This window comes from Agromyces luteolus, assembly GCF_009729855.1.
GTDB lineage: Bacteria > Actinomycetota > Actinomycetes > Actinomycetales > Microbacteriaceae > Agromyces > Agromyces luteolus.
The window spans coordinates 1-56,388 of sequence record NZ_WODA01000006.1; the positions used below are offsets into that span (position 1 = coordinate 1).

The window sequence follows — 56,388 nt, forward strand, 5'->3', positions numbered from 1 at the left end:
GCACCTAACAGGCAAGGTGTTGCAACGACCGGCAGAAAGCGCCTGGCATCCGCCCCTCGTCGTGTCGGCGCCGCGGCGCCGCGCTCCGTCGCCGGCTCGCTCGCCGCCTAGTCGAGCAGGTCGTGCAGCTGGACGATCTCGTCGCGGCCGGGGCCGACGCCGATCGCCGAGAAGCGGGCGCCCGACATCGCCTCGAGCTCGCGCACGTAGCTCTGCGCGTTCGGGGGGAGGTCGTCGAACGACCGCGCGCCCGAGATGTCCTCGGTCCACCCGGGGAACTCCTCGTAGACGGGCTTGGCGTGGTGGAAGTCGGACTGCGAGACCGGGACCTCCTCCATGATCACGCCGTCGACGTCGTACGCGACCGCGACCGGGATGCGGTCGATGCCCGTCAGCACGTCGAGCTTGGTGAGCACGAAGTCGGTCACGCCGTTGACCCGCGCGGTGTAGCGGGCGATGGGCGCGTCGTACCATCCGGTTCGGCGGCGACGACCCGTGGTGGTGCCGAACTCGTGCCCCTTGTCGGCGAGGAACTCGCCCCACTCGTCGAAGAGCTCGGTCGGGAACGGGCCCGAGCCGACGCGGGTCGTGTACGCCTTCACGATGCCGATGACGCGGTCGATGCGGTTCGGCGCGATGCCGGAGCCGGTCACGGCGCCGCCGCTCGTCGCGTTCGACGACGTGACGAACGGGTAGGTGCCGTGGTCGACGTCGAGCATGGTGGCCTGGCCGCCCTCGAAGAGCACCGTCTCGCCGGCCTCGAGCGCGCGGTGCAGCAGCAGCGACGTGTCGGTGACCATGGGTCGGAGCCGGTCGACGTAGCCGAGCAGGTCGTCGACGATCTCGTCGACGCCGATCGCGCGGCGGTTGTAGACCTTCACGAGCAGGTGGTTCTTCTGGTCGAGGGCGCCCTCGACCTTCTGCCGCAGGATGTTCTCGTCGAAGAGGTCCTGCATGCGGATGCCGACCCGGTTGATCTTGTCGGCGTAGCTCGGGCCGATGCCACGGCCGGTCGTGCCGATCTGGCGCTTGCCGAGAAAGCGCTCGGTGACCTTGTCGAGCGTGCGGTGGTACTGCGTGATCACGTGCGCGTTCGCCGAGATCTTCAGCTGCGAGGTGTCGACGCCGCGCGACTCGAGGCCCTCGATCTCCTCGAAGAGCACCTCGATGTCGACGACGACGCCGTTCGCGATCACCGGCGTGACGCCGGGCGTGAGGATGCCGGAGGGCAGCAGGTGCAGGGCGTACTTCTCGTCGCCGACGACGACGGTGTGCCCCGCGTTGTTGCCGCCGTTGAACTTGACCACGTAGTCGAGGCGCGAGGAGAGCAGGTCGGTCGCCTTGCCCTTGCCCTCGTCGCCCCACTGTGCTCCGATCAGCACGACCGCGGGCATGTCAGTCCTCTCGTGCCGCACCCGGCGCGGCGGATTCGTCGGACGGGTCGCCGTCCGTCGCCTCGGGCGACGGCAGGGGCGGCAGGGGATCCGTGATGACGCTGATGACCTGCGTGGGCGTGAACTCGGAGGCGATGCGGGCGGGCGCCTCGGCGTCGGCGTCCTCGAGGTCGGATGCCGCGCGCGCGGCGCGCGCGTCGAGCCCGAGCCGCGCTGCCGCCCTGCGCTCGGCGTCGAGCGCGCGGAGGTAGGAGCGGTTCGACTCCTCCGACCAGGGCACCGGCTCGCCGGCGCGCCATCCGGATGCCTCGAGCGAACCGCGCGCGAGGTCGACGGCGACGACGGCGTAGGCGAACGCGTCGAGCGCGCGTCCCTCGGAGTCGGCGAGGTCGGCGAGCTCGGCCCAGGCGAGGGGCGAGGACGGGTGGTCGGCGACGACTCCGGCGACCGACGCCCGGTCGGCCTCGCTGAGCGCCTGCCTGACCTCTGGTTCGTCGGCGAGCACCGCCTCTGCCTCCGGTGGGGTCTGATCCTGAGTCACACTCAACCGTAACGCATGGGGTTCCGGCGGCCCGGGAGGGCGCCATCGGCGGTCGGTGGTCGCCGGTCCGCGGCCTTCAGGGCAGGTCGTGCCGTCGTCCGCCCGTCACGACCGGCTGCACCCCGGCGAGCGCCGGACCGAGTCCGAGGTCGACGAGCACCACGCGGCCGACGAGCTCGACCGCGGGGCCGGACAGCAGCCCGGCCTTCACGGCACCCATCGTCACGGTCACGTCGGCGGGCAGCACCGTCGGGTCGGGCACGCTGCCGTCGTCGGGCGAGATCCCGCTCGGCAGGTCGACCGCGACGACGAGCGGATGCCGCGTGCCGCGCCCCGCACGCGCGACCCACTCCGGTCCGAGCCCCGCGCGCACGCGCACCACGACCTCGCGCGCCAGGCCCCGCAGCGCGGGGGTCGCCGCCGCGCCGATCCCGAGGATGCCGTCGACCAGCACGTCGGCCGTGCGGACCGCCTCGTCGAACTCGCTCGGGTCACCGGCGGGCCCGGGGTCGAGGTCGCGGGCGCCCGCGGCGTGCGCGGCCTCCGCGCCGGCCTCGTGCAGGCGCGAGCCGACCGCGACGATCCGGACGTCGGCGCCGCGCGCCGCCAGGTGCGCACCCGCGAAGAGCGCGTCGCCGCCGTTGTCGCCCGATCCGGCGATGACGATCACGAGCGGCGGCCGCGCGCCATCCGTCGTCTCGTCACCCGCTCGAGTGCTGTCGCTTCCGCCGAATGATGCCGGTCTCGCGGTATCACTCGGCGCGAGCGGCATCACCCGGCGCCGTGGGAGGCGCTCGGCGAGCACCCGCGACACCTCGTCGGCGAGCGCCGCGGCGGCCCGCTGCATGAGCGGTTCGCCCGCCGCGAGGAGCGGGCGCTCGGCCGCGCGGACCTGCTCGGCCGAGTACCCGTCGCGCGGCGACGGCGCGGCGGATCCGGCAGCGGCGTGCATGCGCCCGAGCCTACGCCGCGGCATCCGCGCCGGCACCGGCACACGGCACCGGGTTCGCAACGGTCGGCGGGACACGCGAGAGGGGCCGGGCCCGAAGGCCCGACCCCTCTCGGTCGATCGCTCAGCGCGTCACTGGACGACGTTGAAGGCGTTGACGTTGCCGGCCCCGTAGAAGCCGTTGCGCTCGCCGCCCGTGCAGGTCGCCGGGTAGCCCGGACGCGGCTCGTAGACGCCCTCCGGGCACTCCAGCGCGGTCGCCGTGCGCTCGAGGAACGAGGCGAGCTGCCCCACCTTCATGTCGGGGTGCGCCGAGATCGCGAGCGCCGCGACGCCGGCCGCGTGCGGGCCGGCCATCGAGGTGCCCTGCGACCAGCCCCAGCCGCCCGGGACGGTCGAGAGCACCGCGTCGGTGATCGTCGACGACGCCCCGCCGGTGCGGATACGCGTGTCGCCGCCCGGAGCCGTGACGTCGACGACGCCCTGGCCGTAGGAGGAGTAGTAGCTCTTCTGCTCGGTCGGGCCGACGGCCGAGACCGTCACGACTCCGGGCGCCTCGGCGGGCAGGTCGCGGCACGCGCCGTTGACCTCGCGGGTCTCGACCTCGCCGCTGCCGTCGTTCGGGCTGCCGTCGTCGATGAACTTGTGCTGCAGGTCGACGTTGCTGTTGCCGGCCGACGCGACGGTCAGCGTGCCCTTCGACTGCGAGTAGCTCAGCGCGCGCTGCACGGCCTGCCAGACCGGGCGCTGGCGCGGGTCGTTCACGCAGTTGAACTCCCACGGGTCGATGTAATAGCTGTTGTTCGTGATCGGCATGCCGTGGTCGGCGGCCCAGAGGTAGGCGCAGATCGCGGCCTCGGGGTAGATGAAGCCCTCGTCGCTCACGACCTTGACCGAGGCGACCTTCACGCCGGGCGCGACGCCCGCGATGCCCACGCCGTTGATCGCCGCGGCGATCGTGCCGGCGACGTGCGTGCCGTGCGACGAGGTCGTGTTCTTCCACGCGGCCGGGTCGGTGTCGACGACGCCGCCGAGGCACGAGGCGCTCTGGTCGAACGCGACCTGCGAGGCGAGGTCGGGGTGCGTGTAGTCGATGCCGGAGTCCAGGACGCCGACGACGACCGACGGGTCGCCGGTCGTGATCGCGTGCGCCTCGGGGACGTCGATCTGCTCCATGTCCCACTGGTTGGCCCAGAGGGGCTCCGCCGTGGGGTCGCCGGACGCCTCGACCGACGCCGAGTCGACCGTCTCGAGGATCTCGTCCTCGATGAGCGTCGTGCCGAGCCCGTCGGTCGACGCGACGGACTGCACGCCGGCGCCCACGACCGACGTCTCGAACGCGGTGTTCGTCGACGACACGACGAGCACGCCGATCTGGCCGTAGTTCGCGACGACGGTGCCGCCCGCGGCCGCGACGCGCTTCTCCGCGGCCTTCGTGTTCGCGCCCTGCGGCGCGAGCACGAGGTAGGTGCTCTCCGGGCCGACCGCGGCGGCGGGCACGGCGGCCGCCGTCCCGACCAGGCCCACGGCCAGGGCGACGGCGGATGCCGCGCCGATCACCTTGTGGTTCCTCATCCTGTCTCCGTTCGATGTGCGTGGAGTGGTGCACCGACGGCAGCATGGGCCGTCGGACCGGCGTGTCCAGTGGATGCGACGAACGGCGGCGTCGGTGTAGGGCCGCGCGGCCGGTCCGGCGAGCCTACCGGTGTCCCCCGTCCGGGGGATAGCCCTTGCCCGGCGGCCGCGTCGTCTCGCGCGCACGCGCGCAAGTAGGCTTGTCGGCATGTCGAAAGTCCTCTCGAGCCTTCCCGTCGGCGAGCGCGTCGGCATCGCCTTCTCCGGGGGTCTCGACACCTCCGTGGCGGTCGCCTGGATGCGCGAGAAGGGTGCCGTGCCCTGCACGTACACCGCCGACCTCGGCCAGCCCGACGAGCCCGACGTCGAGGCCGTCCCCGGCCGCGCCGTCGAGTACGGCGCCGAGATCAGCCGGCTCGTCGACGTGAAGACCGCGCTCGTCGAGGAGGGCCTCGTCGCCCTGCAGTGCGGCGCGTTCCACATCCGCTCGGGCGGGAAGACCTACTTCAACACCACGCCGCTCGGCCGCGCGGTCACGGGCACCATGCTCGTGCGCGCGATGATGGAGGACGGCGTCGACATCTGGGGCGACGGCTCGACCTACAAGGGCAACGACATCGAGCGGTTCTACCGCTACGGCCTGATGGCCAACCCGCGCCTCCGCATCTACAAGCCGTGGCTCGACAGCGCCTTCGTCACCGAACTCGGCGGCCGCACGGAGATGAGCGAGTGGATGCAGGCTCGCGACCTGCCCTACCGCGCCTCCGTCGAGAAGGCGTACTCGACCGACGCGAACATCTGGGGCGCGACGCACGAGGCCAAGAAGCTGGAGGACCTCGACGCGGGCGTCACGATCGTCGAGCCGATCATGGGCGTCCGCTTCTGGGACGAGTCGGTCGCGATCCCCGCCGAGGATGTCTCGGTCCGCTTCGACCAGGGCCGCCCCGTCGCCCTGAACGGCGTCGAGTTCGACGACCCGGTCGAGCTCGTGCTCGAGGCGAACCGGATCGGCGGCCGCCACGGCCTCGGCATGAGCGACCAGATCGAGAACCGCATCATCGAGGCGAAGTCGCGCGGCATCTACGAGGCGCCCGGCATGGCCCTGCTGCACGTCACGTACGAGCGGCTGCTCAACGCCGTGCACAACGAGGACACGGTCGCGAACTACCACAACGAGGGTCGCCGCCTCGGCCGCCTCATGTACGAGGGCCGCTGGCTCGACCCGCAGTCCCTCATGCTGCGCGAGTCCATCCAGCGCTGGGTCGGCTCGGCCGTGACCGGCGAGGTCACGCTCCGCCTGCGTCGCGGCGACGACTACACGATCCTGAACACCGAGGGCCCGGCCCTCAGCTACCATCCCGACAAGCTCTCGATGGAGCGCGTCGGCGACCAGGCCTTCGGGCCGGAGGACCGCATCGGCCAGCTCACCATGCGCAACCTCGACATCGCCGACTCGCGGGCGCGCCTCGAGCAGTACGCCGCACTCGGCATCGTCGGCGGTGCGACCGCCCAGCTCGTCGGCGAGATCGCCGCGGGGCGGGCGGCCGAGATCCTCGAGGGCGAGGCCGAGACCGCGCTCGATGCGGCGACGGATGCCGCGAACGAGGCCGCCGCGTTCGACCTCGGCACCGACTGAGGCGCGCGCTCCCACGACGCGACCCCTGCATCCGGATCGGTGCGGGGGTCGCGTCGTCTACGGGCAGATCGGCTCAGCCCGCGATCGCCGCCTCGGGGACATCCACCCACTGGACCAGCTGGATGACGATGCCGTTCGGGTCGAGCACCTGGAAGTAGCGCTCGCCCCACGGCTCGGTCTCGATCGGCGTGGCGATGGGGATGAGGTGGCGCAGACGGGCCCATTCGGCGTCGATGTCGTCGACCACGAACACGACGAGCAGGCCCGGCCCCGCCGGCTCGCGATGCGTGGCGGGCTTGAAGCTCGGCAGCCCCGCCCGCAGGAAGATGACGTTCACCCCCGAGTCGGGCCTCGTGAGCGAGGCGAAGCCGTCGGCCGACATGGCGACCTCGAATCCGAAGTGCTCCTGGAGGAAGCCGCTCGATGCGTCGACGTCGGGGACGTTGAGCGAGAGCGCGGTCGCGGTGATGTGCATGATTCTCCCTTCACGTACAACGTACGTTAATTCGGTACAATGCGCACATGTCCCGCGATATTCCCGAGCTCATCCGCCTCCTCTGGCGCCATGAGATTCCGGTGGCTCCCGCCCGGGGCCGCCCGGCCCGGATCTCCGTCGACGACCTCGTCGCCGCGGGCATCGCGATCGCCGACGCCGACGGCCTCGCCGCCGTGACGATGCGGGCGGTCGCGGCACGTCTCGGGACCGGGCCCATGTCGCTCTACGCCCACGTGCCCGACAAGACGGCCCTGCTCGCGCTGATGTCCGATCGAGTGCTGGCCGCGATGCGGCATGCCGACTACGACCGGATCGACGACTGGCGCGAGCGGCTCGAGCGGCTGGCGGACGACAATCGCGCCGTCCTCCTCGAGCACGCCTGGCTGGCGGCGGGCGGGCCCGACCCCATGCCCGTCGGACCGGGTGCGATCACCAAGTACGAGCGCGAGCTCCGCGCGCTCGATCGACTCGGCCTTCCTCCGGTCGACACGGACGCCTGCCTGACCCTGATCGTCGACTTCGCGCGGTCCTCCGCCGTGTCGGCCGTCGCGGCGAGCGCGCCCGACGCGGACTGGTGGCAGGAGGCGGGCCCGGCGCTCGCGGAGCACGTCGTCCCCGAGCGTTTCCCATTGGCCACGTCGATCGGCGCCGCCGCCGGCGAGGAGCACGGCTCGGCGCGCGACGACGAGCACGCGTGGCGCTTCGGGCTCGCTCGGATCCTCGACGGGATCGCGTCGCTCGCCGAGGGCCCACCGATCGCTCCCGACATGGACTGACGCGGGACCCCCTCGCACCAATACGATCACCATCAGGACTCGTGGATGGGGGCGATCGTATGGGTGCTGTCGAGGTGACTCCGTGAGCGGGGGCGAGTGGGCGGCGGTCGTCGGGGGTCTCGTGATCCTCGTCGACCTGGCGATCCGCATCACGGCGCTCATCATCATCCCCCGCGAACGGAAGCCGACCGCCGCGATGGCGTGGCTGCTCGCCATCTTCCTCATCCCGTTCGTCGGCATCCTGCTGTACCTGCTGATCGGCAACATCCGGCTGCCGAAGCAGCGGATGGCACGCCAGGACGAGGCCGACCGGATGATCGCCGAGCGCGCTGCCGAGGTCGACCTCGTGGCCGACCACGCGTCGTGGCCCGCGTGGTTCGACCGGGCCGTCGAGCAGAACACCCGGCTCACGGGCCTGCCGGCGACCTCGGGCAACCGCGCGACCCTGATCGACGACTACCAGGGCTCGATCGACGCGATGGCGGCGGACATCGCGACCGCGACGCGGTTCGTGCACGTCGAGTTCTTCATCGTCGCGCTCGACGACACCACCCGGGGCTTCTTCGCGGCGATGGAGGACGCCGTCCGCCGCGGCGTTCACGTGCGGCTGCTGATGGACCACATCGCCTCGTCGAAGGTCCCGCTGCACAAGGCGACGATCGAGGAGCTCGACCGGATCGGCGTCGAGTGGCACTACCTCCTGCCCGTCCGCCCGTTCAAGGGCGAGTGGCAGCGGCCCGACCTCCGCAACCACCGCAAGATCGTCGTCGTCGACGGCGTCGTCGGGCACATGGGCTCGCAGAACCTCATCGACCGCAGCTACGACTCGCCGAAGAACCTGAAGCGGGGCCTGAAGTGGCAGGAGCTCGTGGCCCGGGTCACGGGTCCGGCCGTCGCGGAGCTCAACGCGGTCTTCCGGTCCGACTGGTACGCCGAGACCGGCGAGGTGCTGGGCGAGGACGCCAACGTGCGCGCGATCGACCTGCCGGTCGACACCTCGCCCGACGCGCTCGACTGCCAGGTGGTGCCGAGCGGCCCGGCCTTCGAGAGCGAGAACAACCTGCGGCAGTTCCTCACCCTGGTGAACTCGGCGCAGGAGCGGGTCATCATCACGAGCCCGTACTTCGTGCCCGACGAGGCCATGGTCTACGCGATCACGTCCGCGAAGCTGCGGGGGCTCGACGTGCAGCTGTTCGTCTCGGAGATCGGCGACCAGGGCGGGGTCTGGCACGCCCAGCGCTCCTACTACCGCGCGCTCCTCACGGCCGGCGTGCGGATCTGGCTGTACCCGGGTCCGTTCATCCTGCACGCGAAGCACCTCTCGATCGACGACGACGTCGCCGTGATCGGTTCGAGCAACATGGACATCCGCTCGTTCGCGCTGAACTTCGAGGTCACGCTGCTGGTGCGGGGCGCCTCCTTCGTCTCCGACATGCGCGCCGTCGAGGCCCGGTACCGAGAGCTCGGGCGCGAGCTCACACTCGAGGAGTGGAACCGCGAGCCCGCATCGGCGACGTTCCTCGACGGCATCGCACGGCTCACCTCCGCGCTCCAGTAGCCGTCGGCGACGGCGGTGCGGATGCCGCTACGCCGGCGTCTGCTGGTGCGCGGCGACGTGCCACGCGCCATCGGCGTAGAGGTAGGTCGTCGACATCCGGAGGTCGGCGACGTCGTCGCCGCGGCGCGCGACCGCGCGGTACGCGAGGATCCCCGCCCGGTCGCCGAGCCGGACGATCGCCGGCTCGTGGATCTCGTACGCGTCCCACGGCGGCGACTCGCGGAACGCCGCGATCACGTCGTCGCGGCCGAGCACGGCCCCCTCGACGATCATGACGGCGTCGCGGGTCATGGCGCGGGCGTAGTGCTCGCCCCCGTGGCCGTCGAGGATGGCGCGCCATCCGGCGTGCTCCTCGTGCAGGAGGCGGGCGGGAAGATCGTCGGTGATCTCGGTCATGCGGACACGCTACGCCTACATCCAGTTGCGGCGCTTGAAGACCACGTAGAGCACCGCGGCGAACACGGCCATGCCGACCAGGGAGAGGGGGTAGCCGAGCGGGGTCTCGAGTTCGGGCATGTACCGGAAGTTCATCCCGTAGATCGAGGCGATGAGCGTCGGCGCGAAGATGATCGCCGCCCAGCTGGAGATCTTCTTCACCTCCTCGCTCTGCCGGAGGCTCGTCTCGGTGAGCCGCTGCATCTCCTCGTTCTGGCGTTGCGTGACGAGCGTCGAGTGCACAGCGAGCGCGTTCTGCAGGAGCTGGCGGAACGACTCGCCGCGGTCGACGATCCTGAGCACGTGGTCGTCGGCGTCGCGCAGGTACCGCTGCAGTTCGAGGTCGACACCGTACTTCTCGAATCCGCGCTCGAGCGCCTCGAGGATGCCGACGATGGGCTTCGTCGCCCGCTGGAAGTCCATGACCTCGGCGGCGAGGTCGTAGATCCGTCGGGTGACCGCGGGGTCGCCGTCGAAGAGCTGCTGCTCGATCTCGTCGATGTCGTTCTCGAGGCCCGACACGACGGGGCCGTACTCGTCGACGACCTCGTCGATCACGGCGTACAGCACGGCCTCCGGACCGCGGGCGAGCAGTTCGGGCGCGCCCTCCAGGCGGCGGCGAACGCGCGCGAGGTCGGGTGACTCGGCGTGGCGGATGGTGATGGCGAAGCCCGGCCCGACGAAGACGTGCAGTTCGCCGAACTCCACCTGCTCGACGTCGTCGAGGTAGCGGGCCGGCTTCAGCACGGCGAAGAGCGTCTGGCCGTAGCGCTCGAGCTTCGGGCGCTGGTGCCCCTTCCGGGCGTCCTCGACCGCGAGGTGGTGCAGCCCGAACTCGGCGGCCACGGCGTCGAGCTCCGCGTCGGTCGGTCGGTACAGGCCGATCCACGCGAACCCGCCGCCGTGACGCTCCCGGGTCTCGAAGGTCTCCTCGAGCGATGCCGGCGTCGCGACACGGCGCCCGTCGCGGTACACGGCGTTGTCGATGATCGGCACGGGACCAGTGTCATCCCGTTGCCGCGCCGCGCCGCGGCGACACGCACGACGGCCGCGCGGCCTTCGTCCTCGTCAGTGTGTGACGGCCCAGCGGCTGCGGTCGGGCGTCGCCCGCGCGCGCACGAGGACGCCGGGTTCGAGCCCGAGCCGCCCCTCGGCGATGCGGAAGGCGATGCGATCGGCCTCCGCCTCGTCGATGAGGCCGAGCGCGTGGTGCTGCACGGCGACGCCGTCGATCAGGGCGGTGAGCGTGCGCGCATCGGCCTCGGGGTCGGCGCTCGTGCCGTCGCCGGCGGCGACGATGCGACGGATGATGCCCGCGAGGCGGGCGTCGGACTCGCGGTGGTGGCGCGTGAGCGATGCGTGCAGCTCCGGGTTGCGGGGCGCCTCGCTCCACGCGTCGATCCAGACGAAGTAGTGGTCGCGCGGGGTGGTCGAGAGCCAGTCGGCGAGCGCGGGGATCGGCTCGAGCCGGGTCGCGAGCTCCTCGTCCTCCGCGGCCTCGGCGAGCACCGCGGCGTCGAACGCGGCGGCGACGAGCTGCTCGCGGGTGGCGAAGTAGTGGCGGATCAGCCCGTGGACGACGCCCACCTCCGCGGCGACGTCGCGGAGCGTGACGCGCGCGAAGCCGTCGCGGGCGACGAGTCGCAGGGTCGCCGCGATGATCTGCTCGCGGCGCTCGGCGGGGTCCAGTCGGGTGGCCATCCTCCGATGCTAGGCCGCTCTTGTCCGCGCGGCCAACCGATCCGCGTCAGTGCCGGGCGTGCCGCCGCGCCCACTCGTGCATGACGATCGCAGCCGCGGCGCTCGCGTTGATCGATCGCGTCGACCCGTACTGCGTGATCTCGACCACGCGATCGGCGGCGGCGAGCGCCTCGTCGCTCAGCCCCGGCCCCTCCTGCCCGAAGAGCAGCACGCACCGCTCGGGCAGCTCGACGAGGTCGACCGGCTCGGAGCCCTCGACGTTGTCGACGGCGACGACCGGGAGGCCCGCGGCATCCGCCCACGCCGTGAAGCCGGCGACGTCGGGGTGGTGCATGAGGTGCTGGTAGCGGTCGGTGACCATGGCGCCGCGACGGTTCCACCGGCGACGACCGATGATGTGGACGGTCTCGGCCGCGAACGCGTTCGCCGTGCGCACGATCGAGCCGATGTTGAGGTCGTGCTGCCAGTTCTCGATCGCGACGTGGAACGGATGCCGCCGGGTGTCGAGGTCGGCCACGATCGCCTCGAGCGTCCAGTAGCGGTAGCGGTCCACGACGTTCCGGCGGTCGCCGCGCTCGAGCAGTTCCGGGTCCAAGCGCGGGTCGTCGGGCCAGGCGATGCGACCGCCGGGCCAGGGGCCGACCCCGTGCAGCGGGAGCAAGGGCTCGGCGTGCTCGTCGGAGGCGTCCGGCGACGTCGCGCCGGCGTGCGGCTCGGCCGACGCGGCATCCGGCCGCGGCTCGGTCCCCGCGTCATCCGCTCGCTCGACGTCCACGCGACCACGCTAGCCGCCCCGTCCCGGGGACATGCCACGACCGGCTTTCGGTGCGCCGAAAAACCGCTACGATTTCGGTATGCCGAAACGTGCCGTCGTCGCCACGACCCTGATCGCCGCCGCCCTCGCCCTGAGCGGGTGCTCGGGGGTGCCCGCGAACGGGCAGGGAGACGGCCGCCCGGTCGTGCTCACGACCTTCACGGTGCTCGCCGACATCGCGGAGGAGGTCGCGGGCGAGCACCTGCGCGTCGAGTCGATCACCAAGGTCGGTGCCGAGATCCACGGCTACGAGCCGACCCCGGGCGACCTGCGTCGCGCGTCGCAGGCCGACCTCATCCTCGACAACGGCCTCAACCTCGAGGCGTGGTTCGAACGGTTCGTCGCCGACCTCGACGTGCCGCACGTGGTCGTGAGCGACGGCGTCGAGGTGATGTCGATCGCCGACGGTGAGGCGGAGGGACTTCCCAACCCCCACGCGTGGATGTCGGCGCTGAACACGCAGGTCTACGTCGACAACATGGTCGACGCCTTCTCCGAGCTCGACCCGGCGCACGCCGACGACTACGCCGCGAACGGCGAGGCCTACCGGGCCGAGCTCCAGGCCGTGCACGACGAGCTGGTCGCCGAGCTCTCGGCCCTGCCGGCGAACGAGCGGGCGCTCGTGACCTGCGAGGGCGCCTTCTCGTACCTCGCGCGCGACGCGGACCTCACCGAGCAGTACCTCTGGGCCGTGAACGCCGAGCAGCAGGCGACGCCGCAGCAGGTCGCCGAGACCATCGAGTTCATCGACGAGCAGCGCGTGCCCGCGGTGTTCTGCGAGTCGACCGTCTCCGACGAGGCCATGCAGCAGGTGGTCGAGGCGACGGATGCCGCGTTCGGCGGCGTCCTCTACGTCGACTCGCTCTCCGAGCCCGACGGCCCGGTGCCCACCTACCTCGACCTGCTCCGCCATGACACGGAGGTCATCACCGAGGCGCTCACCGGAGGCGCGCGATGAGCGGCCCCGCGACATCCGCTCGCCGCCCCTCGACGGACGGGCCGGCGCTCGAGGTGCGCGGGATCACCGTGCACTACGGCGACGTGCTCGCGCTCGACGACGTGAGCCTGACGCTCGGGCGCGGAACGATCTGCGGACTCGTCGGCATGAACGGGTCGGGCAAGTCGACGCTCTTCAAGGCGATCATGGGCAACGTCCGCCCCGACCGGGGCGGCGTCTCGATCGGCGGCCGGTCGCCCCGGCAGGCGCGACGGGCGGGCGTCGTCGGCTACGTGCCGCAGAGCGAGGAGGTCGACTGGTCGTTCCCGCTGAGCGTGCACGACGTGGTGATGATGGGCCGGTACGGGTTCCAGGGCTTCACGCGGCGGCCGCGGCGGGCCGACCGAGAGGCCGTCGCCGAGGCGCTCGATCGCGTCGAGCTCGCCGACCTCGCCGACCGTCGCATCGGCGCGCTCTCCGGCGGCCAGCGCAAGCGCGCCTTCGTCGCGCGCGGGCTCGCGCAGGGCGCCGACCTGCTCCTGCTCGACGAGCCGTTCGCGGGCGTCGACAAGCGCAGCGAGGCGACGATCACCGACCTCCTGCGCGAGCTCGCCGACGGCGGCGCGACCGTGCTCGTGTCGTCCCACGACCTCGAGGCGCTGCCTCGGCTCGCCGACGAGGCGATCCTGCTCCTGCGTCGCGTGCTGCTGCACGGCACGCCCGACGAGGCGCTCCGGCCCGAGCAGCTCGCTCGGGCGTTCGGGCTCGACCTCGCGACCGGGCGGCCGACCGACGGAGGCGACTGAGATGCTCCTCGACCTGCTGCTCGAACCGCTCGGCTACGACTTCATGCAGCGCGCGTTCCTCGTCACGATCACCGCGGCGATCGTGTGCGGGGTGCTCAGCTGCTGGCTCGTGCTGATCGGCTGGTCGCTCATGGGCGACGCGGTCTCGCACGCGGTGCTGCCGGGCGTCGTCATCGCGTACCTGATGGGCACGCCGTTCGCGGTCGGAGCGCTCGTGTTCGGGCTCGGCGCGGTCGCGCTGATCTTCCTCGTCCGGTCGACGAGCCGCGTGAAGGAGGACGCCGCCATCGGCGTGGTCTTCACCACCCTCTTCGCGCTCGGCCTGGTGCTCATCTCGGTCGTGCCGAGCCAGACCGACCTCGGGCACATCCTGTTCGGCAACCTGCTCGGCGTGAGCGCGGCCGACCTCGTGCAGGTGCTCGTGCTCGGGGCGTTCACGCTCGTGGTCCTGGTGCTCAAGCGCCGCGACCTGACGCTCTACGCGTTCGACCCCACGCATGCCCACGCGATCGGGCTGAACCCGAAGGTCCTCGGCGCGCTGCTGCTCGCACTCCTCGCGCTCACGGTCGTCGTGGCGCTGCAGGCCGTCGGCGTCGTGCTCGTCGTCGCCATGGTCATCATCCCGGGAGCGACGGCGTACCTGCTGACCGACCGGTTCGCGCGGATGCTCGTGATCTCGCCGGCCATCGCCGCGGGCTGCGCGATCGTCGGCATCTACGCCAGCTACTACCTCGACGCGGCGTCAGGCGGCATGGTCGTGCTGACGATGGGCGTCGTGTTCGCGCTCGTGTACCTCTTCGCGCCGCGGCACGGCGTCATCGGTCGGAGCCTGGTCGCCGCCCGTCGGCGTCGGGCCGCGGCCGCGAGGTCCGCCGCGGCGGAACGCCAGCCCGCCTGACGCGGAACCGCCCCGGGAGCGCGGCACGGATCGCGCCCCCGGGGCGGGGTCGTCGGGCGGCGACGGATGCCGCGGCGCGCAGCACGCGGCATCCGTCACGCATCACGGGCTCAGTCGTCGAACACGACCGTCCACTCGGCGTCGGCGCCGTCGGCGATCGACACCCAGGCCTTGGGCACGGCCACGACCGTGACCTCGCCGTCGGCGTCGAACTTGCCCTTCTCCACGAGCTCGCCGTCGATGGAGTACGCGAACGCCGGGTCGTGCGGGATCTGCACCTCGTCGTGGTCGGTGCCGGGGCGGTCCTTGAACTTCGGGCCGACCGGCGTCGACGGGGCCGTCAGCACGGGCACGTTCGCGAAGTCCATGTCGCTCGCCAGGTAGTACGAGGTGTACGACGGCTGGTTGTACGTCGTGTTCTGGCGGGCGACCTCGGCACGGTACTGCGGGTCGTGCATCAGGGTCGTGAGCTTGTGCCCGGTGACCTCGGTGCTCGTGAAGATGCGCAGCGCGTTCGAGTCGACGGTGCGGACGAGGAGCTCCTCGCGCCAGTCGCCGAGGACGTCGGCGACGAGCGACGGGGTGCCCTTCGTGCCGTTGTTGGTGCGCGTGCCCTCCGCGGTGAGCAGCGTCCCGCGGGTCCAGTCGTCGATCGTCGGCGTCGCGTTGCCGCTGCCGTTCACGATCTGCGTCGTGAGGTCGGCCGCCCAGCGGATCGACATGTTGGTGCCGGGCGTCGCCGCCGACAGGATGTCGCCCTCGGTCGAGAGCAGGCCGCTCGCGTCGGTGCCGCCGGGCATGCTCGCCCACACCTCGGTGCCCGCGACATCCGCCCGCACGTCGCCGATCATGCCGCGACCCGTGTCGCGACCCGAGTAGGCGCCGAACAGGATCTCGCCGGTGGCGGCGTCGCGCATGACCGAGCCGTACGGCGCCCAGGTGCCGCCCTCGTGCACGGTCCAGATCTCCTGGCCCGGGCGGTTCGGGTCGATGTCGGTCACGTGCATGGCGTCGCCGTGGCCGAGGCGTGCGAGCTCGCCGGGTGCGGCGCTGCCCTCGGGCAGGACGTCGTACGAGCTGTAGAGCACGCTGCCGTCGTCGTCGATCGTGGCGGCGCCGTAGACGATCTCGTGCTTCCCGTCGCCGTCGACGTCGGCCGCGCTCAACGAGTGGAAGCCCTGCGTCGTGATGCCGCCGTACTCGGGGTCGGTGCCGTCGACGCCGTGCGGCGCGTCGTTGAACGGGTTCGACATCGGCGCGTGGCCGGAGTCGACGAAGAAGCGCTCCTGCAGCGCCTCGCCGTCCCAGTCGTACGCGACCATCGTGGTGCGCGTGTAGTAGCCGCGCGCGAAGACCGCCGACGGGTGCTCGCCGTCGAGGTAGGCGACGCCCGCGAGGAACCGGTCGACCCGGTTGCCGGGCTCGATGCGGCTCATGGCGTAGTCGCCCCACATGAGGCCGTCGTCGCCGCGGCCCGGCTTGTAGGGGATCGTCTGCAGCTCCTCGCCGGTCGCGCCGTCGAAGACCGTGAGGTACTCGGGGCCGTCGACGATGAAGCCCTCGAAGGTCGTGAGGTCGTTCCGGCTGCTGCGGCTCGGCGCGTAGACGTCGATGAAGTGGTCGACGAGCTCCTCTGCGGCCTGCTCGCTCAGCGGGTACTCGTGCGCGACGGGGATGCCGAGCGCCTCCTCGATCGTCGCGGGCCAGTTCCCTGCGACCACCTCGGGGTGCTCGCTCCAGCCCTGGAACATCTCGACCAGGTGGTCGCGGTAGTCGTCGGCGCTCATGCGGTAGTCGTCGTCGTGGGCGTATCCGGCCGCGACATCCGCCTCGGGCATCGTGACGAACGCCTCGGCGGCGACCGAGCCGTCGGCGTCGTAGGTGATCGACTTCGTGCCGGGCGCGGTCTTCAGCATCGTCTCGGCACGGCCGTCGCCGTCGAAGTCGTAGGTCATGAACTGCGTGTAGTGGGCTCCGGCGCGGATGTTCACGCCGAGGTCGATGCGGTTCAGCAGCGTGCCGTCGAGCTCGTACGTGTCGAGGTAGACGGTGCCCGTGTAGCCCTTCTGCGACACGTCCTTCGAGTTCGACGGGTCCCACTTGACCTGGAACTCGTACGCGCCGTCGCCGTCGACGTCGGCGACGGTGGCGTCGTTCGCCGAGTAGGTGAAGGCCTCGCCGACCGGCGTCACGCCGTCGGCGGGCTTCTGCAGCGGCAGGTCGTAGTAGCCGTCGGCCCAGGCGGATGCCGCGGCGCTCGCCTCGAGCTCGACGCCGTTCACGATCGGCGCGACCGCGTACTCGGCCGTGGCCGAGCCCTCCTCGTCGAGGAGGTTCGTGCTGTCGGAGACGGTCGCGATCCGCTCGCCGTCGCGGTAGACGGCGAAGTCGGGCCCGGCCATGCCGGTGGCGGTGGACCCCGTGGCCACGGAGCCGAGCAGGCGCCACGAGAGGAACACGCCCTCGTCGGTCGAGACGGCCACGAGGCCGCGGTCGAGCGCCTCGAGCTGCGGGGTGCCGGCGGGCGGGCCCGCGTCGGGCGGTGCGGCGTTCGCGGCCTGCGCGACGCCGGCGATCAGGCACCCGGCGGCGGCGACCGCCAGGGCTGCGCGGAACGGATGGTGTCCGAGATTCATCGTCGAATCCTTTGCTGGGCGTAGGGCCCGTCGTGGGATTGAGCCACCCCGTTTGGGATAGCGCTTTCCGTGCCCGAGCGACGCTACCCCCGAACGGGGGCTCGGTCAACCCCGAGCCATCCGATCGCGTCGACACCGCGCCGACCGGACGCGGGTATGGTGGGGCCGATGCCCGCGACCAGCAGCCCCGCCGTCGAGGACTACCTCAAGACGATCTACGGCCACACCGAGTGGCAGCCCGAGGCGATCACGCCGTCCGGGCTCGCCGCCGCGCTCGGCGTCGCCCCCTCGTCGGTCACCGAGATGGTGAAGAAGATGGCCTCGCAGGGGCTCGTGCAGCACGTGCCCTACGGCGCGATCCGGTTGACGGATGCCGGGCGCGCCCACGCGCTCGCGGTCGTGCGCCGCCACCGCCTCATCGAGACCTGGCTCGTCCGCGAGATGGGCTACGCGTGGGACGAGGTGCACGACGAGGCCGAGGTGCTCGAGCACGCGCTCTCCGACCGGCTGCTCGAGGCGATCGACGTCCGGCTCGGCCGTCCCGAGCGCGATCCGCACGGCGACGCGATCCCCCGCGCCGACGGCACGCTCGTGAGCGAGCCCGCCGTGCGCCTCGACGAGGCCCCGACGGGGCACGTGGGCCGCGTCATCCGGATCAGCGATCGCGACCCCGCGGTGCTGCGCGAACTCGAGGCGGCCGGGGTCGGTCCGGGCCGCGAACTGCGCGTGACGGATGCCGCGTCGCCCGCCGCCGTCGGCGTCGCGCTCGACGGGGCCGCCCACGCGATCCCGCGCGCCGCCGCGGCCGGGATCTGGATCACGGCCTGAGCAGTCGCTGAACCCCCTCCCGGAAGCGCCTTCCGTCCGCGAGGATGGGGGGATGGGCGGTGCCGTCGAGAAGATCACCCCGGAACTCACTGATGCGCAGTGGTCGCGACTCAGACGCTACGGCGTGCCGCATGACGTCGCCGAGGGCGATGTCCTCTTCAAGGCGGGCGACCGCTCGTACGACCTGATCCTCGTCGAGACCGGCGAGGTCGAGGTCGTGCGCGAGGCCCTGTGGTGGACCGAGGAGACGCAGTTGGCCCGATTGGGCCCGCGCACGTTCGTGGGCGAGCTCGGGCTGCTGAACGGCCAGCGCGCCTTCCTCACTGCGCGCGTGACCGTGCCGGGGCGAGTGCTCCGGATCGACCACGACGCACTGCAGAAGATGATGGCCGACGACGACGAGCTCTGCGACCTCATGCTGCGCACGCTCTGGGCGCGCCGCGAGATGCTCCGGCACGGCCCCGCCGCCTGGACCCTGAAGCTCGTCGGCTCGCAGAGCCCCGAGTCGCAGGCGCTGCGACGCTACGCCGACCGCCTCGAGCTCGTGCACACCTGGATCGACGTCGACGACCCGGACCTGTCGCACGACATCTGGTCGCACGGCTACACGCGCGACGACCTGCCGGTCGCCATCGTGCAGGGCGAGATCATCCGCAACGCGACGCCCGGGCAGATCGCCGAGATGCTCGGGCTCGCGTACACGGCCGAGGACGACACCGAGTTCGACCTCGCCGTCGTCGGCGCGGGGCCGGCGGGCCTCGCCGCCGCGATCTACGGCGCGTCGGAAGGGCTGCAGACCGTGCTGCTCGACGCGGTCGCGCCCGGCGGGCAGTCGGCGACGACGTCGCGGATCGAGAACTACCTCGGCTTCCCGTTCGGCGTGAGCGGCGACGCCCTCACCTCGCAGGCCTCGCTGCAGGCGTTCAAGTTCGGCGTCCGCATCGCCTCGCCGTGCCCGGTCGTGAAGCTCGACCCCGAGGGCGGCGTCCACCGCCTGCTGCTCGCCGACGGGGCGATCGTGCGCGCCCGCGCGGTCATCGTCACGACCGGCGTCGCCTATCGCGGGCTGCCGATCGCGCGCTGGGACGAGTTCGAGGGCGCCGGCATCCACCACGCCGCGACCGCGCTCGAGGTGCGCCAGGCGTCCGGATCGGACGTGGTCGTCATCGGCGGCGCGAACTCGGCCGGGCAGGCCGCGCTCGCGCTGGCCCAGGGCGGATGCCGCGTGCGGCTCGTCGTGCGCTCCGGCGAGCTCGCGGACCGGATGTCGAGCTACCTCGTCGACCGGATCCGCGAGGACCCGCGGATCGACGTGCACACCGGCACCCAGGTCTCCGCGCTGCACGGCGACGACACGCTCGCACGCGTGACGCTGACCGGAGCCGTCGACGAGACCGTCGACTGCCGGGCGCTGTTCTGCTTCATCGGCGCGGTGCCGGCGACCGACTGGCTCGCCGACCTCGAACGCGACGACGACGGGTTCGTCCACACGGGCGCCGACGTGCTCGCCCTGGGCGACGCGTGGCGCTCGGCGGGGCGGATGCCGCTGCCCTTCGAGACCTCGGTGCCGCGCGTGTTCGCCGCCGGCGACGTGCGGCGCGGGTCGATGAAACGCGTGGCCGCCGCGGTCGGCGAGGGGTCGAGCGCGGTGGCATCGGTCCATCGGGCGCTCGCGACGACGGAGGTGTACGCATGAGCGCGGCAGCAGCGTCGTCGTCGGCGCCCGGGTCGGAGCCGACGCCTGGCGCCGAGCCCGTCCTCGCGCCCCCGCCGTCCGGCACCGGGTGCAGCGAGTGCCTCGACCTCGGCGGCTGGTGGTGGCACCTGCGCCGCTGCGCCGAGTGCGGGAACATCGGGTGCTGCGACGCGTCGCCCGGCCAGCACGCGCGCCGGCACGCCGAGGCGACGGGCCACACGGTCGCGGCCTCGTTCGAGCCCGGCGAGGAGTGGTTCTGGGACTACGCCGCGGAGCGCGGAGCGCGGCGCGTGCCGCTCGCGCCGCCGCGGTGGCGCCCCGAGGACCAGGCGTGCCCCGGCCCGGCCGGCAGCGTGCCCGAGAACTGGGAGGAGCTGCTGCACCCGTGACGCCGTGCACCCGTGCATGAGAATCCGGTGCACAGGCCGGCCAGCCGACCCATGGGGCGGAATCTCATGCGCTGGCGTCCGCGGCGGCGCTCGGCGCGCGTCGCGCGCGCGGCATCCGCCGTTCATCGCGCCGTGACGCACGCGGCCTAGGCTGTGCGCATGGCGAAACGCGAAGAGGTCGAGGCCTGGCTCACCGACATGGACGGCGTGCTGGTGCACGAGAACCACGCCCTCCCCGGCGCGTCCGACCTGCTGCAGCAGTGGGAGGACTCGGGCACGCCCTACCTCGTGCTCACCAACAACTCGATCTTCACGGCCCGCGACCTGTCGGCCAGGCTCCGCGCCTCCGGCCTGAACGTGCCCGAGGAGCGCATCTGGACCTCGGCGCTCGCGACCGCCGACTTCCTCAAGCAGCAGGTGCCGGGCGGCTCGGCCTTCGTCATCGGCGAGGCCGGCATCCTGACCGCGCTGCACGAGGCCGGCTTCATCATGACCGAGACCGACCCCGACTTCGTGGTCGTCGGCGAGACCCGCAACTACTCGTTCGACGCGATCACGAAGGCGATCCGGCTGATCGGCGCGGGTGCCCGATTCATCGTCACCAACCCGGATGCCACGGGGCCGAGCGCCGACGGTCCGCTGCCGGCGACGGGCGCCATCGCGGCGCTCATCACGAAGGCCTCGGGCCGGGAGCCGTACGTCGTCGGCAAGCCGAACCCGATGATGTTCCGGTCGGCGCTGAACAAGATCGGCGCGCACTCCGAGCACACCGCGATGATCGGCGACCGCATGGACACCGACATCGTCGCGGGCATCGAGGCGGGACTGCACACCGTCCTCGTGCTCACCGGCATCAGCGACCAGCGCGAGATCGAGAAGTACCCCTTCCGCCCCGACGAGATCCTCTCCGGCGTGTCCGAGCTCGTCTCGCGCGAACCCGTCGAGTCCGACCTCTGACCTCTCAGGCCAGGTCGATCTCGCGGCCGCGGTCCCACGGCTCGGTCCAGGCGAGCGCGTCGAACATCACGTCGAGCACCATCGCGGTGAAGCCCCAGACCAGGCGGTCGGCGCCGCCCGACGTGACGAGGAATCCGGGCCCGCGCCACTCCTCGCCGTCGCGCCGGAGCACCGTCGTGCGCCGGTTCCCCGGGTCGAGCAGGTCGGCGACGGGGGTCCGGAAGACGGCTGAGGACTCGGCCACGTCGACCGCGTGCACGGGGCTCGGTTGCGCCCACCAGCCGAGCACGGGCGTCACGAGGTGCCGCGAGTAGGCGAGCGGGATCGGATCGAGCTCGCCGAGCACCTGGACGCCCGCCGGGTCGAGGCCGGTCTCCTCGCGCGCCTCGCGGAGCGCCGCGGCGACGACGTCGGCGTCGCCCGGTTCGACGCGACCGCCCGGGAACGCGATCTGGCCGGCGTGGGATCGCAGGGTGTCGGCTCGCGCGAGCAGCAGCACGTCGAGGTCGCGAGAGACCGCCGCCGCCTGCGCCTCGTGGTCGCTCGGCAGGCCGTCGAGCACGCCGAAGAGGATGAGCACGGCGGCGGCCCGGGCGGCCTCGGGATCGATCGGCGGGCGCGCCGCGCGCCACAGGTCGCGCAGGTCCTCGTCGCCGACGAGCGCGGTCAGCTCCATGCGCGCCGATCGGATCGCGCCGTCGCGGGAAGTCACCCGACGAGCGTAGCCCGCGCGGCCGTGGTCGGCGCGGCCGTGGTCAGCGCGACCGGTCGTCGTCGGCCTCCCCGTTCGACGGCGGGTCGGACGGTGCCGCTTCGGGAGCGTCGTCCCCGGACGCGTCGGCGTCGATCGGCGGCTCCTCCTCGCGCGGCCGGCGTGACCAGCGGCTCTCGTGGAGGAAGACCTGCGTCACGATCACGAGGCCGACGATGACGACGCCGGCCACCCAGAACGTCCAGTCCATGCGCGCCCCCTCAGGCCAACCGTGCCACGGCGGCCTCGACGCCCGCCCAGAAACGATCGACGTCGACGTCCATCGCGACGAACGCGTTCGGCTCGCGCCCCAGCATGCCGTCGAGGTCGACGCTCGTCGCGCCGAGGGTCTCCGAACCGACCAGCTCGACGTCGAGCCGCGTGCGCACGACCTCGACCGAGCCGGGGTCGGCGAGCACGGCGACCGCGACCGGGTCGTGGAGCGGCCCGTCGGGCATCCCGAACACCTCGTCGTTGGTCCGGCAGAAGAACTCGAGCAGTTCGTCGCCGAAGCCCGCGGTGCGGGTTCCGATCGCGGCGAGGCGATCGCGCACCCGGCTCGTCACGAGTGCCCGGTGCGTGACGTTCAGCCCGACCATGGTGAAGCGGACGCCGCTCCGCAGCACGAGGTCCAGCGCCTCCGGGTCGACCCACGCGTTGAACTCGGCGTACGGCGTGGCGTTGCCGCGTTCGGTCGAGCCGCCCATCCAGACGACCTCGCGGATCCGCCGTGCGAGGTCGGGGCGGTCGCGGAGCAGCACGGCGACGTTCGTGATGGGTCCGGTCGCGATGATCGCGACGGGCTCGGATGCCGCGGCGAGCGTGTCGGCGATGAGCTCGGTCGCAGCGCGCGGGTCGAGCGGCACCGGCGACGGGCCCGCATCGGGGTCGGGCAGCTCGGGGCCGCCGAGGCCGTTCGCGCCGTGGATCCACTCGGCGGTCGACAGCTCGCGCGCGAGCGGGCCGGGAGCGCCGGCCGCGACGGGGACGTCGGTCACGCCGGCGACGGAGAGCGCGACGCGCGCGTTGCGGCTCGTGTGCTCGAGCGGCACGTTGCCGCCCACGGTGGTCACGGCGAGCAGGTCGAGCGCCGGGTGGCCGGCCGCGAGCCAGAGTGCGAAGACGTCGTCGTGGCCCGGGTCGCAGTCGACGATCACGGGAACGGTCATGCGAGTCCCGTCCGTTCGGCGAGGGCGAGCACGGCGGCGCGCCCGGCGTACGAGTCCACGGTGCCGCGCGACCGCACGGCGATCGCCCCCGCGGCCACGGCGACGCGCACGGCGTCCGGCAGGGCGCGTCCCTCGGCGAGCATCGCGGCGAGCGCGCCGGTCGCGGCATCCCCCGCCCCCGTCGTGTCGACCGCGTCGACCTCGGGCGCCGCCACGGCCCACGCGCCGTCGGCGTCGGCCGCGACCGCGCCGCGCGCGCCGAGCGTCACCACGACCGAGCGGGCGAGGTCGCCGACGACGGATGCCGCGGCGTCCCGCCACGCCGCGGCGGGCGCGTCGTCGGCGAGGTCCGCGCCGATGCCGACCGCGCGGGCCTCGTGCACGTTGACGACGAGCGGGTCGGCGATCGCCACGGCCCCGGCGGCGACGGCGACGGGCGGAGCGAGGTTCAGCACGAAGCGGGTGCCGACCTCGTCGCATGCGTCGGCGAACGCCTCGATGACCGCGACGGGCAGCTCGCCCTGCGTGAGGGCGAGGTCGGCCGCGGCGATGCGATCGCGTTCGGCGGCGACGACGACGGTGTCGATCGCCGCGTTCGCGCCGGCGGTGACCACGATCGTGTTCTCGCCCGACGCGGCCACGGTGATCTGCGCGACGCCTGTCGGCGTGCCCGCGACGGTCGCGACGGCCTCCGTCGCGAGCCCGAACCGGGCGAACGCCGAGCGCGCGACGTCGGCCGCGGCGTCGTCGCCGAGGCGGGCGACGAACTCGACGTCCGCTCCGCAGAGGTGCGCGGCGATCGCCTGGTTCGCGCCCTTGCCGCCGAGCGCGACCCGATGGTCGCGCGAGTGGATCGTCTCCCCGGGCCCCGGGAAGGCGTCGACGTAGCTCGTCGCGTCGACGTTCACCGAGCCGAGGACGACGAGCCGGCTCACGCGGCGGGCCCGGCCCCCGCGAGGCTCACCGTGAGCGGCTCCCCGCTCACCTGCTCGACGAAGCAGTAGTAGGTGCGCTGGCCGGCGTCCCACTGCTCGGCAGTCGCGGGGAACGCCGTGAGCATCTGCAGGTCGCCGACGCCGCGCGCGGCCTCGACGTCGATGATCCCCTCGGCGGCGCAGAGCTCCCGCGACTGCGTCGCCAGCGCCTCCTCGCCCGGGAACTCGGTCGCCTCGTCGCCCGCGAACGTGCCGCGGTAGGCGAGCTGCGCCGTGTGCGGGCTCGCGCAGTCCACGACCGTGAACTCGTCGGCCCACGCCGACTCGAAGGGCTCGAGGCACTCGGTGCCGTACAGCGCCTGCCACGAGTGCACGCCGGCCGGCTGCGGCGCGGTCGGCGCCGCGACGGGCTCCTCGGTCGCCACGGGCGCGGCCGTTCCCGCGTCGCCCGGCGCGAGGAAACGCGTGCCGAACGCCACGACGGCGACGATGAGCACGACGAGCGCGAGCCCGCCGGCCACCCAGGTCAGGAGCTTCACCGGCGAGCGGCCGGTGCCGTCGTCGTCGGTGCGCGTGGCCGGCGTCGCGCGGTAGCCGCCCCGGTCGTCGTCGCCGGGTCGCGGCTGCGCCGCGCGCGAGGCGCCGTAGCCGTCGTCCCACCCTCCGCGGTCGTCGCGTCCGAAGGGGTCGCGTGCAGGAGCGTCGTAGCCGTACCCGGCCTCGCGCGCCGGCGCCCGCTCGACGTCGGCCTGGGCGGATGCCTCGACCACCGACATCGGCCCGGTCGCGCCGAAGCCCGCACCGCCGAAGAGCGCGGCGAGGCCGTCGTCGCCGGCACCGTCCGGCTCCTGACCGGGGCGCCCCGTGCGCTCGGTCGTCCGCTCGTCCGTGTCGTACGCCCCCCACGGGTCGTCGAACGCGGGCGGGTCCGCGAAGGCCGGCTGGTCGACGTCGGCGGCGCGCTCGTCGCGGGCGCCGAAGGCGAACGGATCGTCGTCGACCTCGTCGGCGACGACCGGCGTCGCGGACCCGCGGCGCGGACTCGCGATGGGCTCGTCGTCGGCGGCGTCCTCGACCGGGACCTTCGGGTCGCGACCGTCGGGGTCCGGCGTCAGGTTCCAGAGGTAGCCCGCCTGCGCGAACTCCCGGGCCCGGGGCGACTCGTCGTCGCTCCACGGGTCGTCGTGCGACGGGGCGTCGGCCGGCGGCTGGTCGGCCTCGGGGGTGCGACGACGCTCCGCGAGGTCGTCCGCGTACCAGCGCACGTCGTCGCCCGCGTCGGCGGCCGGATCCCCGACGCCCTCGCGCCAGTCACCCGGATCGTCGGACCACGCTCCGCCGGGCTGCGCTCCGTCGTCCTGGCGCCAGAGCTCGCGCAGGTCGTACCCGTCCTCGTGGGCGGATGCCTCGTCGTGCGCGCCGAAGGGCTCGTCGCCGTACGCCCGCGTGTCCGCGTAGGCGTCGGGGCCGAATCCGCCGGCGTCGGCGTCGCCGTCGGCCGGGGCGCCGAAGCCGTCGGCGGCGAACGCGTTCGGGTCGAGGGCACCGCGCGGGTCCTCGCCGTCGTCGTACCCGTACCCGTCGTAGCCGTCGTTCGCGCCGTAGGCGGGGGCGTCGTAGGCCGGCCGGGCGTACCCCTGCCGGTCGTAACCGTCACGGTCGTAGCCGTCGCGGTCGTAGCCCTGGTGATCGAACCCGTCGCGGTCGTAGCCCCGGTGGTCGAACCCGTCGCCGTAGCCACGGTCGTCGCCCCGGCCGGAGTCGCCGTCGTAGCCGCCGCCGCGGGCGGCGAAGTCCTGGACGTACCCGGCCGGCCCGGCGTCGACCGCTCCGGGGCCCGCGGGCTCGCCCGGCGCGGCGGGGTCGGCGTAGCCGGCGTCATCCGCCCACGCCGGCTCGTACCCGCCCTGCTCGTACGGCCGGCGGTCGTAGGCCGCGGCGCGCTCGTACGCGCCCTGCTCGGCGTACGCGCCCTGCTCGGCGTAGGCGCCCTGCCCGCCGCGCTCGTCGTACGCCGGCTGGTCGGCGTAGGTGTCCTGCTCGGAACCTGCGGGCTCGTCGCCCTCGTGGAGTGCCGACCAGAGTTCGTCGGCGAAGTCGTCGGGCGAGCCCGGCGCCGACGGCGACACGGGCGTGAAGGAGCGACGCGCGACCGGCGGAGGAGTGAATCCGGCGAACGGCGACCCGCCCCCGGGCTGCTCCGCCTCCGGCTCGGGGCCGGGTTCGGGCTGCCGGACGGCGGGCGGCGTGTTCGCGGGATCGGCGAGCTGGCGGAAGGCGGCGCGGAGCCCCTCCTCGGTGTCCAGTGCCTGCCCCTCCTGCGACTCGCCCCAGGTCAGTGCGAAGTTCGCGGGCGGGGTCACGGGCCCCGGGGGCTGCTCGGGCTCGGGCTGCCGCGTGAACGCGGGCGGCACGATGCCGCCGACGGGCGGCTCGACCGACGCCAGCCGGTCGTCGACCGGCGGCTCCGCGATGCGCGGCGGCTCCGGGGGCGCGCTGCTCCACGCCGGCGCGTTCCAGGAGGGCTGGTTCCAGGCGGGCGCGGCCGGTGCGTCGACGGGGCCGGGTGCGGTGCGCTCGATCGGCTCGCCGACGACGGGCAGCGCCCGGGTCGGCGCGTCGTCGGCCGGCGGGGGCTCGGCGACCGAGAACCAGTCGAGCGACTCCTCGCTGCGACGACGGGGCCGCGACGGCGGCGCGGACTCCACGCGCGGCGGCTCGGGAGCGGGTGCGACGGGCTGCTGCGGGCGCTGGCGGCCCTCGAGATCGGGTCGGCGGCCGCTGCCGAGCTGGCTCATCAGCCAGTCGGTGTCGTCGTCGAATCCGTTCGCGTCGTAGCGTCCGTCGCGTTCGTTCATGACAATCCCAGATCCTTCAAGCCGATGGCCGCGAGGTAGGGCACCCCCGCGGCTTCGATGACCTCGCGTGCGCCCGTGTCGCGGTCGACGACGACCGCGACGGCCGCGATCTCGGCACCGACGGCGCGGAGCGCCTCGATGGCCTTGAGCGGCGAACCGCCCGTGGTCGAGGTGTCTTCCAGCACGATGACGCGCTTGCCCGCGACATCCGGCCCCTCGACCTGCTTGCCGCGGCCGTGGTCCTTCGGCTCCTTGCGGACGACGAACGCGTCGTACGCCAGGCCGCGCGCGGCGCCCTGGTGCAGCACGGCGGTCGCGATCGGGTCGGCGCCCATCGTCATGCCGCCGACCGCGGCGACGTCCGGAACGTCGGCGATGAGGTCGATCATCACCTGGCCGATGAGCGGCGCGACGCGGTGGTCGAGGCTCACCTTGCGGAGGTCGACGTAGTACGACGCCTTCTTGCCGCTGGTCAGCGTGAAGTCGCCGTGGAACACCGCGTCGCTCGAGATGAACTCGATGAGCTGTCGGCGGGCCTCGGCGGACTGGGGATTCCGGGAAGTCACCCGAATACTCTAAGACTCCACCGCCTGAGAGGAACGTGCGGATGTCTCGGGAACCGCTCCGGCGACCTCGCCCGGGCGCGATCTCCGCCGCCGACCGCCGCCCCAGAACGACCGCGGCGTGCCCGGGACGAGGCGCGCCCAGAGCGGTGCGTCCTCGTCCTGCAGCACCGCCGGCATGTCCACGTGGAACTGCGCGATCTCCTCGGCGCCGTGGTGCACGACGCGGTACAGCGCCGTGCCGATGAGGACGCCGAGCGCGATCGACATGACCGCGGTCAGCGCGGTCGCGAAGTCCTCGAGACCGGCCGCCGTGCCCACGGCCTCGGTCAGGCCGACGAGCCCGGCCGCCCCCGGGACCAGGATCCAGAACGCGGGCAGGAACGTCAGCTGCGCCGGGGCGCCGCGCCGCAGGCCCGCGATCCACAGCACCACCGGCGTCATCGCCAGCGCGCCGATGAAGCCGCTGACCGTCGCACCCACGAGCACGGTGCCCGCCGCCTGGCCCGCGTAGGCGACCCCGACCGCGAGCAGCACCCAGCCGAACGTCGACGGCGGCGAGGAGAAGTGCAGGTAGTTCCCGATGGCGAACAGGACGACGCCGGCCGGGGCGACCCACCACGACAGCCCCGACGTCGGCTCGAGCGGCACGTAGGTCGAGCTCGAGACGCCCACCACGGTGCCGGCCGCGAGGATGCCGAACGAGAGCAGCGCGAGCTGGACCATCCCGAACACGAGGCGCGCGGCGCCGGCGATCATCTGCCCGGCGGCCAGCTCCATCGTCGCGGTGGTCAGCACCCCGCCCGGGAGGAACGTGGCGAGCGGGGCGATGAGGAGCCGGATCGGATCGCCGATCTCGATGTACTCGGCGAGCAGGAAGACGCACAGCGCGCACGCGAACGCCGCGAACACCGGGAACACGAGCTGGAGCGTCGGCGACCGGACCAGCTTGGCGAGGCCGACGAACGCGCCCAGCGCGAACGCGACGACCGCGCCCTCGACCGTCGGGGCCAGTAGGAGCGCGAGCCCCGTGGTCAGGATCGCGTGCCCGAGCGTCCTGACGAGCCATCCGTGCCTCGGACGCATCGCGCCGATCTCGTTGAGGCGCCGGATGCCGGCGGCCGGAGCCACCGTCGCACGTCGGGCCTCCTCGATCAGCCGGTACAGCGCGGCGATCTGGTCGAACCGGAAGTTCGCCCGCACCGAGCGGATGGCGACCCGCCCATCCTCGGCGCCGCCGACCTGGACGATGATGACCGTCGGCAGCACGACGAAGTCGGTGTCGTCCTGCCCGTAGGCGCGCGCGACGGCATCCACCGTGTCGCCGATCCGGTCGACCGCCTCCCCCGCGGCGTTCATCCCCTCGGCGAGGCCGAGCAGGAATCGACGCAGGACGGCCCGCTCGTCGACGTCCGACATCCGTCCCCCTCGCGTGGCTGGCCTGCGCACACCGTACGATGCGGCGCCGAGGGTCCCGCGGTGCGACGCGCGATCGCGTCCGCACCGGCCCGATCAGGACTCGGGGTCGCGCCGGCGCGGCTTCGGGGCCGCGTCCGCGATCCTCGAGAGCACGGAGTCCTCCGACGGGCCGAGCACCGACGGGAGGTCGACGTGGAACTCGGCGATGCCCGCCGCACTCCGCCGGAGGAACCGGTAGATCGCCGAGCCGATGAACACGCCGAGCGCGATCGACATGACCGTGACGAAGGCGGCGGCGACGTCGTCGACGCCGGCCGACTCCTCGACCGCGCCCTCCGTCACGCCGATGAGCCCGGCAGCGCCGGGGACGAGGACCCAGAACGCCGGGAGGAAGGCGATCTGCGAGGGCACGCCGCGCGGCAGGTCCTCGATCCAGAGCACGAGCGGCGTGACCACGAGCGCACCGACGAAGCCGCTGACCGGTGCGCCGAGGAGGAGCGCGCCGAGCTGCTGCCCGCCGTACGCGACGACGAGGGCGAGGATCACCCAGGCGTAGGAACGGCCCGGCGCGGCGAAGTGCAGGTACACGCCGACCCCGTAGAGCACGAGCCCGATCCCGGCGACCCACCACGGGAGGGTCTGCTGCACCTCGCGCGGGACGTACCCGTCGTCGCCGATCCCCACGACGGTCCCCGCGGCGAGGATGCCGAACGCGAGCAGCGCGAGCTGGACGATGCCCGCGCCGAGCCGCGAGGACCCGGCGACCATCTGCCCGGCGGCGAGCTCGCGGACCCCGGTGGTGAGCAGCGCGCCCGGGAGGAAGGTCGCCAGCGGCGCGATCAGCACGCGCAGCGGGTCGCCGATCTCGACGACGGGTGCGAGGAGGAACACGATCACGGCGCAGACGAACGAGGCCGCGACCGGCAGGACGAGCGAGAGCGTCTGCGAGCGGGTCAGCTTCGCGACGCCGATGATGACGCCGAGCCCGAAGCCGACGACGGCGGCCTGCCAGCTCGGGGCGAGGAGCAGCGCGAGGCCGGCGGTGAGGAGGGCGTGGCCCATCGTCCGCATGAACCAGTGGCGGGTCGGCGGCATGGCGCCGATCTCGTTGAGTCGACGGATGCCGTCGGCGGGGCCGATCGCGGCGGATCGCGCCTGCCGGACCAGGGCGGCCATCGCGGCGATCTGGTCGAACCGGAACGAGGCGCGGACCGAGGTGAGCGAGACGCGGCCGGTCTCGCCCTGGCCGGTCTGGACGAGCGCGATCGTCGGGAGCACGACGACGTCGACCTCGTCGACCCCGTAGGCGTGGGCGATGTCGACGATCTCGGCACGGATGCGGTCGGTGGACTCCGCCGAGGCCGTCAGCCCCTCGGCGAGACCGAGCAGGAACGTGCGGATCAGCGCGGCGTCGCCCGGGGATCGCTCGGTCTCGCGGGGCTCGGGCGGCGTCGGGGTCGTCGGGGTCGTCGGCATCCGTTCGCTCCTCGGGTTCGCGGCGGAGCGCGGTGCACGGGCGGGCGCCCGGCGCCCCGGCGGTGCGGTCACGCTATCCCCGGACGCGATCGGATGTCGAGGGGTCGACGCGACGCGCGACGACGCGCGTCGACCGGGGCGGACGACCGGTCCCGGACATGCGAAGGGCCGCCCTGCGGGGTGTCCCTCCCCCGCACGACGGCCCTGCTCGGAGCCCTGACGGCCCCGCGACGCGCGGCCTAGACGGTGCGCGCGAAGGTCTCGCGCGGCTGGCGACGGTAACCGTCGCGCGCGGTGACGACGAAGGAGCTGACGATGCCGGCGATCGAGGCGGCGGCGAGCATGGCGAAGACGGTGAACACGGCGGTTCCTTTCGAGAGTTCGTTGGAATGTCGGGCGACTCGGTGCGCCCTTGCACGTGTCCGACATGAACCATTGTGCACCTTCAAACCGTTCAGCACAATCTCACGAAACTACACTGATGATGTAGCATCGCTACATGGATGTGCGCCGTCTCGACCTGCTCCGCGAACTCGCCGAACGCGGCAGCGTGACCGCCGTCGCCGAGGCGACCGGTCGCACCCCCTCGGCGGTGTCCCAGCAGCTCAAGGTGCTCGAGCGCGAGGCGGGCATGCCGCTCACCGAGCGCAGCGGGCGCGGGGTCGTGCTGACGAGCGCCGGGCACGCGCTCGCGCGCAGCGCGACCGAGGTGGCGGTCGCCCTCGAGCGCGCCTCGGCGCTCTGGGACCAGTTCCGCAACCACCCGAGCGGCGAGGTCACGCTGCTGACCTTCCCCACCGTGGGTGCGACGCTCCTGCCGCAGGTGCTCGCCGACCTCCGGTCGGTCGCGGGCCTGGTCGTGCGGGCCACCGACCTCGACCCCGAACTCGCCGAGTTCCCCGACCTCACCAACGAGTACGACATCGTGCTCGCGCACACCATGCCCGGCGAGCTCCCCTGGGGAGGTCGCGGCCTCCGCGCGCTCCCGCTCCTGACCGAGCCGCTCGACATCGGCCTGCCCGCCGACCACCGGCTCGCGGGCCGCGCGCACGTGACGCCCGCCGACCTCGTCGAGGAGACCTGGCTCGGCGTGCCGCCCGGCTTCCCGTTCGAACGGATCCTGCACGCGATCGAGCAGGCGGGCGGGCGGCGCGTCGAGGTGAGCCAGCGCTTCAGCGACATGCGCATCATCGAGGCGTTCATCGCGGCCGGCCTCGGCATCGCCTTCGTGCCGCGCTACACCTCGGGCGCGGTCCCGGAGGGCATCGTGCTGAAGCCGCTCCGCGGCGTCGCGTCGGTCCGCCAGATCTTCGCGCTCGTGCGGCCGGATGTCGCGGAGCGGCTCGCCGTGCGGACCGTGCTCGAGGTGCTCGTCGACCGGGCCGCACGGCTCGAGCGGTCGTACGAGGCCGCCAGTCGCGACCAGCCGTCTGCGCCATCGTCCTGACGGTGACGCAGCACTGGGCGGGGCCTGCTCGACGAGGACCCCGCCCGAATGGCGCGACCGCAGGTCAGGCGCCGGAGAGTGCCTTCGCCTTCAGCGCATCGAACTCGGCCTGGCTGATCGTTCCGGCGTCCAGGAGCCGCTTGGCCGACTCGATCTCGCCCGCCGCCGAGCTCGCACCCGAGTTCGCGACCGATCGGATGTAGTCGTTCGCTTCGGCCTGAACCGCCTGCGACCGGGCGGCGTTGCGCTCGGCCATCCCGCGTCCGCGGGCGATCAGGTAGATGAACGCGGCCAGGAACGGCAGGAAGACCAGGAACAGGACCCACAGCGCCTTGCCCCAGCCGTTCAGGGCATGGTCGCGGAAGATGTCGACGAACACGCTGATGAAGATCCAGATGCAGGCGAACAGGACGTAGATCCAGAAGAGCCAGACGAAGAAGTCCCAGACGCTCATGACGGCGATCCTTTCGGTCACGGGGTGCGGGTCGCGCCCGTCGCTCGGAACGTACCGGCGCGGCGACGAGCGCCGCATCACCCCGTTCGGATGATCCACGCCGGCGTTGCCCGGCCTCGCGCGGGCACTTCGGCATGGCGCCGCCCCGCGAGCCGGTGGAAGACTGAGCGCGACATCGTGCTGCGCAGTCGGTAGGGGGCAACGTGCTCGAGCAACCGTCATCCGAGGTCATGGTCGACCGGCCGGCGCTCAGGGACAGACTCGACGGGGCGCTGACGCGCCCGCTCACCCTCATCGTCGCACCCGCCGGCGCAGGGAAGTCCGTGCTGCTCGAACAGTGGCGGGCCCAGCGGGACGACGTCGTGACGCTCACGATCGACGTCGACGCGAACGACGACGACCCGGTGCGATTCGGTCGTCGCCTGGTCGCCGCACTGGCGACGGTGAGACCCGCCACAGCCCGACTCGGCCACCTCACGGCCCTCCACGCCGGGGGGATCGGGACTCCCCTGCTCGAGGCGCTGGCGCTCGAACTCGAGACCTACCCGCCGACCGTCGTGGTGCTGGACGACCTCCACCACCTCTCGAACACGCGGCTCCTCGCCGATCTCGGGCGACTCGCCGCTCTGCTCCCGCCGGCCGCGCACCTCGTGCTCTCGACCCGGGTCGATCCGCCGATCGCCTGGAGCAGCCTCCGGCTGCGCGACCGGATGCTCGAACTCCGGCAGCGCGATCTCGCGCTGACCCGGCCCGAATCCGCGCAACTGCTGCGGCGGATCGCTCGCCGCGACCTGCCCGCCACGACCGTCGAGCCGATCGTCGCCCGCACCGAGGGCTGGGCGGCCGGGCTCCAGCTGGCGGGGCTCACGCTCAAGTACACCGGCGAGGCCGAGGCATCCGATGCGTTCGTCGCCGGCATCGCGGGGAGCGATCGCCTGATCGCCGACTACCTCACCGAGGAGGTCCTCGACGCGGTGCCCGAACGGGACCGCGACCTCCTGCTGCGGATGTCGCCCCTGGACGCCATGACGGCGGACCTCGTCGACCACGTGCTGGAGCGGACCGACGGGCAGCGCCTGCTCGAGCGCTTCGAGGACGAATCCATGTTCCTCGTGGCGCTCGATCCCCACCGGAGGCGGTACCGGTTCCACCATCTCTTCCGCGAATTCCTGCGGTACCGGCTGCGCACCGAGGTGCCGGAGGGGGAGCAGCGCCTGTTGAGCCGCGCAGCGGACTTCCACCTCGATCGCGGCGAGGTCTCGCCCGCCGTCGAGTACCTGCTTCGAGCGCGGGACTGGGCGCGCGCACTCGACGCGATCATGACTCGGGGGAGCGACGTCTTCGAACGCGGCGAGATGCGAACCGTGATCCGGTGGATCACCTCGGTGCCCGAGACCGAGTGGGCCGACCGGCTCGACGTCGCGCTCGAGCTCGGCATCCTGGTAGGCATGGAGGGGGAACCGGCCAGGGCCGTCGGCATGCTCGGCCGCGTCGCGGGCGACCCTCACGCGACGATCGGTCATCGCATCGTCGCAGAGACCTGGATGTCGGCCACCACGCAGTGGAACGCCCGGCCCGAGGAGGCGATCCGGGCGGCCGATCGCGCGCTCGCACTCAGGGACGAACACCCCGACGCGGCGCTTCCCGACCTGATGCGGCTCACGAGCCCGGAGCTGATGACCACCCTCGCGGTCGGGTCGAGGGGGCGCTCGCATTTCCTCTCGGGCGACCTCGACGAGGCCGAGACGTGGATGTCGCGCTCGCTCGAGACCGAGGGCATCGCGTATCCGCCCTTCCGGGTCGGGATGCTCGGATCGTCGGCACTCCTGCGGATCTGGAACGGCCGGGCGGCCGAGGCCGAACTCCTCGCCGCTGAGGCGATCGACGCCGCATCGGCCGGTGCGCTGCTCGACCATCCGGTGATCGCCGACGCCTACCTGGCCCGCGCACTCGTCGACGTCGAGCGCGGGGCGCCGGCGGTCGCCGCAGTCCACCTGCGCGCCGGGATCGTCCGCGCCGAGGCGAACAGGCGATCGCAGCTGCTCTGGCTGGGTCGATACGTGCACGGCGTGATCGCGGCCGCGGAGGGTCGCTTCGACGACGCCCTGGCCGCAGCCGACCTCGCTCGGAGCGGCGACCGGTCCGCCGAGGGTCGCAATCCCGGCGCCGGCCCCGCCCCCGCGATCCTCGACCGGCTCCGTGCGCTGCACCTCAGCGTCCTGCGGCGCTCCGGCCGCGCCGACGAGGCGCTCCGCCGCAGCGCCGATCCGACTCCCGTCGGGCCCGCCGTCGCATTCGAGGCAATCGCCGCAGCGCTCGCCGTCGGCGATCCCGGCGCGGCACGGCGGATGCTCGACCGCGACCTCGACCGGCCGGGTCCCGCATCGGACTCGCCGCTCAGCGACATCCGCCGGTCGATCCTGCTCGGCTGGCTCGCCGAGATCTCGGGATCGCACGCTGCGGCCGTCGACCACCTCGCCGAGGCGCTCGGGCGGGCCGAACCGCACGGCCTCGTCGCCGTGTTCCTCGAGGCCGGGCCGACCGTGCTGGACCTCGCGTGCGGTCTGACACCTTTGCACGGCGGCGTGGCCGCAGACCTCGCGAGACGTCGCGACGGCTCGTCGACCCCAGGCGCGAACGCGGAGCTGGCGGAACCGCTCACGACCCGCGAACTGGAGATCCTCGCGTTCCTCCCCGATCACTCGACGAATGCGGAGCTGGCGAAGCAGTGCTTCGTCTCCGTGAACACGCTGAAGACGCACACGGCGCACATCTACCGCAAGCTCGGGGTCTCCGGCCGGAGCGCGGCGATCGCCCGGGCCCGCGAACTCGGCCTGCTGGATCCCGTCAGTCGTCCCGACCGGGCACGTGCGTGACCGACTCGATCTCGACGTCGAAGCCGCGGAGCAGGTCGAGCAGTCCGACGAGCCTCGCCTGGTCGGGGACGGTCCCGAGCAGGCGGGTCGAGCCCGGATGGCCGGGCACCACCTCGAAGCCGACGAACTCCTCCACGATCATCGGGGCGAGTTCACCCCGGACCACGATGTCGAACCGTTCGACGCTCATCTCGCCCTCCGGATGACGGTGCTGCCGTTCGTCGGGCGGGAGCCTCGACTCTCGGGTGCGGCGGCTAGATGCGGCGACGGCGACCGGGGGTCACCGCGGCACCGACCACCGCGGCCTTCGCCACGGGGGCTGGGCCGGGTCGCACCGCGGCACCGACCACCGCGGCCTTCGCCACGGGTGCTCGGACCACGCCGACCCGTCCGACTCGTGCTGGTCTCAGCGGCATCTCAGACTCCCGTCTCCTCGAGCTCCTCATCCGCCTCGAGTGAGGCGATGATGTCCTGCGTCGGGATCCTGCCGTTGGCGATCAGCCGGCCGCCCGCGCGGCGCGCGGCGGCCGCGAACGGGGCCGCCCAGAGGTTCTCGTAGACGAGCACGCCCGCGACACTGCCCGGATCCATCGCATTGGCCAGGTTGGCCACGTCGTCGGCCGCCAGGAGCTCGGCCAGCTGCGCCTCGAGCTCGATGAGCGCGCCGAGCTCCCCCGCGTCCGACAGCTCCATCGCGTCGACGACGCCGTCCTCGTCCTTGGTGAGGACGATCGCGTCGATGAGCCGGATCGTGCCGGCCTCGACCAGGTTCAGGAGCTCGTCGGCGATCTCGCCGGTGAACGACGAGTGCCCTGCCGGGAACTCGATGACCAGGAAATCGACCGGTCCCAGTTCGTCCAGATCTTGCTCGGTCATGTCGATCAGCCCTCTGCTTCCGTGCGTCGCCGTCGGTGCGAACCCCCACCACTCCTCAGGGTCGTCGCCGCACCCGGTCGCGGCATCACCCGAACCGGGTGATTCGGCGGCCGATCGCGTTGGCTACCGTGTGCACGGCCGGCGCCTCCGGCGCGCGGGCCGAGAACGGACGCTTCCAGGGGGATCTCATGCGACCTGACCGCCACGCACGCACGATGCTGCCGATCCCCGATCGGCCGTCACCGACGCTCACGACCTACGACGCCAAGGACCCCGACACGTCCTTCCCGCCGATCGAACCGCTGCTGCCCCCCGAGGGCGCGCCCAACGTGCTCATCGTGCTCCTCGACGACGTCGGCTTCGGCGCGTCCAGCGCGTTCGGGGGACCGTGCCGGACGCCGACCGCGGAGCGCCTCGCCGCCGGCGGACTGCGCTACAACCGCTTCCACACGACCGCGCTCTGCGCGCCGACTCGGCAGGCGATGCTGACGGGCCGGAACCACCATTCGGTCGGCATGGGCAGCATCACCGAGACGGCGACCTCGGCGCCCGGCAACAGCTCGGTCCGCCCGAACACCAAGGCGCCGCTGGCGATGACGCTCAAGCTCAACGGCTACGCGACCGCGCAGTTCGGCAAGTGCCACGAGGTGCCCGTGTGGCAGGCCTCGCCCATCGGGCCGTTCGATGCGTGGCCGTCCGCCGGCGGCGGGTTCGAGACGTTCTACGGGTTCATCGGCGGCGAGAACAACCAGTGGGATCCCGCGCTCTACGAGGGGACGACGCCCGTCGACCCGCCCGCGACGCCCGAGGAGGGCTACCACCTCACCGAGGACCTCGCCGACCACGCGATCTCGTGGATCCGCACCCAGAAGTCGCTCACGCCCGACCGGCCGTTCTTCGTCTACTTCGCGCCGGGCGCGACCCATGCGCCGCATCACGTGCCGAAGGAGTGGGCCGACCGGTACGCGGGAGCGTTCGCACACGGATGGGATGCGCAGCGCGAGCGCACGTTCGAGCGGCAGAAGGACATGGGCATCATCCCGGCCGATGCGGGATTGACCGCACGGCACGACGAGATCCCCGCCTGGGACGACATGCCCGACGAGCTCAAGCCGGTGCTCGAGCGCGAGATGGAGGTCTACGCGGGCTTCCTGGAGCACACCGACCACCACGTCGGGCGCGTGATCGACGCCATCGAGGAGCTCGGCGTGCTCGAGGACACGCTGGTCTACTACATCGTCGGCGACAACGGCGCGTCGGCCGAGGGCACCGTCAACGGCGCGTTCAACGAGATGGCCAACTTCAACGGCATGGCCGCCGTCGAGACGCCCGAGTTCATGCGGTCCAAGATGGACGAATTCGGCTCGCCGAGCTCCTACAACCACTACGCGGTCGGCTGGGCCTGGGCCATGGACACGCCGTTCCAGTGGACGAAGCAGGTCGCCTCGCACTGGGGTGGAACGCGCAACGGCACCATCGTGCACTGGCCGGCGGGCATCGCCGAGCGCGGAGGGCTCCGCAGCCAGTTCGCGCACTGCATCGACGTCGCTCCGACGGTGCTCGAGGCCGCGGGCCTGCCCGAGCCGACGATGGTCAACGGCGTGCAGCAGTCGCCGATCGAGGGGACGAGCATGCTGTACACCTTCGACGACCCCGACGCTCCCGAGCGGCACGACCTGCAGTACTTCGAGATGTTCGGCAACCGGGGCATCTACCACCGCGGCTGGAGCGCCGTCACGAAGCACCGCACCCCGTGGATCATCGTCGGCGGGACCATGCCGGCGCTCGACGACGACGTCTGGGAGCTGTACGACGGCGGGGCCGACTACAGCCAGGCCCACGACCTCGCGGCGGAGCAGCCCGAGCGGCTGCACGAACTCCAGAGGCTCTGGCTCATCGAGGCGGTCAAGTACAACGTCCTGCCGATCGACGACCGCACGGGCGACCGCATCGATCCCGCGCGAGCCGGCCGACCGACGCTCGTGCGCGGGCGATCCCAGACGTTCTACCCGGGCATGGGACGCCTCTCCGAGAACAGCGTCGTGAGCATGAAGAACGTGTCGTTCTCGGTGACCGCCGACATCGAGGTGCCGGATGATGGGGCGGAGGGCGTCATCATCGCGCAGGGCGGCCGCTTCGGCGGCTGGAGCGTCTACGTCCACGACGGACGGCTGACGTTCGTCTACAACGTCCTCGGCATCCACGAGTTCCCCGTCCGCGCGGACTCGGACCTGCCGCCCGGCCGGCACGAGGTCGTGATGTCGTTCGCCTACGACGGCGGCGGTCCCGCCAAGGGCGGCGACGTGACGCTGCTCGTGGACGGCGCCGAGATCGGCCGTGGCCGCGTCGAGATGACCCAGCCGGTGATCTTCTCGGCCGACGAGACGACCGACATCGGCTACGAGTCGGGCAGCACGGTCTCGCGCGAGTACACGGCCGCCACGAGCCGGTTCCGCGGTCGCGTCCACCGGGTGCGGCTCGACATCGGCGACGACTCGCACGACCACCACATCGACCCCGACGAGCGCATGCGCGTCGCGATGTCGCGCCAGTAGTCGGCAGTCGAGAGGATGCCGCCCCGGCGCCGCGCACGGAGGCGCCGGGGTAGCATCCGATCATGCCCGACGACGTGATCCTGTTCGACGTGCGCGACGGCCTCGCGCACGTGACGCTGAACCGCCCGGCCCGGCTCAACGCCGTCGACCCCGAGGCGATCGATCGATGGCAGTCGCTCGCGCACGAGATCGCGGAGCGCGACGACATCGGCGCGGTGCTGTTCGATGCGGCGGGGCGGGCGTTCTGCGCGGGCGGCGACGTGGTGGCGATGTCCGGGCTGGCCGAGACCGCGAGCGGCGACGCCGAGGGGCCCGCCGGGCTCATCCGGGAGCTCGCCGACCGCATCCACGACGGGCACCGGATGCTGCGCGAGAGCGCGAAGCCGATCGTCGCGGCGGTCCAGGGTCCGGTCGCCGGCGGCGGGCTCGGCTTCATGCTCGTGGCCGACGTGATCGTGGCGTCGGAGCGCGCGACGTTCGCCAGCCGCTACAGCGACGTCGGGCTCACGCCCGACTGCGGGGTCAGCACGCTCCTGCCCGAGGCCGTCGGCGTGCGCCGCGCGCTCGAGCTCACGCTCACGTCGCGCACGCTCTCGGCGGCCGAGGCGCTCGACTGGGGGCTCGTCGCGGAGGTCGTCGCGCCCGAGGCGCTCGACGCCCGGGCCCGCGAGATCGCCGACGGATGGCTCGCCGGCGCGACGCACGCGTTCGGCCAGGCGAAGCGCCTCGTTCATGCCGGGCAGTCGCGGTCGTTCCAGGCCTCGCTCGACGACGAGGCGGCGACGATCGCCGAGGCGTTCGTCACGCCCCACGCGCAGCGCGCGATCGCCGCCTTCGCCGCCCGCTGACGCGGCAGACGCTCACCCCTCGCTGCACGTCCGAGTGCGGTTCCTGCGGTGGAGTGCGGTTCGAAACCGACCTCCAGCGCAGAAACCGCACTTGGACGGGCGTGCGGGCGCGCGGGCGCGTCAGCCGGCGGCCGGGGTCGGGATCTCACCGAAGCCGTCGGCGAGCAGGCGGCGCAGTGCGTCGACCGCCGTGGCGGCGTCGGGTCCGCTGCCGTCGAACCGCACGGCGTGACCCTGCTTCGCCCCGAGCGACATCAGCCCGATCATGCTCCTCGCCGGGACGGGCCCGGTTCCCGTCGTGAGGTTCGTCACGTCGACGACGGCGTCGAATGCGCCGACCGCCTGGACGAGCAACGCCGCGGGCCTGGCGTGCAGGCCCTCGGGGTTGACGACCACCTCGTCCGCCGATCGCGGATCGACGGCCACGGCGGGCGCCGGACCGACCGGCTCCGCCACCGGCTGCGCGGGCGGCAACGCGGCCATCGGATCGGACTGACCCCGCTTCGCGTCGAGCGCCGCGGCCGACTCGCGGGCGACCTCCTCGAGCGGCGCCCCCGTCGCCGCAAGCACGAGGCCCGCAGTGATGCCCTCGACGAACGGCCCCGCACCCACCACGACGTCGGTCGTGGACTCCCGGAGCTCGAGCGCGAGTCCGGCGCTGAGCACGGCCGAGCCGAGGTCGGTGACGACGAGCACGCCCGGGACGCCCTCGTCGGCGAGCTCGTCGATCGCGGCGGCGACCGCCGTCGCATCCGTGCCGAACCGGCCGCCGGAACCTGCGGCGATGCGCACCGGCGGCGCATCGCCGTGCACCATCTGCATGCCGAGCTCCACCGCGGCCTCGGCGAGGCCCGGGCTGTGCGAGACGACGACGAGCCCGATCATCCGACGCGTTCCGATCGCGCGTCGGCGAGGGCCTGCACGAGGATCGCGGCCGAGGTCGCCCCGGGATCGAGGTGATCCGCGCCCCGTTCGCCCAGGTAGCTCGCCCTGCCCTTGCGCGCGACGAGCGGAATCGTCGCGTCGCGTCCGAGGGCTGCGGCGGCGGCCGCCTCGCGGAGCGACTCGACGATCGGCCGACCGCCGGCCGCCGCCGCGCTCAGCGCGTCGGCGGCCGGCTGGAGCGCGTCGACCATCGTCTTGTCGCCCGGCTCGGCCCGGCCTCGAGCGACGACCCCGGCGACGCCGGCGCGGAACGCATCGGCGAGCTCGGCGGTGTCGAGCTCCGGAGTCGGGCCGACCGACCTCGCCATCTCGAGGAACAGCGTGCCGTACAGCGACCCGCTCGCACCCCCGACGGTCGACACGATCGCCATCCCGGAGGACTTCAGCAGTGCGCCGGCGTCGTCGGGCGGATCGTCCGCGAGCCGTTTCCGCACCGCACCGGTGCCACGGGCGATGTTGGTGCCGTGGTCGGCGTCGCCGATGGCGGAGTCCAGCGCCGTCAGCCGCCCAGCCTCGGCGGCGATCCGCTCGTCGAAGCGCAGCATCCACGCCACGATGTCGTCCACCGTCACCCGGCCGTCGTCGGAGCCCGCCATGCCTACACCCCCCACCGGAGTGCCGCGGTGCTCACGGGCGCGTCCCAGAGGCGCAGCATCTCGTCGTCGGCGCGCAGCAGGGTGAGGGAGCAGCCGGCCATGTCGAGGCTCGTGATGTAGTCACCCACGAGCACTCGGGCGACGGTGACGCCGCGCTGCTCGAGCAGGGAGGCGACAGCTCCGTACATCAGGTACAGCTCGATGAGCGGTGTGCCGCCGAGCCCGCTGAGCATCGCGATCACCGGCGCCCCGGTGAAGTCGTGGTCGGCCAGGATCGCCGACACCAGTGTCTCGGCGATCTCCGACGCGGGAACCAGCGGGGCGCGGGTGCGTCCCGGTTCGCCGTGGATGCCCACGCCCATCTCGATCTCGTCGTCGGGCAGGTCGAAGCTCGGCGTGCCCACCGACGGCAGCGTCGCGCTGGTGAGGGCCACGCCCATCGAGCGGCCGTTCGCCGCGACGCGCGTCGCGACGGCGTGCACGGCGTCGAGGTCGGCCCCCTCCTCCGCGGCACCGCCGGCGATCTTCTCGACGAACACGGTCGTGCCGACCCCGCGACGTCCGGCGGTCCAGGTCGAGTCCTCGACGGCGACGTCGTCGGCGACGAGGACGGTCTTCACCGCGATACCTTCCGCCTCGGCGAGTTCGGCGGCCATCTCGAAGTTGAGCACGTCGCCCGTGTAGTTCTTCACGATGAAGAGCGCACCGGCTCCGGTGCTCACCGCCTGCGCGGCGGCGAGCATCTGGTCCGGCGTCGGCGAGGTGAAGACCTCGCCGGCGCAGGCGGCGTCGAGCATGCCGGGGCCGACGAAGCCGCTGTGCAGCGGTTCGTGCCCCGACCCCCCGCCGGAGATCAGCGCGACCTTGCCGGGCTTCGGCGTCGCTCGCGCGACGACCCGACCGGCGAAGTCGACGGCGAGCTCGGGGTGGGCCGCCGCGACGCCCTGCAGTGCGCCGGCGAGCACCTCCGACGGTGCATCGATGAGCTTCTTCATGCGCGTGCCTCCTCTTCGACGAGCGCTTCGGTCAGGGTGGTGCGGTCGGCCCGGGTGCGGGAGACCAGGCCGAACGCGAGGCCGGCGAGGACGCCGCCCGCGAGCTCGGCGATGACGTAGATCGGCCACTGCTCCCACTGCACCGTTCCTCCGAGGAGCTGCTGCACGAGCATCGGGCCGGTGGTGCGGGCCGGGTTGATGGACGCGCCCGTCGCGGGTGCCACGGGGATGATCGCGGCGAACACGACGAGGCCGATGACGAGGCCGGCGAATCCGGGGGCCGCCTTGCGGTGGATCACCCCGAAGACGGTGAAGACCAGGAGGAAGGTGCCGAGGAACTCGGCCGTGAACGCCTGCCAGATCGGGATGTCGCCGTAGGACGCCACGCCGAGGCCGAGTTCGCTCGCCTGCGGGCCGAGGGCCCCGACGATGGCGAACGCGCCGACGGTCGCGCCCAGCAGCTGCGCGACCACGTACCCGGGCACGTCGCGCCAGGCGAACTTACCGGTCGTCGCGAGGGCGAGGGTCACGGCGGGGTTGATGTGGTTGCCCGAGATGTAGCCGAACACGTACACCGTCGCGACGACGATGGTGCCGAAGGCGAGCGAGATGAAGCCGAGATCGGCGGGGGCGAAGGGCGCGTCGCCCCTCACCAGTGCGAAGGCCGGCACGGAGCCGACGCCGACGAACACGAGGAAGGCGGTACCGAGGAACTCGGCGGCGAGCCGCTGCCAAGTCCGGTTGTCATCCATGATCTGCGTTCTCCCTTGAACGAGGTTGCGCCAGTCGATTCGGTATTGTCGAATGGCTTTCGGTAATACTGAATGGTGGACCTTTCGCTCGCCGCTGTCAAGAACCAGACAGAATGGGGATGCACGGTGGGCGCGACGAGGAGGGGGAGCCGGTGATCCAGTCGATCGACCGTGCGGTGAAGATCCTCACGCTCCTGCAGGGCTCGCGCCGCATGGGCATCTCGGAGCTCGCCGCCGCGCTCGACCTGCCGCCGTCGACCGTGCACGGCATCGTGAAGTCGCTCCAGGCGCACGGGCTGGTGGCGCAGCAGCCCAACGGCAATCGCTACGTGCTGGGACCGGCGCTCCTGAAGCTGTCGAGCGTCTACCTCGACACGCTCGACGTGCGGGCGCGCTCGATGCGCTGGATGCACGAGCTCTCCAGCCGCACCGGCCTCGCCACCAGACTGGGAGCCGAGCTCTTCGGCGAGGTCATCGTCATCCACCACGACCGGCGCCCCGACGGCACGGAACAGATGCCGGAGACCGGCCTGACGATCCCGAGTCACGCGTCGGCGCTCGGGAAGGTGCTGCTCGCGTACGATGCCGCGCACGCGGCGGACGCGCTCTCCCGCCCGCTGGCGGCGCTCACGGCCGACACCGTCACCGACCCGGAGCGGGTACGGGCCGGGCTCGAGCAGGTCCGCAGGGAGGCGCTCGGTTTCGAGAACGAGGAAGCCGTCATCGGCGAGTCATCCGTCGCCGCACCGGTCTGCTCGGAGGACGGCGACGTGGTCGCCGCGGTCGCGGTCGTCATGCCCTCGACCGACTGGCCGCCCCCGGACTCCGTCGTCGCCGCCCTCCGCGACGCCGCGCGGAGCATCTCGCGCGACCTCGGCGCGCCGGCGTGGTCGCCGCGCCCGCCCGCGCCCGAGCGCGCCTGAGGGCGATTTCTGCGGTGGAGTGCAGGAAGAGCACCACCTCCACCGCAGAAATCGCCCTCGGTTGCGCGGCGGCGCGGCAGCGGGCGCCGCTCAGTCGTGCTGGGGGAAGCCCAGGTTCAGCCCGCCGTGGCTCGGGTCGAGCCAGCGCGACGTGATCGCCTTCTCCTGCGTGAAGAAATCGAAGCCGCGCGGGCCGTAGGCCTTGGCGTCGCCGAACAGCGAGTCCTTCCAGCCGCCGAACGAGTGGTAGGCCACGGGCACGGGGATCGGCACGTTGATGCCGATCATGCCGACCGTCACCTCGCGCTGGAAGCGCCGCGCGGCGCCGCCGTCGTTGGTGAAGATCGCCGTGCCGTTGCCGTAGCGCGAGGAGTTGATCAGGTCGACGCCGTCCTCGTAGCCGTCGACGCGCACGACCGAGAGCACCGGGCCGAAGATCTCGTCGCGGTACACGGCCGACGACGTCGGCACGTGGTCGATGAGCGTCGGTCCCATCCAGAAGCCGTCGGGTTCTCCGTTCACGTCGGGGTCGCGGCCGTCCACGACGACGGATGCCCCGTCCGCTCCGGCCACGTCGAGGTACCCGGCCACCTTGTCGCGGTGCTCGCGCGTGATGAGCGGACCCATGTCGCACCCGCGGGTGCCGTCGCCGGTGACGAGCCGCGACATCCGCTCGCCGATCTTCGCGACGAGCTCGTCGGCGATCGAATCGACCGCGACGACCGCGGAGATCGCCATGCAGCGCTCGCCCGCCGAGCCGAAGCCCGCGTTGACGGCGGCGTCGGCGGCGAGGTCGAGGTCGGCGTCGGGCAGCACGAGCATGTGGTTCTTCGCGCCGCCGAGGGCCTGGACGCGCTTGCCGTTCGCGGTCGCCGTCGCGTAGATGTATCGCGCGATCGGGGTCGACCCGACGAACGAGATCGAGCGGACGGTCGGGTGCTCGAGCAGGGCGTCGACCGCGACCTTGTCGCCGTGCACGACGTTCAGCACGCCGTCGGGCAGGCCCGCCTCCTGGAAGAGGCGCGCGAGCCACACCGAGGCCGACGGGTCCTTCTCGGACGGCTTGAGCACGACCGTGTTGCCCGTCGCGATCGCGAGGGGGAAGAACCACAGCGGCACCATCGCGGGGAAGTTGAACGGGCTGATGATGCCGACGACGCCGAGCGGCTGCCGCAGCGAGTAGACGTCGATGCCGGTCGAGACGTTCTCGGAGTACTCGCCCTTCGTGTAGGCGGGCATCCCGCAGGCGAGCTCGACGACCTCGAGGCCGCGGGCGATCTCGCCGAGCGCGTCGGCGGTCACCTTGCCGTGCTCGCTCGTGAGGATCGCGGCGAGCTCGTCGGTCCGCGACGCGAGCAGCTCGCGGAAGCGGAACATGATCTGCTGGCGCTTGGCGATCGACGCGTCGCGCCACGCGGGGAACGCGCGGGCGGCGGCCTCGACGGCGAGGTCCACGTCCTCGGTCGAGGCGAAGCGCACGCGTCGCTGCTCGATGCCGTGCGCGGGGTTGTAGACGGGTCCGGTGCGCTCGGAGGCGCCGGAGACGGGCGCGCCGTCGATCCAGTGCTCCACCATCTCGGCGGTCGCGGTGCCCTCGGCGCTGGGGGCGGTCTGGGTGTCGGTCATGGTCTCGTTCCTTCCGAATCGAGTGTCCGGGTCGTTTCGTAGGGTGGTGGCTGCCGCGGCGCCCCGGACGGATGCCGCGGCATCCGTCTCACACGGCGACGGTGCCGAGCACCTCGTCGTAGATCGCGGTGGCCTGCTCGACCTCCTCGGCCGTGACCACGCAGGGCGGCACGACGTGGATGCGGTTCTCGGCGACGAACGGGAGCAGGCCGCGCTCGACGATCGCCCCCTTGATGCGGCCGACCTCGGCGGCGGGCAGCGGCTCGCGCGTCTCGGGGTCGGCGACGAGGTCGAGCGCCCAGAAGACGCCTTCGCCGCGCACCTCGCCGATCACGGCGTGCTTCTCGGCGAGCTCGGTGAGGGCCGGGGCGATCGCCTCGGCGCCGACGCGGCGAGCGTGGTCGACGATGCCCTCGGACTCCATGGCGTCGAGCGCGCCGACGATCGAGGCCATCGCGAGCGGGTGGCCCGAGTAGGTGAGCCCTCCGGGGAAGACCTGCTCGTCGAAGTCGGCGGCGATCTCGTCGGAGATCACGACGCCGCCCACGGGCACGTAGCCCGAGTTCACGCCCTTCGCGAAGCTGATGAGGTCGGGCTTCACGTCGTAGCCGTCGAACGCGAACCAGCGCCCGGTGCGGCCGAAGCCGCACATGACCTCGTCGAGGATCAGCAGGATGCCGTGCCGGTCGCAGAGTTCGCGGACGCCCGCGAGGTACCCGGGCGGCGGCACGAGCACACCGGCGGTGCCGGGCACGGTCTCGAGCAGCACGGCCGCGATCGTCGAGGGCCCCTCGGCCTCGATCACGCGCCGCAGGTGCCGGAGGGCCCGCTCCGACTCCTCCTCGGGCGTCGTCGCCCAGAACTCGGAGCGGTACAGGAAGGGCCCGAAGAAGTGCACGTGCCCGCGCGCGAACTCGTTCGGGATGCGGCGCCAGTCGCCCGTCGACACGATCGCGGCGCCGGTGTTGCCGTGGTACGAGCGGTAGGTCGACAGCACCTTGTCGCGGCCGGTGTGCAGGCGCGCCATCCGGATCGCGTTCTCGTTCGCGTCGGCGCCGCCGTTGGTGAAGAACACCTTGTTCATGCCCTCGGGCGCGCGGTCGGTGATGCGCCTCGCGGCCTCGCCGCGGGCGAGGTTCACGGTGGGTGGGCCGATCGTGGCCAGGAGCTCGGCCTGCTCGCGGATCGCCGAGACGACCGCCGGGTGCTGGTGGCCGATGTTGACGTTGACGAGCTGGCTCGAGAAGTCGAGGTACTCGCGGCCGGAGTGGTCCCAGACCTTGGTGCCGCGACCGCTCGCGACGACGAGCTGCGGCGGACTGCCCTGCGCCGACCAGGAGTGGAAGACGTGTGCAGCGTCGAGCTCGCGCGCGAGCGCGTCGAGGTCGGCGGTGAGGTTCTCGGTCATCAGCGTCGTCGCCTTTCTTCAATGGTGCACCGAACCCCGGTGATCGAGTAGCGCCCGGCGGAGCCGGACGCGTATCGAGATCCTGGACGGGTCTCGATACGGCGCTGCGCGCCTACTCGACCACCGGAGGTGCCACTAGTTGCCGCCCTCGGTGAGGGTGACCTCGATGGGCTCGTAGGACTCGCCCAGGACGTCGACGCCGTCGGCCTCGAGGTTCGCGATGGCCTCGTCGACGTACTCGTTGGTGTACGAACCCTCCGGCGGGTCGGTCGTGATGACCTGCGCGCCGTCCTGGTTCTTCGTCATGAGGGCCATCTCGACGGTGGCGTCCCACTGGTCCTCGTTGATGTGGCCGATGCCGCTCGACGACGGCCAGATCAGCTTGTTGATCTCGTTGGCCATCCAGAGCTGGTGGCTCGTGCCGAGCGTCGAACCGGCGGCGGTGACCGCGTCGGCCGCGGCCTGCGGGTCGTCGCGCTGGTCGATCCAGCCGAGGATCGCGCCCTGGATGAGCTTGACCGCGGTCTCGGCGTACTCGGGGTCGTCCGCGAGGCGGTCGGAGTTCGCCCAGATCGCGTCCTGGAGCATGGCGGTGCCGACCTCGTTCCAGTCGATGACCGAGAAGTCCTCGGGCTGGTAGAGCTCGCCCGTCTCGGGGTTCACGGCCTCGAGCAGCTGCGCGTACTCGTTGTAGGTCATCGCCTGCGCGGCGTCGATCTCCTTGTTGAGCAGCGCGTTCATGTCGAAGTTCTGCTGCACGATCGTGTAGCCCGATGCATCGACCTCGGTGAGGCCCGCGAAGAGCTCCCACTCGTTGCCGAAGCCCCAGCTGCCGATCTGCTTGTCCGAGAGGTCCTCCGGACCCTCGATGCCGCTGTCGGCCCAGGCGACCTGCAGCGTGCCGCTGCGCTCGAAGACCTGCGCGATGTTCGTGATGTTCGCCCCCGCCTCGATCGAGGCGAGCGCCTTCGGCACCCAGGCGATCGCGAAGTCGACGTCGCCGGCGGCCAGCACGTCCTGCGGGACGATGTCGACCGCGCCCGGGATGATCTCGACGTCGAGGCCGAGCTCCTCCCAGTAGCCGTTCGCCTCGGCGAGGTAGTACCCGCCGAACTGGGCCTGCGTGAGCCACTGCAGCTGCAGGGTCACGGGTGTGAGCTCGCCGTCGGCGGTGTCGCCGCCGTCGCCCGAGTCGCTGCCCCCGCCGGAGCAGCCGGCGAGCACGAGCGCGGTCGCGGCTGCTGCCGCCGCGCCCGCGAGGATCCGGTTGCGCTTCATGTGCATTCCTCTCTTGGTGGTGGTGCTCGTGGTGCGGGATCCGACCGGCGGTGCCGGTGGCTGGGGCCGGACGGCGTCGGCCGGCGAGGCGTTGGAGGGTTCCCGGGTTCGGACCGGGGCCGGGGTCATCGGTGGCGGGAGGCGATCCTCTCGATCAGGCTGGTGAGGACGAAGAAGACGAGGCCGAGCAGGATGGCGCCGATGACGAACGCCCACGCCCGGGCGTACGCGCTCGACGCGGCGGCGGTCGTGATCGCCGAGCCGAGCCCCTGGCGCGGGCCGCCGAAGTACTCGGCGACGAGCGCGGAGATGACGGCAAGCGACGAGGCGATGCGGAGGCCGGTGAAGAAGTGGGGCAGCGCCGACGGGATCGTGACGAGCCGCGTGAGCTGCGACGGCGACGCCGCGTACGACTTCATGAGGTCGCGGTGCACTGGGCGCACCTGGCGGAGACCTCGGAGGGTATTGAGGAAGACGGGCACGAACGCGGCGATCGACGCGATCAGGATGCGCGCCACCTCGGAGGTCGAGCCGAACATCGTGTAGAACACCGGCGCGAGGGCCACGATCGGCACGACCGCGACCGCGGCGACGACCGGCGCGAGCATGCCGTCGATGGGCCTGCCGACGGATGCCGCGATCGCGAGCAGCACGCCGATGACCGCGCCGATCACGAGGCCGATGAGCGCGTTGAGGCCGGTCGCGAGGGTCGCGGCGAGCACCTGCGGGGCGTACTGGACGAGCTGGTCGAGGATCGCGGAGGGGCTCGCGAGCACGAACGGCGGGATGCCGGCCGCGACGACGACGAGCTCGGCGAGCAGCACGAGCACGATGAACAGTGCGACGGGCGGCAGCACGAGCTTCGCGAAGCGCGCGAGCGGGCCGTCGCCGGTCGCGCGGCGGCGGCGCGGGGCGGCGGATGCCTCGAGCCCGGGCATCGCGATCGCCGGGTCCGCCTCGGGCGGCGGCGGGGTCTCGACGCGCTCGGGTGCTGCGCTCGTCATCGCACGTCCACCCCCCTCGCCGCGCCGGCGGCGGGTGCGGACTCCGCGCCGTGGAGGGCCTCGCGCACGGCGGTCACGCCGGCGAAGAACGCGGCGTCCTCGCGCAGGTCCTCGCCGCGGTCGGCGGCGTCGCCGAGGCGCACGTCGATCTCGTCGGTGATCCGGCCGGGCCGGGGCGACATCACGACGACGCGGTCGGAGAGGTACACGGCCTCCGGGATCGAGTGGGTCACGAACACGACCGCGGCGCCGGTCTCCGCGCGGATGCGGAGGAGCTCGGTCTGCATGCGCTCGCGCGTCATCTCGTCGAGCGCGCCGAACGGCTCGTCCATCAGCAGCAGCCTGGGCTGCTCGGCGAGCGACCGGGCGATCGCGACGCGCTGCTGCATGCCGCCCGAGAGCTGGTCGGGGTAGTGCTTCGCGAAGTCGGCGAGGCCGACGAGGTCGAGCAGCTCGGCGACGCGTGCGCGGCGGGTCGCGGCATCCGCCCCGTGCAGTTGCAGCGGCAGCTCGATGTTCGCGGCGACCGAGCGCCACGGCAGGAGTCCGGCCTGCTGGAAGGCGATGCCGTACGACTGGTCGATGCGGGCCTGCTTCGCGGTCCTGCCGAACACCCGGATCTCGCCGGCCGTCGGCTCGTCGAGGTCGGCGATGAGGCGGAGCAGGGTCGACTTGCCGCAGCCCGACGGGCCGATGAGCGAGACGAACTCCCCTGCGTGCACCGTGAGCTCGATGCCCGTGAGCGCGACGACCTCCGCACCCTTCGCACCCGCGAAGACGCGCTCGACGCCGCGGGCGACGACGGCCTCCGTGGTCGCGTCGGCGACGGCGGTCGCGGTCGCGCCGCTCGTCGTGTCGGGCGGCGTCGGCTCGGGGGCGGGCGTGCTCGGGGTCGGGCTGCTCATGCGACGGTCTCCTGTCGGCGGAACGGGCTGAGGAAGGCGGCGAGGAGGGCGACGAAGCCTGCCGCGACGAGGCCGAGCAGCACCGCGCCGAGGATCGGCGCCCAGGGCTTCGCCGGGTCGCTCGACGCGGCGACCGCGGTCTCGAGGATGAGGCGGCCGATGCCGCCCGTGAAGCCGACCGAGATCTCGGCGACCACGGTGCCGACGACGGCGTTCGCGGCGGCGAGCCGCAGTGCGGGGATGAGGAACGGCACGCTCGCGGGCAGCCTCAGGCGGAACAGGGTGGTCCACCACCCGGCCGCGTAGCTGCGCATGAGGTCGAGGTGCGCGGCATCCGGCGACTGCAGGCCCCGCAGGGCGCCGACCGCGACCGGGAAGAACGCGAGGTAGCTCGCGATGATCACGACCGACATCCAGCTCTCCCACGAGAACGCGCCGAACTCGAGGCGCGAGCCCCAGTTGCGGATGAGCGGTGCGAGCGCGATGAGCGGCACGGTCTGGCTGAGGATCACGAACGGGAGCACGGCCCGCTCGGCGATCCGGAAGCCGAGCATGAGGAGCGCGAGCGCGAAGCCCACGACGACGCCCACGAGCCATCCGAGCGCCGCGACCCCCAGGCTCGTGAGCGCGGCGAGGAGCACCACGACGCCGAGCGGGAGCGCGCCCTGCGCGCGGGTCACGGGTTCGATGACCCGCGCGACCATGTCCCACGTGTGCGGCATCGCCTGGTCGCTCGTGCGCGGGAGCAGGCGAATGCCGCTGCCGGTGACGCCCTCCTGCGCGCCGACCAGCCAGCCGTCGGCGGGGCCGACGAGCTTGTACAGCTCCCACAGGACGGCGAGCGCGAGGACGCCGACCACGCCCCAGACGACGGCGCGCCAGCGGTTTCCCGTCGGTCGAGGTGCCCGGCGCGAAGCGTCGCGCGGTCCGAGACCCCCACGTGGGGATCTCGAACCGCGTCCGCCTGCGGCGGGCGCCACTCGATCAGCGGGAGCCGTCATCGCTTCGCCGTGATGTGCTCGGAGAGCGCCGGGATCACGGTCTCGCCGTAGACCCGCAGCGTCTCCTCCTTGTTGTCGTGCTGGAGGTAGCCGGCGAACTGGTCGACGCCGAGCTCGGCGAGCGCCTTCAGCTTCTGGATGTGCTGGTCGGCCGAGCCGAGCACGCAGAACCGCTCGACGATCTCGTCGGGCACGAACTCGGTGTGGGTGTTCCCCGCGCGCCCGTGCTCGTTGTAGTCGTAGTCCTGGCGGCCCCGGATGTAGTCCGTGAGCGCATCCGGCACCGTGCCGTGCGCGCCGTACTTCGCGACGATGTCGGCGACGTGGTTGCCGACCATCCCGCCGAACCAGCGGCACTGGTCGCGCATGTGCGCCCAGTCGTCGCCGATGTACATCGGCGCGGCGACGCAGAACTTCACGGATGCCGGGTCGCGCCCGACCTTCTCGGCGGCGTTCCGCACCGTCGTGATCATCCATTCCGCGATGTCGAGGTCGGCGAGCTGCAGGATGAACCCGTCGCCCACTTCGCCCGCCACGCGGAGCGCCATCGGGCCGTAGGCCGCGACCCACACCTCGAGCTCGGATCCCCGGCTCCACGGGAACTGGATCTCCGAACCGTGGTACTCGACCGAACGAGAGTTGCCGAGTTCGCGGATCACGTGGATCGACTCCCGCAGCTCGGTCATCGTGGTCGGCTTGCCGTTCGTGACGCGCACGGCCGAGTCGCCGCGGCCGATGCCGCACACCGTGCGGTTGCCGAACATCTCGTTGAGCGTCGCGAAGACGGACGCCGTGACCGTCCAATCGCGCGTGGCCGGGTTCGTCACGAACGGGCCGACCTTGATGCGCTGGGTCTGCGCGAGGATCTGGCTGTAGATGACGTAGGGCTCCTGCCACAGGATGTGCGAGTCGAACGTCCACACGTGGCTGAAGCCGTGCACCTCGGCGAGCTTCGCGAGCTGGATGGTCCGCGATGCCGGGGGGTTGGTCTGGAGGACCGCTCCGAATTCCATGGTGTTCCCTTCCCTCCCGGTGGTCGAGTAGCGCGAAGCGCGTATCGAGACCTCGTGACGTGATCTCGATACGGTCGCTTCGCTCCCTACTCGATCACCGGTGCCGGACGTTTGGTCAGATCAGGTACTGGCTCAGGCCGCGCTTGAGGTAGCGGCCGTCGCCCTTGGCGCCGACGTAGGCGTCGTCCTCGACGACGACCTTGCCGCGGCTCATGACCGTGTCGACCTTGCCGTCGATCTCGTAGCCCTCCCACGCCGAGTAGTCCATGTTCATGTGGTGCACCTTGTCGAGGCCGATCGACGTGTGGCCGTTCGGGTCGTAGACGACGATGTCGGCGTCGGCGCCGGGCTGGATGACGCCCTTGGTGCCGTAGAGGCCGAACATGCGCGCCGGCGTGGTCGAGGTGAGCTCGACCCAGCGCTCGAGCGTGATCTCGCCGGTCACGACGCCCTGGTACATGAGGTCCATCCGGTGCTCGATCGAGCCGATGCCGTTCGGGATCTTCCGGAAGTCGCCGAGGCCGAGCTCCTTCTGGTCCTTCATGCAGAACGGGCAGTGGTCGGTCGAGACCATCTGCAGGTCGTTCGTGCGCAGCGCCTGCCACATCGAGTCCTGGTGGCCCTCGGCGCGGCTGCGGAGCGGCGTCGAGCAGACCCACTTGGCGCCCTCGAACGCGCCCCACTCGTCGCTCCTCGCGCCGAGCTGGTCCTCGAGCGAGAGGTAGAGGTACTGCGGGCAGGTCTCGCCGTACACGTTCTGGCCCTTGTCGCGCGCCCACGCGAGCTGCTCGACGGCCTGCTTGGCAGAGACGTGCACGACGTAGAGCGGCGCGCCCGTGAGCTTGGCGAGCATGATCGCTCGGTGGGTCGCCTCCTCCTCCATCTCCCAGGCGCGGGCGATGCCGTGGTAGTACGGGTCGGTCTTCCCCTGGTCGACGAGCTGCTGCGCGAGCACGTCGATCGCGGGCCCGTTCTCGGCGTGCATCATCGTGAGCATGCCGGTGTCGCGCGACACCTGCATGGCCTTCAGGATCTGCGCGTCATCCGAGTAGAAGACGCCCGGGTAGGCCATGAACAGCTTGAAGCTCGAGACGCCCTCGTCGGGCAGCTTCTTCATGGCCTCGATCGACGCCTCGTTGACGTCGCCGACGATCTGGTGGAAGCCGTAGTCGATCGCGCAGTTGCCGCCGGCCTTCTCGTGCCAGGCCGCCAATCCGTCCTCGATGCGCTGGCCGTAGGTCTGCACGGCGAAGTCGATGATCGAGGTCGTGCCGCCGTGGGCCGCGGCGATGGTGCCCGACTCGAACGTGTCGGACGCCTCGGTGCCGCCGAACGGCAGCTGCATGTGGGTGTGGGCGTCGATGCCGCCCGGGATGACGTACTTGCCGGTGGCGTCGACGACGCGGTCGACGGATGCCGCGACATCCGTGCCCAGCAGTTCGCTACCGGGCTGGAGGACGGCGACGATCTTCTCGCCGTCGACGAGCACGTCGGCCGCGGCGCGACCGGTGGCGCTGACGACGGTGCCGCCGGAGATGAGGGTGGTGGCCATTGCTGCTCCTGTTTCCCGGTGGTCGAGTAGGCCGCCTGCGGCCGTATCGAGACCTCGTGACGTGATCTCGATACGCTCGCTTCGCTCGCTACTCGATCACCGATGTCTTACGGCTTCGGGATGGACGTGTAGGACTCCGGGCGGCGGTCGCGGTAGAACTGCCACGCGTTGCGGACCTGGCGGATCATGTCCATGTCGAGGTCGCGGACCACGACCTCCTCGGAGGTCTCCGAGCCGTAGTCGCCGACGATGTTGCCCTGCGGGTCGACGAACTGGCTCTTGCCGTAGAAGTTCACGGCGAGGTCGCCGTACTCGTTGTCCTCGAGGCCGACGCGGTTCGCGGCGCCGATGAAGTAGCCGTTCGCGGCGGCCGCCGCAGGCTGCTCGATCTCCCAGAGCCGGTTGGAGAGGCCGGGCTTGGTCGCGTTGGGGTTGAACACGATCTGCGCGCCGTTGAGGCCGAGCTCGCGCCATCCCTCGGGGAAGTGCCGGTCATAGCAGATGTACACGCCGATCGGGCCGACCGCGGTCTGGAAGACGGGGTAGCCGAGGTTGCCGGGGCGGAAGTAGAACTTCTCCCAGAACTTGTCGAGGTTCGGGATGTGGTGCTTGCGGTACGAGCCGAGGATCGTGCCGTCGGCGTCGACCACGACCGCGGTGTTGTAGTAGACGCCGGGCTGCTCCTCCTCGTAGATCGGGAGGACCATGACCATCTCGAGTTCCTCGGCGAGCGCGGCGAAGCGCTGGACGATCGGGCCGTCGGCCGGCTCGGCGAAGTCGTAGTACTTCACGTCCTCCGTGATGCCGAAGTAGGGCCCGTAGAAGAGCTCCTGGAAGCAGATCACCTGGGCGCCCTGCTGCTTGGCCTCGCGGGCGAACTGCTCGTGCTTGTCGAGCATCGACTCCTTGTCACCCGTCCACGTGGTCTGGGTGATGGCCGCTCGAACGATCGTCATGGTGCCTCCTGAGTCGGTCGGCGTCGTTGCCGTCCGCGGGCGGGCCCGGGCGCGTGGTGCGTGGTGCGCTAGTGCCTGCCGTGCGCGCGGGGACGCCGAGCAGTGGTGCCGAGAATCGTCGCCGGCTGGGGACCGGTGGCGAGTGCCAGATCGGGGTTGCGACCCGTTCTGTTATTCTTCGGCGTGAACATTTCCCTTGTGTTTCACTCTGTGACGTGGTGGTTAAACATCCTGTCCCTTGCTTCGTGAGGAGGCAATGGTGCGATCAGGTATTCGAGTGGATGTCTCCGAGCTGACGGCGTTGGCGCCCTTCGCCGACACGACCCCGCGAGGCATCGCGGCCGACCTCGCGCGCCTCGTGAACAGCGGCGAGCTCGAGGCGGGCGACCGCCTGCCCACCGTCCGCGAACTCGCCGGCTCGCTCGGCGTGAGCCCCGCCACGATCAGCCAGGCGTGGCAGGCGCTCGCGCGTGCCGGGCTCATCGAGTCGCGCGGCCGTGCCGGCAGCTTCGTGCGACGGGATGCCGCGGCCGGCCCCGCCGTGCGGATGCGCGGGATGGCGGCACCCGACGACCCGGTCCGGCTCGACCTGTCGCGAGGGACACCCGATCCGCTCCTGCTGCCGCCGCTCGGCCCCGCGCTCTCGCGCGTGTCGGCACGCGCCGACGTCGGCAGCTACCAGGCCGAGCCCGTCATCCCGGCACTAGCCACCGTGCTCCGCGACTCGTGGCCGAGCGAGGCGGAGTCGATCGTCGTCGTCGACGGCGCGTTGGACGCGATCTCGCGCACGCTCGACCAGGTCGTCCGCTTCGGCGACCGGGTCGTCGTCGAGCATCCCGGCTTCCCGCCGTTCCTCGACCTCCTCGACCTGCTCGGCGCCGAGGCCGTGCCGGTCGCGATCGACGAACAGGGGATGTCTCCCGAGGGGCTCGCCACCGCGCTGCGGCGCCGGCCGGCGGCCATCCTGCTGCAGCCTCGCGCCCAGAACCCGACCGGGGCGTCGATGACGCCGTCACGCGCCGCGGCGCTGGCGGGAGCCATCCGCTCGGCCGTCGACGAGCACGGGCTCGACCTCGTCGTCGTCGAGGACGACCACTCCGGACTCATCTCGACCGAGGGCGACGTCACGCTCGGCACCCACCTGCCCGACCGCGTGGTGCACGTTCGCAGCTTCTCGAAGTCGCACGGCCCCGACCTGCGCATCGCCGCCGTCGGCGGGCCGCGCGACCTCATCGGGCGCATCATGGCGCGACGCATGCTCGGGCCCGGCTGGACGTCGCGCATGCTTCAGTCGATCCTGCTCGACCTGCTGACGGATGGCGCGGCCATCGACGCCGTCGCCGAGGCGCGCCGCGCGTACTACACGCGCCAGCGCGCGCTCGGCGACGCGCTGCGCGCGCGGGGCGTGCCGGTGATCCACGCCGACGGGATCAACCTCTGGATGCCGGTCGAGTCGGAGCGGTCGACGCTCGTGCAGCTCGCCGCGGCGGGGATCCGGGTGGCGGGCGGGACGCCGTTCCTCGCGGCGGCGAACGGGTCGCCGGTGGCGGGGGCGTCGGCGGTGCGCGGGGCTTCGGCGGCGCGCGCGGCTGCCCGTGAGCGGGAGTACGTGCGGGTCACCGCGGGCGCGGTGCGGGAGAACGCGTCGGGCGTGGCGGATGCGCTCGCGGTGGCGGCGCAGCATCTCGCGGCGGGCGGGTACTGAGGGGGGCTGCGGTCGTCGGCTCGTCGGTCATGACCGTGCGATTCGGCGCGGTCCTCAGCGCCCCCGTCCGCGTCGCGATCACGCCGACTCGTCCTCCACAGCCCTCGCCGGACTCGATCCATCCACAGGAAAATGCCCGGTCTGAGGCAGAATCCATGACACTCCGAATGTCGGAGGGTGCGTGCAGGATCGAAGCATGGACGAACCCCTGGCGACGCTCGAGCGCGAGCTCGGTGCGCTGCGCGTGGCGTGGGGTGAGGCGATGCCGGCGTTCGGGTCGATCCCGGGCGACGCGCAGGGCGAACTCGAGCAGATGAGCGACCCCGGGCTCGTCCGGGCGGCCGATGGGCTGGCCTCGCTGCGTCGCGGGGTCGATGCGCTGCTCGCGCGCGCCGCCGCAGAGGTCGCCCGGCGATCCGGGCCGGAGTTCGGCGAACTCGGCCTGGCGAAGGCGCAGGGCTTCCACAATGCGGGTCGACT

General features: G+C 72.3%; 52 protein-coding genes (1 of these 52 only partly in view). 17 read left to right on the top strand and 35 right to left on the bottom strand.

Features of this window, described 5'->3' with window-relative positions; genetic code table 11:
• Window positions 1-107: 107 nt before the first annotated feature.
• From GLX25_RS03610 to GLX25_RS03625, 4 genes are all read right to left on the bottom strand, one after another.
• Window positions 108-1,394, bottom strand: a complete 1,287-nt coding sequence (locus GLX25_RS03610; protein WP_155840849.1) for an adenylosuccinate synthase — start codon at window positions 1,392-1,394, stop codon at window positions 108-110.
• A 1-nt stretch (window position 1,395) separates the two neighbouring features.
• Entirely contained in the window at window positions 1,396-1,899 is a 504-nt protein-coding gene (locus tag GLX25_RS03615) for a DUF3151 family protein (RefSeq protein WP_166548415.1), read from the bottom strand.
• 112 nt (window positions 1,900-2,011) lie between these two features.
• On the bottom strand, window positions 2,012-2,887 hold the full coding sequence (locus GLX25_RS03620) for an NAD(P)H-hydrate epimerase (protein ID WP_155840851.1): 876 nt from the start codon (window positions 2,885-2,887) through the stop codon (window positions 2,012-2,014).
• A 129-nt stretch (window positions 2,888-3,016) separates the two neighbouring features.
• On the bottom strand, window positions 3,017-4,459 hold the full coding sequence (locus GLX25_RS03625; RefSeq protein ID WP_155840852.1) for a S8 family peptidase: 1,443 nt from the start codon (window positions 4,457-4,459) through the stop codon (window positions 3,017-3,019).
• 208 nt (window positions 4,460-4,667) lie between these two features.
• Between GLX25_RS03625 and argG the strand changes: the two genes are divergently transcribed.
• Window positions 4,668-6,095, top strand: a complete 1,428-nt coding sequence (gene argG, locus GLX25_RS03630; RefSeq protein ID WP_155840853.1) for an argininosuccinate synthase — start codon at window positions 4,668-4,670, stop codon at window positions 6,093-6,095.
• A gap of 73 nt (window positions 6,096-6,168) precedes the next feature.
• Here the strand turns inward: argG and GLX25_RS03635 are convergent, their stop codons facing one another.
• Window positions 6,169-6,570 carry a VOC family protein gene (locus GLX25_RS03635; protein WP_155840854.1) on the bottom strand — a complete coding sequence of 134 codons (402 nt, stop codon included), beginning with the start codon at window positions 6,568-6,570 and terminating at the stop codon, window positions 6,169-6,171.
• A 47-nt stretch (window positions 6,571-6,617) separates the two neighbouring features.
• On the opposite strand from GLX25_RS03635, the gene GLX25_RS03640 reads away from it, so the two are divergent.
• Both GLX25_RS03640 and cls read left to right on the top strand, forming a co-directional pair.
• The gene (locus GLX25_RS03640) at window positions 6,618-7,367 is read left to right on the top strand and encodes a TetR/AcrR family transcriptional regulator (RefSeq protein WP_155840855.1); all 750 of its coding nucleotides are present in this window, start codon (window positions 6,618-6,620) and stop codon (window positions 7,365-7,367) included.
• Between the two features lie 82 nt (window positions 7,368-7,449).
• Entirely contained in the window at window positions 7,450-8,925 is a 1,476-nt protein-coding gene (gene cls / locus GLX25_RS03645; RefSeq protein WP_166548416.1) for a cardiolipin synthase, read from the top strand.
• 27 nt (window positions 8,926-8,952) lie between these two features.
• Here cls and GLX25_RS03650 read toward each other — a convergent pair whose 3' ends face one another.
• From GLX25_RS03650 to GLX25_RS03665, 4 genes are all read right to left on the bottom strand, one after another.
• A complete protein-coding gene (locus GLX25_RS03650) occupies window positions 8,953-9,321 on the bottom strand; it encodes a DUF4440 domain-containing protein (RefSeq protein ID WP_155840856.1) in 369 nt (122 codons plus the stop codon).
• 15 nt (window positions 9,322-9,336) lie between these two features.
• Entirely contained in the window at window positions 9,337-10,356 is a 1,020-nt protein-coding gene (locus GLX25_RS03655) for a magnesium and cobalt transport protein CorA (RefSeq protein ID WP_166548417.1), read from the bottom strand.
• Between the two features lie 72 nt (window positions 10,357-10,428).
• Window positions 10,429-11,061, bottom strand: coding sequence for a TetR/AcrR family transcriptional regulator (locus GLX25_RS03660; RefSeq protein ID WP_155840857.1), 633 nt, complete (start codon window positions 11,059-11,061; stop codon window positions 10,429-10,431).
• Window positions 11,062-11,107: 46 nt separating this feature from the next.
• Window positions 11,108-11,722: a TrmH family RNA methyltransferase gene (locus GLX25_RS03665; RefSeq protein ID WP_155841136.1), complete on the bottom strand. Its 615-nt coding sequence runs from the start codon at window positions 11,720-11,722 to the stop codon at window positions 11,108-11,110.
• 193 nt (window positions 11,723-11,915) lie between these two features.
• Here GLX25_RS03665 and GLX25_RS03670 point away from each other — a divergent pair, with 193 nt between their 5' ends.
• The 3 genes from GLX25_RS03670 to GLX25_RS03680 are packed head-to-tail and all read left to right on the top strand — an operon-like array spanning window position 11,916 to window position 14,516.
• A complete protein-coding gene (locus tag GLX25_RS03670) occupies window positions 11,916-12,833 on the top strand; it encodes a metal ABC transporter substrate-binding protein (RefSeq protein WP_155840858.1) in 918 nt (305 codons plus the stop codon).
• Complete coding sequence (locus tag GLX25_RS03675) at window positions 12,830-13,618, top strand: metal ABC transporter ATP-binding protein (RefSeq protein ID WP_155840859.1); 789 nt, start codon at window positions 12,830-12,832, stop codon at window positions 13,616-13,618. Before GLX25_RS03670 ends, GLX25_RS03675 begins: the two co-directional genes overlap by 4 nt.
• A 1-nt stretch (window position 13,619) precedes the next feature.
• Window positions 13,620-14,516, top strand: coding sequence for a metal ABC transporter permease (locus GLX25_RS03680; protein ID WP_155840860.1), 897 nt, complete (start codon window positions 13,620-13,622; stop codon window positions 14,514-14,516).
• A gap of 110 nt (window positions 14,517-14,626) precedes the next feature.
• Here GLX25_RS03680 and GLX25_RS03685 read toward each other — a convergent pair whose 3' ends face one another.
• Entirely contained in the window at window positions 14,627-17,152 is a 2,526-nt protein-coding gene (locus tag GLX25_RS03685) for a rhamnogalacturonan lyase (protein ID WP_155840861.1), read from the bottom strand.
• 168 nt (window positions 17,153-17,320) lie between these two features.
• Here GLX25_RS03685 and GLX25_RS03690 point away from each other — a divergent pair, with 168 nt between their 5' ends.
• The 4 genes from GLX25_RS03690 (at window position 17,321) to GLX25_RS03705 (ending at window position 21,022) form a co-directional block, all read left to right on the top strand.
• The gene (locus GLX25_RS03690) at window positions 17,321-17,980 is read left to right on the top strand and encodes a metal-dependent transcriptional regulator (protein WP_155840862.1); all 660 of its coding nucleotides are present in this window, start codon (window positions 17,321-17,323) and stop codon (window positions 17,978-17,980) included.
• 52 nt (window positions 17,981-18,032) lie between these two features.
• Complete coding sequence (locus GLX25_RS03695; protein WP_155840863.1) at window positions 18,033-19,676, top strand: FAD-dependent oxidoreductase; 1,644 nt, start codon at window positions 18,033-18,035, stop codon at window positions 19,674-19,676.
• Entirely contained in the window at window positions 19,673-20,065 is a 393-nt protein-coding gene (locus GLX25_RS03700) for a UBP-type zinc finger domain-containing protein (protein WP_155840864.1), read from the top strand. Before GLX25_RS03695 ends, GLX25_RS03700 begins: the two co-directional genes overlap by 4 nt.
• A gap of 159 nt (window positions 20,066-20,224) precedes the next feature.
• Entirely contained in the window at window positions 20,225-21,022 is a 798-nt protein-coding gene (locus tag GLX25_RS03705; RefSeq protein ID WP_155840865.1) for an HAD-IIA family hydrolase, read from the top strand.
• 4 nt (window positions 21,023-21,026) lie between these two features.
• On the opposite strand, the gene GLX25_RS03710 is transcribed toward GLX25_RS03705, so the two are convergent.
• The 9 genes from GLX25_RS03710 to GLX25_RS19105 form a co-directional block, all read right to left on the bottom strand.
• Window positions 21,027-21,698 carry an NUDIX hydrolase gene (locus GLX25_RS03710; RefSeq protein WP_155841138.1) on the bottom strand — a complete coding sequence of 224 codons (672 nt, stop codon included), beginning with the start codon at window positions 21,696-21,698 and terminating at the stop codon, window positions 21,027-21,029.
• Window positions 21,699-21,777: 79 nt separating this feature from the next.
• The gene (locus GLX25_RS03715) at window positions 21,778-21,984 is read right to left on the bottom strand and encodes a hypothetical protein (RefSeq protein WP_155840866.1); all 207 of its coding nucleotides are present in this window, start codon (window positions 21,982-21,984) and stop codon (window positions 21,778-21,780) included.
• 10 nt (window positions 21,985-21,994) lie between these two features.
• Entirely contained in the window at window positions 21,995-22,942 is a 948-nt protein-coding gene (locus GLX25_RS03720) for a nucleoside hydrolase (protein WP_155840867.1), read from the bottom strand.
• Window positions 22,939-23,877 carry a PfkB family carbohydrate kinase gene (locus GLX25_RS03725; RefSeq protein WP_166548419.1) on the bottom strand — a complete coding sequence of 313 codons (939 nt, stop codon included), beginning with the start codon at window positions 23,875-23,877 and terminating at the stop codon, window positions 22,939-22,941. Before GLX25_RS03725 ends, GLX25_RS03720 begins: the two co-directional genes overlap by 4 nt.
• The gene (locus tag GLX25_RS03730; protein WP_155840868.1) at window positions 23,874-26,735 is read right to left on the bottom strand and encodes a septum formation family protein; all 2,862 of its coding nucleotides are present in this window, start codon (window positions 26,733-26,735) and stop codon (window positions 23,874-23,876) included. The genes GLX25_RS03725 and GLX25_RS03730 overlap by 4 nt, the downstream gene beginning before the upstream one ends.
• Window positions 26,732-27,301, bottom strand: a complete 570-nt coding sequence (gene pyrE, locus GLX25_RS03735) for an orotate phosphoribosyltransferase (protein ID WP_166548420.1) — start codon at window positions 27,299-27,301, stop codon at window positions 26,732-26,734. Before pyrE ends, GLX25_RS03730 begins: the two co-directional genes overlap by 4 nt.
• A 9-nt stretch (window positions 27,302-27,310) precedes the next feature.
• Window positions 27,311-28,717: a threonine/serine exporter family protein gene (locus GLX25_RS03740; protein ID WP_155840869.1), complete on the bottom strand. Its 1,407-nt coding sequence runs from the start codon at window positions 28,715-28,717 to the stop codon at window positions 27,311-27,313.
• 93 nt (window positions 28,718-28,810) lie between these two features.
• Window positions 28,811-30,193, bottom strand: coding sequence for a threonine/serine exporter family protein (locus GLX25_RS03745; RefSeq protein ID WP_155840870.1), 1,383 nt, complete (start codon window positions 30,191-30,193; stop codon window positions 28,811-28,813).
• 239 nt (window positions 30,194-30,432) lie between these two features.
• Window positions 30,433-30,555, bottom strand: coding sequence for a hypothetical protein (locus GLX25_RS19105; protein ID WP_268865787.1), 123 nt, complete (start codon window positions 30,553-30,555; stop codon window positions 30,433-30,435).
• A 137-nt stretch (window positions 30,556-30,692) separates the two neighbouring features.
• On the opposite strand from GLX25_RS19105, the gene GLX25_RS03750 reads away from it, so the two are divergent.
• Window positions 30,693-31,640: a LysR family transcriptional regulator gene (locus GLX25_RS03750; RefSeq protein WP_155840871.1), complete on the top strand. Its 948-nt coding sequence runs from the start codon at window positions 30,693-30,695 to the stop codon at window positions 31,638-31,640.
• A 64-nt stretch (window positions 31,641-31,704) separates the two neighbouring features.
• Here GLX25_RS03750 and GLX25_RS03755 read toward each other — a convergent pair whose 3' ends face one another.
• On the bottom strand, window positions 31,705-32,094 hold the full coding sequence (locus tag GLX25_RS03755) for an SHOCT domain-containing protein (RefSeq protein WP_155840872.1): 390 nt from the start codon (window positions 32,092-32,094) through the stop codon (window positions 31,705-31,707).
• 203 nt (window positions 32,095-32,297) lie between these two features.
• Between GLX25_RS03755 and GLX25_RS19300 the strand changes: the two genes are divergently transcribed.
• Entirely contained in the window at window positions 32,298-34,970 is a 2,673-nt protein-coding gene (locus GLX25_RS19300) for a winged helix-turn-helix domain-containing protein (protein ID WP_155840873.1), read from the top strand.
• Here the strand turns inward: GLX25_RS19300 and GLX25_RS03765 are convergent.
• Together GLX25_RS03765 and GLX25_RS03770 are read right to left on the bottom strand one after the other, a co-directional pair.
• A complete protein-coding gene (locus GLX25_RS03765) occupies window positions 34,942-35,160 on the bottom strand; it encodes a hypothetical protein (RefSeq protein ID WP_155840874.1) in 219 nt (72 codons plus the stop codon). The two genes, GLX25_RS19300 and GLX25_RS03765, sit on opposite strands and share 29 nt — an antisense overlap.
• A 227-nt stretch (window positions 35,161-35,387) precedes the next feature.
• A complete protein-coding gene (locus tag GLX25_RS03770; protein WP_155840875.1) occupies window positions 35,388-35,846 on the bottom strand; it encodes a DUF6325 family protein in 459 nt (152 codons plus the stop codon).
• A 188-nt stretch (window positions 35,847-36,034) separates the two neighbouring features.
• On the opposite strand from GLX25_RS03770, the gene GLX25_RS03775 reads away from it, so the two are divergent.
• Together GLX25_RS03775 and GLX25_RS03780 are read left to right on the top strand one after the other, a co-directional pair.
• Window positions 36,035-38,401 carry an arylsulfatase gene (locus GLX25_RS03775; protein ID WP_155840876.1) on the top strand — a complete coding sequence of 789 codons (2,367 nt, stop codon included), beginning with the start codon at window positions 36,035-36,037 and terminating at the stop codon, window positions 38,399-38,401.
• A 62-nt stretch (window positions 38,402-38,463) separates the two neighbouring features.
• Window positions 38,464-39,249, top strand: coding sequence for an enoyl-CoA hydratase/isomerase family protein (locus GLX25_RS03780; RefSeq protein WP_155840877.1), 786 nt, complete (start codon window positions 38,464-38,466; stop codon window positions 39,247-39,249).
• Window positions 39,250-39,369: 120 nt separating this feature from the next.
• On the opposite strand, the gene GLX25_RS03785 is transcribed toward GLX25_RS03780, so the two are convergent.
• From GLX25_RS03785 to GLX25_RS03800, 4 genes are read right to left on the bottom strand one after another with little or no spacing between them, the layout of a single operon-like run.
• Window positions 39,370-40,134, bottom strand: coding sequence for an HPr family phosphocarrier protein (locus GLX25_RS03785; RefSeq protein ID WP_155840878.1), 765 nt, complete (start codon window positions 40,132-40,134; stop codon window positions 39,370-39,372).
• Window positions 40,131-40,790 (bottom strand): dihydroxyacetone kinase subunit DhaL, encoded by a 660-nt coding sequence (gene dhaL / locus GLX25_RS03790; RefSeq protein WP_155840879.1) that lies wholly within the window; start codon window positions 40,788-40,790, stop codon window positions 40,131-40,133. The genes GLX25_RS03785 and dhaL overlap by 4 nt, the downstream gene beginning before the upstream one ends.
• A gap of 2 nt (window positions 40,791-40,792) precedes the next feature.
• Window positions 40,793-41,785 carry a dihydroxyacetone kinase subunit DhaK gene (gene dhaK, locus GLX25_RS03795; protein WP_155840880.1) on the bottom strand — a complete coding sequence of 331 codons (993 nt, stop codon included), beginning with the start codon at window positions 41,783-41,785 and terminating at the stop codon, window positions 40,793-40,795.
• Window positions 41,782-42,537, bottom strand: a complete 756-nt coding sequence (locus tag GLX25_RS03800; RefSeq protein WP_155840881.1) for an MIP/aquaporin family protein — start codon at window positions 42,535-42,537, stop codon at window positions 41,782-41,784. Before GLX25_RS03800 ends, dhaK begins: the two co-directional genes overlap by 4 nt.
• 113 nt (window positions 42,538-42,650) lie before the next feature.
• Between GLX25_RS03800 and GLX25_RS03805 the strand changes: the two genes are divergently transcribed.
• Window positions 42,651-43,460, top strand: a complete 810-nt coding sequence (locus GLX25_RS03805) for an IclR family transcriptional regulator (protein ID WP_240898137.1) — start codon at window positions 42,651-42,653, stop codon at window positions 43,458-43,460.
• 90 nt (window positions 43,461-43,550) lie between these two features.
• Here the strand turns inward: GLX25_RS03805 and GLX25_RS03810 are convergent, their stop codons facing one another.
• From GLX25_RS03810 to GLX25_RS03850, 9 genes are all read right to left on the bottom strand, one after another.
• On the bottom strand, window positions 43,551-45,086 hold the full coding sequence (locus GLX25_RS03810) for a CoA-acylating methylmalonate-semialdehyde dehydrogenase (protein ID WP_205719821.1): 1,536 nt from the start codon (window positions 45,084-45,086) through the stop codon (window positions 43,551-43,553).
• Window positions 45,087-45,174: 88 nt separating this feature from the next.
• The gene (locus tag GLX25_RS03815) at window positions 45,175-46,494 is read right to left on the bottom strand and encodes an aspartate aminotransferase family protein (RefSeq protein WP_155840882.1); all 1,320 of its coding nucleotides are present in this window, start codon (window positions 46,492-46,494) and stop codon (window positions 45,175-45,177) included.
• Window positions 46,495-46,629: 135 nt separating this feature from the next.
• A complete protein-coding gene (locus GLX25_RS03820; protein WP_155840883.1) occupies window positions 46,630-47,772 on the bottom strand; it encodes an ABC transporter substrate-binding protein in 1,143 nt (380 codons plus the stop codon).
• A 125-nt stretch (window positions 47,773-47,897) separates the two neighbouring features.
• The gene (locus tag GLX25_RS03825; RefSeq protein ID WP_240898138.1) at window positions 47,898-48,776 is read right to left on the bottom strand and encodes an ABC transporter permease; all 879 of its coding nucleotides are present in this window, start codon (window positions 48,774-48,776) and stop codon (window positions 47,898-47,900) included.
• The gene (locus GLX25_RS03830) at window positions 48,773-49,681 is read right to left on the bottom strand and encodes an ABC transporter ATP-binding protein (protein WP_155840884.1); all 909 of its coding nucleotides are present in this window, start codon (window positions 49,679-49,681) and stop codon (window positions 48,773-48,775) included. The genes GLX25_RS03825 and GLX25_RS03830 overlap by 4 nt, the downstream gene beginning before the upstream one ends.
• The gene (locus GLX25_RS03835) at window positions 49,678-50,541 is read right to left on the bottom strand and encodes an ABC transporter permease (protein WP_271192357.1); all 864 of its coding nucleotides are present in this window, start codon (window positions 50,539-50,541) and stop codon (window positions 49,678-49,680) included. Before GLX25_RS03835 ends, GLX25_RS03830 begins: the two co-directional genes overlap by 4 nt.
• A gap of 137 nt (window positions 50,542-50,678) precedes the next feature.
• A complete protein-coding gene (locus tag GLX25_RS03840; protein ID WP_155840886.1) occupies window positions 50,679-51,695 on the bottom strand; it encodes a TIGR03842 family LLM class F420-dependent oxidoreductase in 1,017 nt (338 codons plus the stop codon).
• 115 nt (window positions 51,696-51,810) lie between these two features.
• Window positions 51,811-53,247: a dihydropyrimidinase gene (gene hydA / locus GLX25_RS03845; protein WP_155840887.1), complete on the bottom strand. Its 1,437-nt coding sequence runs from the start codon at window positions 53,245-53,247 to the stop codon at window positions 51,811-51,813.
• 107 nt (window positions 53,248-53,354) lie between these two features.
• Window positions 53,355-54,203, bottom strand: coding sequence for a nitrilase-related carbon-nitrogen hydrolase (locus GLX25_RS03850; protein ID WP_155840888.1), 849 nt, complete (start codon window positions 54,201-54,203; stop codon window positions 53,355-53,357).
• Window positions 54,204-54,480: 277 nt separating this feature from the next.
• On the opposite strand from GLX25_RS03850, the gene GLX25_RS03855 reads away from it, so the two are divergent.
• Both GLX25_RS03855 and GLX25_RS03860 read left to right on the top strand, forming a co-directional pair.
• Window positions 54,481-55,908: an aminotransferase-like domain-containing protein gene (locus GLX25_RS03855; RefSeq protein ID WP_338081364.1), complete on the top strand. Its 1,428-nt coding sequence runs from the start codon at window positions 54,481-54,483 to the stop codon at window positions 55,906-55,908.
• 196 nt (window positions 55,909-56,104) lie between these two features.
• A protein-coding gene (locus GLX25_RS03860) for an HNH endonuclease signature motif containing protein (RefSeq protein WP_155840890.1) crosses the window boundary here: on the top strand, window positions 56,105-56,388 show its 5' end (the start). Its footprint extends 1,108 nt past the window's final position; 284 of the gene's 1,392 nt are visible here — the first part of the coding sequence; its start codon is at window positions 56,105-56,107; its stop codon lies beyond the right edge, outside the window.

Bases quoted from the DNA above. Each gene is read 5' to 3' on its own strand.
- GLX25_RS03610 (WP_155840849.1), bottom strand. From the start codon at position 1,394: ATGCCCGCGGTCGTGCTGATCGGAGCACAGTGGGGCGACGAGGGCAAG.
- GLX25_RS03620 (WP_155840851.1), bottom strand. From the start codon at position 2,887: ATGCACGCCGCTGCCGGATCCGCCGCGCCGTCGCCGCGCGACGGGTAC.
- GLX25_RS03625 (WP_155840852.1), bottom strand. From the start codon at position 4,459: ATGAGGAACCACAAGGTGATCGGCGCGGCATCCGCCGTCGCCCTGGCC.
- argG (WP_155840853.1), top strand. From the start codon at position 4,668: ATGTCGAAAGTCCTCTCGAGCCTTCCCGTCGGCGAGCGCGTCGGCATC.
- GLX25_RS03635 (WP_155840854.1), bottom strand. From the start codon at position 6,570: ATGCACATCACCGCGACCGCGCTCTCGCTCAACGTCCCCGACGTCGAC.
- GLX25_RS03640 (WP_155840855.1), top strand. From the start codon at position 6,618: ATGTCCCGCGATATTCCCGAGCTCATCCGCCTCCTCTGGCGCCATGAG.
- GLX25_RS03650 (WP_155840856.1), bottom strand. From the start codon at position 9,321: ATGACCGAGATCACCGACGATCTTCCCGCCCGCCTCCTGCACGAGGAG.
- GLX25_RS03660 (WP_155840857.1), bottom strand. From the start codon at position 11,061: ATGGCCACCCGACTGGACCCCGCCGAGCGCCGCGAGCAGATCATCGCG.
- GLX25_RS03670 (WP_155840858.1), top strand. From the start codon at position 11,916: ATGCCGAAACGTGCCGTCGTCGCCACGACCCTGATCGCCGCCGCCCTC.
- GLX25_RS03675 (WP_155840859.1), top strand. From the start codon at position 12,830: ATGAGCGGCCCCGCGACATCCGCTCGCCGCCCCTCGACGGACGGGCCG.
- GLX25_RS03680 (WP_155840860.1), top strand. From the start codon at position 13,620: ATGCTCCTCGACCTGCTGCTCGAACCGCTCGGCTACGACTTCATGCAG.
- GLX25_RS03685 (WP_155840861.1), bottom strand. From the start codon at position 17,152: ATGAATCTCGGACACCATCCGTTCCGCGCAGCCCTGGCGGTCGCCGCC.
- GLX25_RS03690 (WP_155840862.1), top strand. From the start codon at position 17,321: ATGCCCGCGACCAGCAGCCCCGCCGTCGAGGACTACCTCAAGACGATC.
- GLX25_RS03695 (WP_155840863.1), top strand. From the start codon at position 18,033: ATGGGCGGTGCCGTCGAGAAGATCACCCCGGAACTCACTGATGCGCAG.
- GLX25_RS03700 (WP_155840864.1), top strand. From the start codon at position 19,673: ATGAGCGCGGCAGCAGCGTCGTCGTCGGCGCCCGGGTCGGAGCCGACG.
- GLX25_RS03705 (WP_155840865.1), top strand. From the start codon at position 20,225: ATGGCGAAACGCGAAGAGGTCGAGGCCTGGCTCACCGACATGGACGGC.
- GLX25_RS03710 (WP_155841138.1), bottom strand. From the start codon at position 21,698: ATGGAGCTGACCGCGCTCGTCGGCGACGAGGACCTGCGCGACCTGTGG.
- GLX25_RS03715 (WP_155840866.1), bottom strand. From the start codon at position 21,984: ATGGACTGGACGTTCTGGGTGGCCGGCGTCGTCATCGTCGGCCTCGTG.
- GLX25_RS03720 (WP_155840867.1), bottom strand. From the start codon at position 22,942: ATGACCGTTCCCGTGATCGTCGACTGCGACCCGGGCCACGACGACGTC.
- GLX25_RS03730 (WP_155840868.1), bottom strand. From the start codon at position 26,735: ATGAACGAACGCGACGGACGCTACGACGCGAACGGATTCGACGACGAC.
- GLX25_RS03740 (WP_155840869.1), bottom strand. From the start codon at position 28,717: ATGTCGGACGTCGACGAGCGGGCCGTCCTGCGTCGATTCCTGCTCGGC.
- GLX25_RS03745 (WP_155840870.1), bottom strand. From the start codon at position 30,193: ATGCCGACGACCCCGACGACCCCGACGCCGCCCGAGCCCCGCGAGACC.
- GLX25_RS03750 (WP_155840871.1), top strand. From the start codon at position 30,693: ATGGATGTGCGCCGTCTCGACCTGCTCCGCGAACTCGCCGAACGCGGC.
- GLX25_RS03755 (WP_155840872.1), bottom strand. From the start codon at position 32,094: ATGAGCGTCTGGGACTTCTTCGTCTGGCTCTTCTGGATCTACGTCCTG.
- GLX25_RS03765 (WP_155840874.1), bottom strand. From the start codon at position 35,160: ATGAGCGTCGAACGGTTCGACATCGTGGTCCGGGGTGAACTCGCCCCG.
- GLX25_RS03770 (WP_155840875.1), bottom strand. From the start codon at position 35,846: ATGACCGAGCAAGATCTGGACGAACTGGGACCGGTCGATTTCCTGGTC.
- GLX25_RS03775 (WP_155840876.1), top strand. From the start codon at position 36,035: ATGCGACCTGACCGCCACGCACGCACGATGCTGCCGATCCCCGATCGG.
- GLX25_RS03780 (WP_155840877.1), top strand. From the start codon at position 38,464: ATGCCCGACGACGTGATCCTGTTCGACGTGCGCGACGGCCTCGCGCAC.
- GLX25_RS03785 (WP_155840878.1), bottom strand. From the start codon at position 40,134: ATGATCGGGCTCGTCGTCGTCTCGCACAGCCCGGGCCTCGCCGAGGCC.
- dhaL (WP_155840879.1), bottom strand. From the start codon at position 40,790: ATGGCGGGCTCCGACGACGGCCGGGTGACGGTGGACGACATCGTGGCG.
- dhaK (WP_155840880.1), bottom strand. From the start codon at position 41,785: ATGAAGAAGCTCATCGATGCACCGTCGGAGGTGCTCGCCGGCGCACTG.
- GLX25_RS03800 (WP_155840881.1), bottom strand. From the start codon at position 42,537: ATGGATGACAACCGGACTTGGCAGCGGCTCGCCGCCGAGTTCCTCGGT.
- GLX25_RS03805 (WP_240898137.1), top strand. From the start codon at position 42,651: ATGGGGATGCACGGTGGGCGCGACGAGGAGGGGGAGCCGGTGATCCAG.
- GLX25_RS03810 (WP_205719821.1), bottom strand. From the start codon at position 45,086: ATGACCGACACCCAGACCGCCCCCAGCGCCGAGGGCACCGCGACCGCC.
- GLX25_RS03815 (WP_155840882.1), bottom strand. From the start codon at position 46,494: ATGACCGAGAACCTCACCGCCGACCTCGACGCGCTCGCGCGCGAGCTC.
- GLX25_RS03820 (WP_155840883.1), bottom strand. From the start codon at position 47,772: ATGAAGCGCAACCGGATCCTCGCGGGCGCGGCGGCAGCAGCCGCGACC.
- GLX25_RS03825 (WP_240898138.1), bottom strand. From the start codon at position 48,776: ATGACGAGCGCAGCACCCGAGCGCGTCGAGACCCCGCCGCCGCCCGAG.
- GLX25_RS03830 (WP_155840884.1), bottom strand. From the start codon at position 49,681: ATGAGCAGCCCGACCCCGAGCACGCCCGCCCCCGAGCCGACGCCGCCC.
- GLX25_RS03840 (WP_155840886.1), bottom strand. From the start codon at position 51,695: ATGGAATTCGGAGCGGTCCTCCAGACCAACCCCCCGGCATCGCGGACC.
- hydA (WP_155840887.1), bottom strand. From the start codon at position 53,247: ATGGCCACCACCCTCATCTCCGGCGGCACCGTCGTCAGCGCCACCGGT.
- GLX25_RS03850 (WP_155840888.1), bottom strand. From the start codon at position 54,203: ATGACGATCGTTCGAGCGGCCATCACCCAGACCACGTGGACGGGTGAC.